Genomic DNA, 57,220 nt, shown 5'->3' with positions numbered 1-57,220 from the left:
TCTCATTGGAACACGACACGCGCCAAGGCTTTGGCAGCCTGTCCTTCGAGGTCATGCCGTCACTGGGGATATCATTGCGCCGATCCGCAAGCTCGGCGAGGTAAAACGGAAAGCGACCCACCAGGATGCTGCTGCCGTCGCCGAAGCACTCGTCAATATCCGAACCTATTTTATGCCGAAGCGGGCAAAGCAGAAGTTCTGACCGAGAGCCAGAAAGCCAGAAACCTATTTAGTCAAATCACGAAAGCCGTGGGCCATTCGTTGCGCTCACGTTTGATGCGGCTGTTATTTGGGGGCTCGATCCGAACGGCGGCGGCAAGGACCGATCCGTGCTCGTAAAGCGCCAGGACAATGTTGTTACTGGTGTGAAGGAGTTTCCGAATCTCAACGCCGTGCAGCTGGCGCAGGCCGTCTTTGATGAATACCACGCGACCCCCAAAGGGCAGCGTCCGGTGGATATCTGCGTTGACGCGAACGGCCCCGGTTACGGCGTCTATGTGATGCTGATGAATATGGGCCTGCCGGTCAAAAAGGTGATGGCCCAGAATAGCCCAACACGTGATCCGCAACTCTATAGTCGTATGCGTGATCAGCTGTGGTGGGCCGGTCGCAAGTGGTTCGAAGAGGGCGGCGTTAGCATCCCCAATCACCCTGACCTGATCGCGGAACTTTGCCTGCCGACATACGAGTACGAGACAACCGGCAAGATCAAGGTCGAGGATAAGAAGTCGATCCGCAAACGTGGTCGCAGATCGCCAGACTTTGCGGACGCGTTCTGTCTGACGTTTGCGAGCACCAAATCCAGCGCAACTGCATACGCCGCGTGGTCGAAGCCCATTGAATACGACGTTCGTCACTACGAATGAGCGGCAAATTCGCTCCCTCCAATAAATATGAGACAGGCCAGCATTATTCGTGCTGCCAACTGGAGCGAGCAAATGACTGACCAAAATTCCGCGCTGATCGCAGCGATCGACAACGCCTCGGAGGCGATTGGCCGAGCGATCCAAGAACTAGAGGCACGCAAAGTGTCCGTGAAAGGCATGCATGGCAAAGAAGAAGGGCGCGAAGCCTCTAACCGACGAAGATATCCTCAATCGAATTGGCAGTCCTCTCCGTAAGGCCGCCGACTGGTCGAAGGACAATATCGCCATCAGGGGCGAACTTGGCCTCAAGTTCTATAATCGAGAACTCTTCGACACCGACATTGCCGAGAAGGGGAAGCCTGATCCGCTAAAGGGCCGCTCCAAGCACGTTGTTCCGATGGTGCAAGAGCAGGTTACGACCTTCGTCAGCCAGTTCGAACGTGTTTTCGACGGACAAACCAAAGTCGTCGAATTTCTGCCATCTGGCTCCGAAGACGCGCCAGCTGCAAAGCAGATGACGGATGCCTGCAACTTCTTTGTCCGCACTCAGAACTCATATGTCGCCCTGCTGGATTCGTGGCTGATGAACGGCGCGATCACCGGGCTCGGTGTTGCACACATCTATTTCTATCAGGAGATGGGTTGGCACCCACCAATAACGCGCAAGGGTGTTCCTGAGGAGGAACTGGTCGAGTTGGTCGCGAAGGAAGAGGCGGGCGATCTGAAGATCATGAGCCGGAGCGAGCCCTATCCGGCTCCACTCCCACCAGAATTGACACAGCAGGGCATGACCCCGGAACTGCTCGCGCAGATGGGCGCGCCGGTGCAAATGCTCCGAGATATCAAGGTTCGCGAGCGCAATAATCAGTGGCGAATGGGCTTTAAGAGCGTTCGCCCTGAAGATTTCATCGTTTCGAAGGATGCTCGTTTCTCTCAGGAGACCGGCGGCATCGAGGCCCGTTTGCAGGGCCATAAGTGCGTGATGGCTCGCGCTGCACTCGTTGAAATGGGTTACGACGAAGAGAAGGTCGCGCTCGTTACATCGGCAACCGAGTCAACGACCGGCATTGCGATGGAGCGAGCGAAGAACACCGATTACGATCAGGGCGTTGGCGATGTCGAAGACGACGTAGATGTCTACGAAATCTATATGCGCTTGGACGTTGACGGCGATGGCTGGCGTGAACACGTACATCTGACCATTGCCGGCGACTTGTTGAATGCGCCGGTCCTGCTCAACGTAGAGGAAGTCAGCAAGTTTTACCCATACGCGGCATTCTGCCCGTTCCCATTGCCGGATACGCTTTTCGGTCACGGAATTGCCGACCGTGTTGGTGACGATCAGCGTTTGGTCAGCAACATTTACCGCTCAAACATCGACGGTCTGCAAGCAAGTGTAAACCCGCAGAAGGCCGTCAATATGCAGGCCATCCCGAATTTTGATGACCTGTTGAATCCGCATCCCGGCAGAATTATCCGGGTAGATGGAGACCCGAACGAGGTAGTGAAATTCCTCAGCACGCCTTACAACGGCGGTCCCTCGATGCAGTTTGCGGATCAGATCAAAGACGAGGTTTCCAGCGTAACCGGCGTTGGTGCTGCAATGACCGCTATGAATGCAACGGATTTGCAGAGCACGTCGCCTGCCGCTCTCAGCCAGCACGCCAACGCGCAAATGTTGATTGTCGAGAAGTCCATTCGCTTCTTCGCAGATACCGGCATCCGCTACTCTTTCCGCGTGATGGTCGATCAGCTGCGCAGCAATCCGGAAGGAGCGCAGCAGATTCTATCCCGCCTGACGAATGAGGAAATCCCGTTCTATAGTTGGGATCCAGAAATGGACATGACAACGACCGTCGCGTTCGGCGTGATGAACCGCGACTATATGCAGGCTGTCCTTCGCGAGACGATGCAGTGGCAGGCGCAGGGCATGGATAGCGGCCTCGTCACCCCTCAGAACATCTACAACACGGCTCGCATGTATTTCGAGAACGCAGGCATCAAGAATCCAGACGCCTTCATTACCGATCCGTCAAAGGCTCCTCCGCAGCCGGATAAGCCAAAGGAGTCTACCGAACTAGAGATTCAGGCAAAGGCCATGCAGGACGCGACGGCGCAGAAGGCGGCGGCGGACAAGGCCAAGAATGACCTCAAACTGGTTGAACTGATCATGGAAGACGACCGCATCCGCGACAAGAACGATATGGATTTCGAGATCGAGCGCGCGAAGAACTCGGCCCAGGTCGATACAGCACGCGTCGAAGCGCAGATCAACGCTGATCGCGAAACCCTCGCACGTGGCTTCGAGCAGATCGCAGCTATGCAGCCGAAAGCCCCGCAACCGCCGATGGCACCCCAGCAATAAAGGAGCGCAATGACTGAGCAAGAAACGATAGCACGCGGCACGACCGCCAATTGGATTTGTAGTGACCCTGTTTATCAGGCGGCGTGGGAAGGGATCATGAACGACCTCTTCAATGCGTGGTCTAGCAGCCCACTTGAGGACGTTGCGGGTCGTGAACGCCTCCGTTTGGAACTCGATGTTCTGACACGGCTTCGCGGCAAATTCGCCTCTTACATCAACGAAGCCCAGCTAGCCAAGGCGAAGGATTTATTCGCGCAGTAAAATTACGTTTCCCGCTAAATACGGGCAATAAAAACAATAACATGGGAGAAACCTATGATAGACGCCAGCAACTCCGACAACGGAATTGGCCTTTCGCAGAATGATGCTGCGAGCCACATTTCAGGTCTTTTGGACAGCAATCTCGATATTGCTGCAACCGTCGAGACCGGTGATGTTGAGAACGAAGCCGACGAGGTTTCACTACCATCCGAAGACGCAATTGAAACCTCCGACGAGCAAACCTTTGAGGACTCCGACGACCAAGGAGAAGCGGAAGACGATGCAGCGGATGAACAGGAAGTAACCACCAAGCCTGTTTTCTCGGATGACATGGAGGTCGAAGTCAAAGGCCAGAAGATGTCGTTCAAGGAACTCAAGGAAGGTTACGAGCGTACATCTGACTATACGCAAAAGACACAAGCACTGGCTGCGGAACGCAAAAAGTACGACGCCGGTATTGATGTCATTCGCGATCAGTCGTTGCAATTCCTCTACAATTTGGAACGGGAATTTACAGCGCACCTCCCCAAAGAACCCGATTGGGCACAGCTCTCAGTGGATAATCCCGTCGAGTATGTGCGGCAAATCGAGGAGTGGAGAGGCATTCACGCTCAGAAGCAGCAAATCCGCAACGAGATTGCAGCTACCGAAAAGCAGAAGGCAGAGCGAGAGGCAACAGTTCACCAAGAGGCAATGGCGGAAGGCCAGCGTCAATTGCATGAATGGCACCCCGAACTAGCTAAGCCAGAGACAGGAAAGGCACGTGAACTGGCCGTGTATGCGGAATCTCGTGGTATTCCTCGTGAAGCGATCGAACGCGAAACAAACCCGGTTCTGTTTAGCATCCTCTACGATTCCATGCGTTTTCAGGAGTTGCAGAAGCAGAAGGCAAAGGCCGTCAAGGTAGTGGATGAAAAGCCGCTGCTGGCAACGCCCGGTTCTTCCCCGGCACGTTCCTCGTCCTCGCAGAGCGTTGTCGAACGCAAGATGAGCGCCCTCAAAAAGTCAGGCTCCGTAAACGACGCAGCCGACGTTCTCAAGCATCTACTATAATAAGGAGAAGCCAATAATGGCCACATTGATTACAAACAACGTTTCCCACGTGCGAGAAGACCTCGGAGATGTTATCTCCCGCATCTCGCCGGAAAAGACACCGTTCAAGACAGAGATCGGTTCTACCAAGGCGACTGCATCCCAGCACTTCTTCCTGAAGGACGCACTCGATGCTCCTAACAAGGACAACGCAGCTATTGAAGGCGCTGACGCTTCCTTCGGCACTCTTACGGGTCCAGATCGTATTTCGAACTTCGTACAGACATTCACGAAAACCGTTCAGGTTTCGGGTCTGCTTCAGGCTGTTAACACAGCTGGCACCAAGGACGAGTACGCACGCCAGGTTGCTAAAAAGGGCGCCGAACTGAATCGCGACATCGAAGCGTCTCTCGTTTCCGCTAACCCATCGGTATTCGGTACAGGCGGCACACCGGGCAAACTCGGTGGTGCAGAAGCGTGGATCAAGACCAACGCTCTACACGGCGCAGGTGGCGCGACTTCTGGTTTCTCCAGCGGCACAGTTGGTGCAGTTACGGCAGGTACTGTTCGTGACCTCACAGAGGACATGTTCAACGAGATGGTCCAGAAGGTCTGGAACGAAGGCGGCGATCCGACTCTCGTTATCGCTCCCGGCAAGTTGAAGCAGAAGATTTCGGGCTTCCTCGGCAACGGTACAAAGTATCAGGATGCCAACGCGAAGACGATCTATCAGGGCGTAGATTACTACGTTTCCGACTTCGGCAAGCACCAGATCATCCCGCATCACTTCATGTCGTCCACGACTGTTATCGCATTCGACCCATCCCTTTGGGCTGTTGCGACAGTTCGCGGCGTTCGCAAGGTCGACATCGCGAAGACCGGCGACAGCGACAAGAAGATGATTATTACTGACCTCACCCTTGAGTGCCGCAACGAAGCGGGTAACGGCAAGATCGCTGACGTTGAGTAAGTGAAGAAGGGGCCAGCATTAATCGTGCTGGCCCTCACATATCGCCAATAAAACAACAAGAAAAAGGCGAACTATGCATGTTGATCCCTTCTCCGAATCCGTCGGTAGTGTAGTTCCAGATGGCGCTTCCATCTGTGTCTACGAGGACGAATTCAAATCCGTCTATTGGGTCCGTCGCGGCGATCTCGTTGACGTTCTGACCTTCACAAAAGTTGACGCACTTCTTGCTGCGAACCGCGCAGAGGCGAACGATTTCTCCAAAACCAGCAAACTTGGCAACATGGTCAAGATCGCATCGGTTCCGACCGCGCTGCACTATCAGATGCAGGCGGAGGGGATCACGCAGGACGATAAGGCAATTGCCCGCTTCCTCAATGATAGCGACAACGCCAAGTTCCGCACGAATAGTCTGAGGGTCTAACGATGGCCATCCAGACCTATTCCGACCTCCTCTCGGCTATTGAATCCTACACCGTTGGGGCCGGTGCTCCCGGCGACCTCTGCGTGATGCTCGCGGAAGAGGCCCTGCGTCCTATTCTCACGCACTACCGTATGGAAAAGAAGGTCACACTTGCTGTCCCTGCGGGCGAGTCACCGACGTTGCCGGCGGACTTTCAGGAAGCCCGCCGCATCCTAGTAAATGGACAGCGCGTTAATCTCCTGAGTTTTCAGAACGATAATCTTGGTTGCGATCTCGGCTATGTCGTCACCGGTACAACGCTGGAAATCCGTCCTGCTCCAAGCACGGACTATAGCGTTGACCTCTATTATTACGAACGTCTGCCGTCGCTCAGCACGGCCAATCCCACGAACTGGCTGATCACGTACTTCCCGACTGTGTATCTGCGTGCATCGCTTGCGCAGGCTTATCACTGGCTCAAAGACTTCGACGCCGAACAGGGTGAGAAAGACCTGACTTCGGATGCCCTGTCTGCGGTGGTCAAGGATAATCTGCGTGTGACCGCTTACGGCAACACGATCATTGAGGAGTTGTCCTCATGGTGATCGATAGCGTTTTTGGCCCTTGGCGTCCTGATATCTCCGCGCTGAACAACCCCGGCGTCACTGTCGCACGAAATGTGCTGCCAGCTATCGGCGCTCTCAATGGTTCGGTCGCATACGAGCCGATGAAGCGCGTATCGTTGTTTTCGAACGCCGTGCTTCCTTCTCGTCCGCTCGGCGCGGTCAGCGGTCAGGATTTGGCTGGCAACGGCAAAGTTTACACGGGCTGCGCAGAAGGATTGTTCAAACTCAGCCCATCGGATTTGTCGTGGCAGGACGTTTCGCGATCTGATCCTTACACATCGGGATCGGAGAAGTGGAATTTCACGAAGTACGGCTCGTGGGCAGTCGGCACGAATTTTGTGAACCCGCCTCAGTTCATCGACATGAACGAGGACGAGCAGTTCGATGACCTCACAACGCTGGTTAAGGCCCGCTACATCACGACATCGCGCGGCTTCGTAGTTGTCGCCAACACCAACGATTCCTTCGACGGCGACATTCCCTATCGTGTGCGTTGGTCCGGTCTCGATCAGCCGACGAGTTGGGACTTCTCGCTTACCACGCAAGCGGACTTCCAAGACATCAACAACGGCTCTGGTGTGATCCAAGGCATTGTTGGCGGCGAGGACGTGACGATCTTCATGAAAGATTCCATCGTCAAAATGACCTACGTCGGCACTCCGCTGATCTGGCAGTTTGACGAAATCATCACCGGCAAGGGCTGTGCGGTGCCCGAAAGCATCATCGAATTTGGCAATGGCAATGTTGCCTTTCTCAGTGATGATGGCTGGTACGTCTATGATGGTTCGCCAAACCTAGAAGGTATTGGCGAGGGCAAGATCGACAAATATTTCCACCGCTACGTCAACACGGCTCAGTACTCGTACATGAGCGTTGCAGCCGATCCGTCCAAGAAACTCATCTACTGGTGCTATTCCAGCAATGATGCCATCGACGGAACGCCCGACAAGATGCTCATCTACAACTACGCGATTGGCGAGTTCACGGAGGCCGATTCCGAAGTTGATTTTATCTACAACAGTGTGACGCTGCCGTGGACTATCGAGCAGCTAGATCAGTTCGGCACAATCGAAAATATGCCTGCTCCATTCGATTCCCCGACATGGGCCGGCGGCAATAGCCAGCTGGCAGGCATAACCGTTTCGGGCGCTGTCTATCTGTTTACCGGCGACAACAAGACGGGGACAATCGAGACCTCAGAGCAATTTCTGCTTCAGCAGCTACAGGCGATGTACCAAGGCGTGAAGGGTGATCGCACTGTCGTTGTTCGCGTTCGTCCGATCTTTGATGGCGTTGGCAGTGCTACAGCACGTGTCGGCTCTCGGTTGCTCTCGAATAGCGAAGTCGTGTGGAGCCAGATGGCCGCACCTAATGAATCGGGCTGGTGCACTATTCGCCAGCAAGGTCGCTTCCATCGAGTTCGTTTGGTTCTGACTGGCAACTACACGCAGGCTACGAGCCTCCAATACGACGCTGTTCCAGCCGGTTTCCGCTAAATATGGCAAAGGAGCCGGTAAGTTGCTGAAACTAAAACAAAATCATACACCTCGCGATGTGAAGGTTCTCACAGACCAACTGGTTGATGGTGTGAACGCTATTAGTAGCAGCCTGCCAGCTACCGGCACCGTAACGTTTGCGACCGACGTTGCGTCGACGGTGATCACGAACGCGAAGGCCACACCGCAAAGTGTCGTTGTCTTGTCTCCGGCCCATCCGAACGCGGCTGGCGTGACTTACTCCTACACGGCAGGAGCAGGGCAATTCACGGTCTTTCATGCCAGCAATGCGACGGCCAACAGGACGTTCGGATACGTGATTTTTTGAGAGGGTAAGAGTGGCGATACGACTGATCACGACGAACGAGGAGTATGAAACCGAATATCCGCGTGTCCGTGGTTGGCTGATTGAAGCCCAGTTGAAAGCAGGGAAGGAAGATGCCGAGCGGGATATCTTGGCCGGTCTTTTGAGCGGGGGCTACAGACTGTGGGTAGGCGATAACTGTGCGGCAATCACAGAAAACATGGAGTGGGACGGACGCCCTGTGTGCGTCGTTGTCCTGGCCGGTGGTGATCTGCGAGAGATCGTAAGCGACGGCATCCCCGTGATCACCCAAGCCGCGAAGGCTCAACACTGCGACGGCATTTTGCTTTTCGGCAGACCCGGTTGGCAGCGCGTGCTTGAGCCACATGGCTTCGAATTTTCATCCATCGTCATGTTTAAGGAATTTTGAATATGCAGAGTGCACCAAAGCAAACGACGCAGACGACGACGACAGAGCCGTCGAAAATCGCGTCGCCCTATATCGAAAAATACTATGCGCAACTTGATGACGCGTACTCGAATGGAAAGCCCGGTTACTACCCCGGCTCAACTGTCATCGATCTGAGCGATGCAACGAAGAATGCTCAGAACTCGATCATCAATACGGCGACAAATGGTTCTCCTCTGATCGGCAATGCCCATAATGCGGTCAATAATGTTACGACCGGCGCTGCATTCGATCCGACCGGCGCTAACACGTTGAAGGCTGGAACTGGCTTCACGAATACTGCAACCGGCAACGCGCAGAGCCTGTCCGATATTCTCACTGGTCAGAGCAATCCAGCTACAGCAATGTTGCAGGGAACGGCCAACGGTGATTACCTGAATAGCAATCCGCATCTGGCTCAGGCGATCAAGAACGCAAACGATCCGCTTATTGATCAGTTCAAGAGCGAGATTGCTCCCGGTATTAATAGTCAGTTTGCGAAGGCCGGTCGTTCCGGTTCCGGCGCTTTCGCTAGTGTCCGCAACAAAGCGGAAAAGACGCTTACAGATGCGATGGCGAAGAATGCCAGCGATATCGCATACGGCAACTACGTGACTGAGCGCGGCAACATGCTCGACGCACAGAAGAGCATTGGTGGCCTCTACGATAGCAACGCGCAGAACGCGATCTCCGCTACTGGCATGTTGGGCAACTTGTCTCAGGGTCAGCAGGATTCCCGCAACAATGCGGCTTCCGCTCTTATGTCGGGTCAGAACGCGCAGGCAAACACTCAGCTAGCCGGTGCAGGCATGGCGGGCGATCAGCGCAACTTGGATTATCTGGACGCCGAGAAACTTGCAGGTGTTGGCGCCCAGCAGGACGCCTACAAGGACTTGCAGCTACAGGACAAAATCAATCGTTGGGACGCCAGCGAGTACAAAGATATCAACAACGCAATGCAAGCCATCAACGCCTATACGACGGGTGGCTTCAATACTCAGTCTACAACGAAGCCGTATTTTTCCAATGGCACGTCGACGGCGATTGGTGGCATCGGCGCTTTGGCTTCGCTGCTCGCACTCTGCGACCGTCGGAAGAAGGAAAACATCAAGCGTTGTGGCTCGATGATCGACGGCACTGCGCTGTACGAGTTCACCTACATCAACGACCCCACGAAACAGATTTACATCGGCCCTATGGCTCAGGATGTCGAAATTACTCGTCCGCATGCGGTGATCGAGATCGACGGCGTCAAGCACGTGCATTTGGGCGCTCTAGCAGGAGATCCCGTTTATGTTCAGTAATTTTGACGATATCCTAGCCGCACTGAAGGGTTTGCCCGGTGCAATGGGCGGCGCGATGCCGGAAGTTGGTCAAAACAGCCAAGTCCCAATAACACCCGCAACTCCTGTTACGGCAGCGACCCCGGCAACACCAGCTGTTTATCCCACGCAGACCGGCTCCGTTCCCGCTCAAGCAGGAATGCTTTCCGGCGTCGGTGGAATGTTGGGGTTGAACGACGGCAAGGGCGGTCCAACTGCTTTCGGCGGTCTCCTCAATTTCAAGGACGAGGACAGCAAGCAGGCAGCATTGCGCGGTATGCTTGGCGCGTCTGCTGGTTTGATGGCTGCTGGTGGTCCATCCGATAAGCCTCACTCGTTTGGTCAGGACTTGGCTCAGGGCGTTGCTTCCGGTCTCGGTGGCTATGAAGCCTACAAGGACAGCCTCAGTGATCGCGCTTACAAGGATGCAGCTACAAAGAAGATCGGCATCGACAACGCGGCAGAAGTGCAAAAGGCACAACTCGCGGCACAAGCGGCTGCGGCTCGTCAGCGTTTGTTTGGTGGCGTAGGTTTTAACGGAGGTAGCAGCACTGGCGCTACCGCTGCTTCTGTTCCTGCCAGTGGTTCGCCTGTAGTGTCGGCTCCAGCTGGTGGCGGCGATCTTGCCGGACAGATCAATCGTCAGCGTGCAACGTATCAGGCTCAATATAACGGCCTAATGGCGTTGGGTGACGGCGACAACGCACGCCCGATTTTCCAGCAAATGAATTTCTTGGACAACGAGGCCGCGAAGCAAGGTCTGGTTTGGAACGGTCAAACTTATACGGCTGCACCCGGATTCCACGAAGGCGCACAGTCGCTTAGGCAATCCGAAGCAACCGGTACGTCGTTGGGCAACCGCAATGCGTGGACTGACGATCAGAAGGAACTCTACGCGGTTAACGAAGAGCGCAAGGCCAAGGGCCTGCCAACAATCGGCCTCGAAGATTATACCCTGTCGCAGAAGCGTGCGAGCGCAACCACTGTCAACGTAAACGACGGCAACAAATACGGCACGATTCCACCGGGCTATCGATTGGTTGAAGGTCCGAACGGCGCATACATGGAAGCAATTCCGGGTAGCCCTGATGCAATCAAGAACGCTCAGGCAGCGGACGCGAAGGACAAGAAGAGCGATCACGCACAGGTTTCGTCTGACGCAGTTGATACAGCGTTTAACAACGTTCTCCGTGTTGATGGAGAGTCTTGGCTCCCGACAACCGGCTTTACTGGCAGCATGTTGAGCAACGTCGGCGGTACAGGCTCCAACAACGTCCGCGCGGCCCTCGAAACGCTCAAGGCGAATGCTTCGCTCTCGACGTTGCAGAAGATGCGTGACGAGTCTCCGACCGGCGCTGGCATGGGTAGCCCATCGGACAGCGAACAGAAGATGATTCAGGCCGCATACGCGACACTTGAGCAGTCGCAATCGCGTCCAGAGTTCATTCGTAACTTGAACAACTTCCGCAATCTCTGGATGGACCTCGTGCATGGTCAGGGCAATGGCCCTGCACGTCATCCGGTCACATACGGTTTGAATGCGTTGACCGAGGACGAGAAGGCAGCTGCCGAAGGTAATGTTGTTTCCCCGGCTACGACTGGCAGCACGAATAATGCTGCGCTTCCGTCGATCAGAGGCGTTGAGGACTTCAACAAACTTGCTCCTGGCACCGTCTACATCGACCCGCAGGGAGTGAAGCGCACTAAGCGATAATTGAGAAGCCCCGAAAAGGGGACGAGGTGATAATGGCCGATTACATAACCTATCGAAATCAGGGAGCCACCCGCAATCAACCGCTCGACGACGACCTAGCCAAGCGCCTCGCATACTTGCAGAAGATGGGCGTCACCATGGAAGTCTTTTCCGGTGGTCAGCCCACAAAGGAAGAGGGCGGTCCTAGAACGGGTAGTGTTCGCCACGATCACGGCGGCGCAGCTGATGCCTTCTTCTACAAAGACGGTCGAAAGTTGGATTGGGCCAATCAATCTGACCGTCCAATCTTCGAACAGATCGTAAGTCAGGGCAAAGCCAACGGCATTACCGGTTTCGGTGCTGGTCCCGGCTATATGCAGCCGGGGTCAATGCACATTGGGGGTGGCACGCCGGGTGTTTGGGGTGCTGACGGAAAAAGCGCGAACGCGCCTGAGTGGCTTTCCAAGGCGTATGGTGGCGCTCCGTCCTCGATGATGGCGCAGGTGCAGTCGAAGCAGATCGACCCTATCGCAGAGGTAGTAGCAGCTGCGGGTAACACTGCGCCCCAAGCAGTCGCAGGGTCCTCAGGAACGCCGTCCGCTACGGTAGCTGCATCCGACGTACCAGCAACGCCTCCTGCAACTGCCGACGCCTCTAAGGGCTTGCTGGGCATTGAAATTCCGAAGGGATTGCCGGCGATGCTGCAATTCTCTGCGCTCGCTATGAATCAGCAACAGCCACAGGACGACACTCCTCGTGGCGGTTTGCTCCAATCCCAGCCGGTCCAAGTCCAGCAGCTAAGTATGGGACAAGCAAAAACATACAAGCCGTGGGAGCAATATCTGGGTCTTCTCGGCGGGAGACTCGCATAATGGCAGACACAAAAAGCAATCGCACAGCTATGCCGTGGGAAAACGATCCGATCGTACAGGAGACCTCGCAAGCGGCTCCATGGGAAAGCGATCCGATTGTCGATGAGGCACCGAAGGCGCTCTCGTCCGCTGACATCGATCCCAATCTAGAGGCCCCGGCTGGTGTGCGCGCAAGGGTTGGCGCTCTCGACAAACCGGAAGATCGCCTTACCGCACTCCGTAAGTCCTATCCCGATGCTCAGCCCTATAGCGGCGATAACTTCATTATGACCGATCCGGCGACCGGCAAGACGATAATCTATAATAAGCCGGGTTGGATTCCGAGCATGGGTGACTTTGCGAGTCTTATTCCAGAAGCGGGCGAGGCTGCTGGCGCTGTAGGTGGTGCCGTGCTCGGCGCTATTGGTGGATCAGCTGCACCAGTCGTGGGTACAACCGCAGGCGCAATTGGTGGTGCCGGTACAGGTGCCACAATCGGTCGCGAGGCCGCACAACGTTCTGCGAACTACCTTTTCGGTAACGAGGACACTCGTACGGGCGGCGAACAGGCTTGGGATGCCGCAAAGACGTTCGGCCTCAATGCAGGTGGCGAAGGTCTTGGTTTGATCGCCGCGCCCCTTGTCAGCAAAGCGGCTCGTGGTGTTTCAAACTCCGTGAAGGACGGTCCTCGTAGATTTGTAGCTGGTCAAGCAGACGATCCGGCTTTGGCAGCTCAACGTGCTGCGGACTTCCGTGGCGTTGGTGTCGAGCCCACAGCAGGTATGGTCAGCGGGGCACCGAACACGGCATTGAAGGAACAGGCACTAGCTGCGACTCGTGCAGGTCAGCAGATTCAGGACCGTATCGGCCAAGCATTCGGCGCGATGGACAACGAGGCTGGCCGCATTGTTGGTGATATTAACCCACAGACGCTTACTCGTCAGGAACTGGGGCAAGCCCTGAAAGACCAATCGGCGGCCTACAAATCCGCATCCAAGGCACGTAACGACTATCTGTATGATCAGGTCGGTAAGTTGACCGGTGATGCCCCAGCTAGCGGCACGAACACGCGTCAGTTTCTGGATGAATTGCAGGCCGAGCGTAAGACAATGGGCAAATCAGCGGTTCTCAACAACGGGAAATCACTGGATTCCGTGATCGAGCAGACGCAGGCCATTGTCGATGACATTGGTTCTGGCATCAATTTCAACACGCTGAAGCAGGCCCGCACGAACATCGGTGCAATCGCAAACGATCCCGGTGTGGATCAAGTTCTGCGTGATCGTGCACAGGGCCTCTATACAGCTCTGGCTAAGGACATGGGCGAGACAGCGCAGTCCGTTGGAGGTGATGCGTTTCAGGCTTGGAAGAAGGCCAATAATCGTTTCCGTCGCACAAGTGATCCGACAAGCATCTATTCTACGAAGAATTCGCTTGATCCGATCTTAAAGGCACAGACACCGGAACAGGCCGCGGATTGGGTTCTCGGTCAGGTCAACAAGGGTGGCACCCGCATCAATTCGGTTCGCCGTCAAATTGAGCGCACCGAAGGCGGTTCCGACTTGTGGAACACGCTGACCGGCTCGACCGTCGAGCGCATGGGAGTTGACGCCTCCGGCAATTTCAATCCAACGCGAATGCTCCAGGGTTGGGCGAAGATGTCAGACGAGGCGAAGGACGCAATGTTCCACGGCACTGCTCGCTCTCCGTATCGTCAGGACTTGGACCGTCTTGCTCGCGTTGCCGACAATATGAAGAGCTATCGTCGGATGGACAATCACTCCAACACGACCAAGGCGGCGAACGCGCTCTCCGCGATGAATCCCTTCGACAAGACTACGCTCATTGGCTCGCTGTTTGTCGGCCCAAAGGCATTCGCGATTTCGGCAGCCGGTAAGGGCGCAAACTACAGCTACAAGCGTTGGCAGGCGAAAATGCTGACCAGTCCTGAGACTGTGCGTTGGCTGTCGCAGATTCCTCGTGAGGAAATGTCTCGTGGTGGCCTAAAGGGACACTTGAAGCAACTTGGCAAGGTCGCAGCGAGCACTTCTGACAACGCATTGGCCGTCGCGATCAACGACTATTTCCGGGAGATTGGCTACTCCGAATAAACCGAAATGCCCCGGTCATAAGACCGGGAAGCACCCAACAACAAAAATAATAAAGTGGTGAAAAATGGTAGATTATACAGACCCTCGGTGGAACGAGAGCGATTCTCAAAACACTTCCCCATCTCCAAACGGGATTGCAACGACTTCCGCGCCGAGTGCGGTTCCCGCTGTTATTCGCGCCGGAATGGGTGCCGCAAAGCGCAAAGCCGATCGCACAGGCTTTTTCGGCCTGCTGACGAACAATACGAACGCCTACACGCTGACTTACGATGTTCCACCCGTCGACTATTTTAGAGGCGAGCCTTTCTCGTTCTTCGTCAACGCGACAAACACGGGTCCAGTGACCCTCAGCATCAACGGGATGCCTGCTGAAGACCTCGTGCAGGGTGATGGTACTGCCTTGAAGGCGGGCGATCTCGTTGCTGAACTGCCGGTGATGGTCACTTACAACGGCAGCAAGTTCCGAATGGTGACGGCTTCTGCTAACCCATCGTTCGGAGCGATTTCTGCTACCACCGTCGCAGCTACAACCGGAATGACCGTCAACAGCCTGCCGGTCTTCACGACAGCCAATGATGGCACTGGCTCTGGCTTGGACTCCGACAAGTTGGATGGTCAGGAGGGCGTTTGGTATCAGTCTCGTGCGAACCACACTGGTACACAGGACGTTGCAACGATTACCGGCTTGCAAGCGGTTCTCGATGCAATCGTACCCACTGCTAGTGTCATTTACGTTGCGTCTGCTGCCGCTCCAACAGGCTATCTAGCTGCAAATGGTACGGCTGTGTCGCGTACCACATACGCTCGTCTGTTTACGACAATCGGTACGACATTCGGTGCCGGTGACGGCTCGACGACGTTCAACCTGCCCGATCTGCGTGGTGAGTTCATTCGTGGCCTCGATAGCGGACGAAATATTGATGCCGGTCGTGCACTAGGTTCCGTGCAGGGTTCGCAAAACTTGGCTCACGCCCACGGTGTGTCTGATCCGGGCCACGCCCACGGCGTCTATGATCCAGGCCACCAACACTACTTTGGTGCCAGCTACATCGGTTCCGGTGTCGGATCGAATGGCGGTTACGTCAACGCATCCAACAACAACGGCGCGCTGACTGGCGTATCCGGTACGGGTATCGGCATTTATGCGGCAGCTACAGGCATTTCGATTCAATCCAACGGCGGCACGGAAGCACGTCCGCGCAACGTTGCGTTGCTCGCCTGCATCAAGACCTAAGCAGCATTAATCGTGCTGCTTTTTGCGCTGAGCGGCCTCTTTGGCTGCTTGGCGCATTGCCTTGATTGCGATCACATCGGGGTCGTTCAAGCGAGGATTGACAGGGTTTGGGATGGCCCGATTTGCCTTCGCATCGAACAGCGAGGTTACTACTTCCAACTTCTCCGCAAGATTACTCGCGCTCTCAGGGAGTAGGTTCTTCTCGTCATCGCGTTGCAGGCGAATGTCGGTTACAAAATGGTCCGACTTCATCGCTCCCGGCTTGTCGCTGGCATGGCCCATAGTTACAGCATCGAATGTCGCAACGAGTTTGCCTTCTTTGAATTTATAGGCCCTGAAGCCGTTGGCGATATAAACGAGCAATTCCTTGGTGTCGGGATCGAACGACATGCCATCGACAAAGCGTTTGAGAGCCGTGTGGATACGAGACCGAGACCTATAAAGTTCCTCGCCGCTCAATGTCGGCCAGCTATTGCGCTCCTCGCGTACCTGTCGCTCCACATCATTGCTTGCTTCATCCGCAGCCAAGGCGTTGATCCGTTGTGCCTCGTAGGCATCCTTTTGCTTCTCCAACTCCTCTTGGCGTTCCGAGTTGCGTTGCAGTTGCTGGTGAACGAGGTGTCTGAGGTTCTTCGGTGTCGCCGACAGTTCCTCGATCAACGATGAATTCTTCGCTTCGAGGCTCTCTAAGTCGGTTTCGATCTCAATGAGGTTCTTGGCGATTGCGTTTAGATCCACCGATCCATTCTGCGCCCTGAAAATCTCATGTAGTTTGAACTCGGGAACGTGGTCTAGGATCGCATTTTCCAAAGCAGGGTAGGAAATGCCGACGCCATTCGTGCATTGGAACTGCTTCTTCTCCTCGCCGTATCGCTTGAATGTCCGCATCCGGTTATAGCAGCGCAGATATTTGTAATCGTGGGTTCGGCCATAATAGAGGCTCATGGGACCGCCGCATGTCCTGCATGTGATCATGCCCACAAACAGGTTGGAGAAGTCGTTACCTTTGCGCCCTTTGTGGGCCGGTGCGCGTTTTGCCTTCTGCGCACGCAGATACAGATCTTCCTCGACCGCAGCCGGGAAAAAGCCTCGCTGCTCCGGTCCCACGACAATGTATCGCCCGCGTAGGTTATCTTTCTTCGCATAGGTTCCGATGACTGCGGGGTAGCTCAAAATGTGGCTCACAGCGGATTGATGCCAGCCCTTCGCCTTCTTCGAAAACGTTGGGATTTCCCGCTTGTGCAGTATTCGGCAGATTTCCATTTGCCCAACACCTTCAGCTGCCAACTCGTAGATCAGCCGGACCGTCTCCGCATGTTCGTTCAGGCTGTATGTGACCGTGCTACCTGGTCCTTTGGTGACGTCGATCCATGTGGGCAAGTTGATGTTATAACGGCCTTCGCCACGAAGCGCGGCTTCCCGCATCTTCGTCATTGCTTCCTTGATACGCTTGCTCTTCGTTGCGCTTTCCTCGTTTGCGCGGATCATGACAACGAGACTGCCCATCAGCTGATAGGGATTGTCACCGATCGATTGCGCCGAATAGACCTGCCTGTCAGCAAGCGTCACAATAATGATGCCTGCTTTGAGGATCGCTAGAAACGGAGGCAGAGCCTCCAGCACATTCTTGCGCGAGAGACGGTCAAGGCTTTCAATGATGAGGTAGCTGCCTTGTGCGATCTGGTTTGTCTTGACCAGCTGCAAGAATTTGCCAAGAGCGCCGCTCTGGACGTTCTCGCCTGTGTACGCGGAAACGCCAATATCTCGTAGGCTTTCGTCCAGATCGAGGTTGTTTTCGGCCGCATAATTGCGAGTGTCCTGCAACTGACGACGCAAACTGTCGCCGGATAGCTGCCGCTCCGTACTCATACGAATGTAAGAGTAAGCCTTTGGTCTCACTGTAATTTCTTGCATTTCTCACCTCAGCGCAATTCCACCATTTGACCGCTTAAAAAAGGGTGCACTCCGCTTGTGTATGTAAAACCACACTGGACTAAAGGCTTGTGGTTAACCATTCGTTGCGCTGCGATGCCCGTGAGGGCAGCCGATGGACTCGGCGGATGAAAACCGCTAACGCAGTGCCATGATCAAGAGAGCGGTAAATGTCATCGAAAACGGTGTCCTGGAGTCTGCGAAACGGACGATCGGCACCGAGAGGCGGGCGCTTGAGGCCCTGGAGCGAGCTTTTGACGACGGCTTGGCCGGGCCTTTCATGCGGGCCGTCGAGACGATCAACGGCGTCACCGGTCGCGTCATCGTTACAGGCGTCGGCAAGAGCGGCCACATCGGTGTGAAGATCGCGGCGACGCTGGCGTCGACAGGAACGCCGGCCTTCTTTGTCCATGCGGCCGAGGCAAACCATGGCGATCTCGGGATGATCGGCGCGACGGATATCGTCCTTGCCCTTTCCAAGGGCGGCGAAAGTGCCGAGCTTCGCAGCATCATCGGCTATACGCGCCGGTTCTCGATTCCGCTGATTGCCGTCACATCTTCCGAAAGATCGTCGCTCGCCACGGCATCCGACATTGTCCTGTTGATGCCGAACGAGGAAGAGGCCTGTCCGCATGGGCTGGCTCCGACCACCTCGACGCTGATGCAGCTCGCCATGGGCGATGCGCTTGCCATCGCGCTGCTTGAGGCACGAGGCTTTACGGCGCGCGACTTTCACGTGTTCCATCCGGGCGGCAAACTCGGGGCGAGTCTCAGCCATGTCGCCGATTTCATGCATACGGGCGATCGCGTCCCGTTGGTGGCCAAGGGAACGCCGGTGCCGCTGGCGATCTCAACGTTGTCTCGGAAGCATTTCGGCTGCGTCGGTATTCTGGACGAGGATGAGCGCCTCTGCGGCATCATCACGGAAGGCGACCTGGCACGCAACCTGACGCGCAACCTCTCCGAGCTCGTTGTCGACGATATCATGACGCGGACACCAAAGACGGTGAAGCCGACAGTGCTGGCAACGGCCGCGCTTGCCATGCTCAACCAGCACAGCATCGGAGCACTGATCGTGGTCGACGACGACAACCGCCCGATCGGGCTCGTGCACTTCCATGATCTGCTGCGGATCGGCGTGGCCTGATCAGACCGGTTCTACCGTCAGATCGCGCCCGCTGCTCGCCACCACCTTTACCTTGGTGCCTACAGGCAGGTCCGGGCCGTTTACGAGCCAGAACGTATCGTCGAGGCGAATACGACCGCGCCCTTCGCGGATGGGCTCCGCCAGCGTCGCGGTGCGCCCGATGAGGCTTTCGGCCCGCTGATTGAGGAAAGGCTGATCGGTTTCACCGTGCTGCAGGGTCAGCTTGCGGCCGACCACTGTTGCCACGACTGCAAGAAGCGCAAAGAGGATGGCCTGAACCTGCCAAAGCCAGAAGCTGCTGTCCCAGAACAGTAGCGACAGCATGCCGACGATAAGGGCGGCAAGCCCGATCCAGACAAGGAAGACGCCCGGCGCGATCAATTCTGCGGCCAGCAGCACCAAGCCGGCGATCCACCAGCTCCATGGTCCGAGTTCCGCGACAAGGCTGGCGATCATGGCTCAGCGCTCCGTTGGCGGGTTGAAGGGTTGACGGCCGGGGTGGTTCGCGGGGTTGACTGCTGGCGTGGTGGTGGCGGCGGCGTCGGGTTGTCGCCGAAGACCTCCCTGGCGATCGCTCCAATGCCGCCAAGCGAGCCGATGATGGACGATGCCTCGACCGGCATCAGCACGACCTTCGAACTACCGGCGGTACCGATCGCGGTGAGAGCTTCGGTATATTTCTGGGCTACGAAATAGTTGACGGCCTGAATGTTGCCCGATGCAATCGCCTCGGACACCATCTTGGTTGCCTTGGCTTCTGCTTCGGCGAGGCGTTCTCGAGCCTCGGCGTTGCGGAAGGCGGCTTCGCGCTGACCCTCGGCCTGCAGGATTGCCGATTGCTTGGAGCCCTCGGCACGCAGGATCTGAGCGTTACGGGAGCCTTCGGCCTCCAGCACCTGCGCGCGCTTCTCGCGTTCGGCCTTCATCTGCCGCGCCATGGCGTCCACCAGGTCGCGTGGTGGCTGGATGTCCTTGATCTCGATGCGCGTCACCTTGATGCCCCAAGGCCGGACGGCATCGTCGACGACGTGCAGCAGCCGGTCGTTGATGGCATCACGGTTCGAGAGCAATTCGTCGAGATCCATCGACCCCATGACGGTACGGATGTTGGTCATCGTCAGGTTCAAGACGGCATTCTCGAGGTTCGCGACCTGATAGGCTGCCTCGGCGGCGTTGAGGACCTGGTAGAAAGCGACGGCGTCGGTCGAGATGGAGGCGTTATCCTTGGTGATAACCTCCTGGGTCGGCACGTTCAGGACCTGTTCCATGACGTTCATGCGGGCGCCGATACGCTCGATGAAGGGGGTGATGAGGTTGAGGCCGGGCTCCAGCGTGCGCGTATAGCGGCCGAAACGCTCGAGGGTGTAGCGGTAGCCCTGCGGCACGATCTTGATGCCTGCAAACAGCACGAGGATGACGAAGATCACCAGTGCTATGACGACGATATCGAAGCCACTCAGAACCATGAAACTCCCCCGCGATAGAATCGACTGATGCAACCTTAGACGAGCCGGCCTGAAACGCCAGCATCTTCGGCTGGCGGAGCTATCCGGTTTATGGATTCGATATGGGATGTCAGTCGACTATTCACAACGGGAGCGCTTTGCATTAGAAGGCGCGCAGGAAATACCGGTCGCAGCCCACCCGGTCAAAACAAGGGATCCTCATCATGAAGACGATCGTCATCTGCTCCGGCGGATTGGACTCCATTTCGCTCGCCCATCGCGTGGCGGCGGAGCATCAGCTTATCAGCCTGCTTTCCTTCGATTACGGACAGCGCCACCGCAAGGAACTGGACTTTGCCACAGCCTGCGCCAAGCGGCTCGGCGTACCGCACCAGATCATCGACATCCGCACCATCGGCCGGCACCTGACGGGTTCGGCCTTGACCGACGATGTCGACGTGCCCGACGGCCACTATGCCGAGGAGACGATGAAGGCGACCGTGGTGCCGAACCGCAACTCAATCATGCTTGCAATCGCGTTCGGTCTCGCAGCGGCCCAGAAAGCCGACGCGGTCGCCGTTGCCGTGCATGGCGGCGACCACTTCATCTATCCCGATTGCCGCCCGGGCTTCATCGATGCTTTCCAGGAGATGCAGAACCAGGCGCTGGATGGCTATGCCAGTGTTTCGCTGCTGGCTCCCTACGTCAACGTCTCGAAAGCCGATATCGTTACCGATGGTGCGAAATACGGGACGCCATTTGCCGAGACATGGTCCTGCTACAAGGGCGGTACGCGCCATTGCGGACGGTGCGGCACCTGCGTCGAGCGGCGCGAGGCCTTTCATCTGGCCGGCGTTGCCGACCCCACGGAATACGAGGATCCGGATTTCTGGGTGGCGGCCACAGCAGGCTATTCGGCCAGGGAGGTGAAGTGATGTTTCGCATCACCAAGGAGTTTCACTTTTCCGCGTCGCATCAGCTGACGCATCTGCCCGCCGACCACCAGTGTGCTCGCCTGCACGGTCACAACTATATTGTCGTAGTGGAACTGGCCGCCGCCGAACTCGACGAGAACGGCTTCGTTCGAGACTATCAAGAGCTTTCGCCGCTGAAGTGCTACATCGACGAGCGCTTCGACCATCGGCATCTGAATGAGGTGTTCGGCCATGATCGCGTGACCTCGGAATATCTCGCCAAGCACTTCTACGACTGGTGCAAGGAGCGACTGCCGGAGACTTCCGCCGTGCGCGTCAGCGAGACACCGAAGACCTGGGCGGAATACCGACCATGAGCGGGGCTCGCGAGGCCCAGATCCGCGTCAGCGAGATCTTCGGGCCGACGATCCAGGGGGAAGGCGTCCTGATCGGCCTGCCGACCGTCTTCGTTCGCACCGGCGGCTGCGATTATCGCTGTTCTTGGTGCGACAGCCTGCATGCTGTGGATAGCGAGTATCGCGATCAATGGCTGCCGATGACCGTCGATGGCATATGGGCGGAGGTGACGCGGCTCTCCGGCGGCAAGCCTCTGATGGTCTCGCTGTCGGGTGGCAACCCGGCGATCCAGCCGCTTGGCGGTCTGATCGCGCATGGGCATGAGCAAGGCTACAGATTCGCGCTGGAAACGCAGGGGAGCGTCGCCAAGGAGTGGTTTGCCGATCTTGATGTGCTGGTGCTGAGCCCGAAGCCGCCCTCGAGCGGCATGGCGACGGATTGGGATGCGTTCGAGGTCTGTCTCAAGATGGCGGCCTGCGGGCCCGATATCGCGCTGAAGATCGTCGTCTTCGACGACCGCGACTATGCCTATGCCCGCGAGGCGGCGGCGCGCTATCAAGATCTGCCAGTCTATCTGCAGCCGGGGAACCACACGCCTCCGCCGCCTGACGACGACGATGCGCGCGTCGATATCGACGGTATCATGGACAGGATGCTGTGGCTGGTCGACAAGGTGACCGAGGACCGGTGGTTCGAGGCCCGTGTGCTGCCCCAGTTGCATGTTCTGCTCTGGGGCAACAAGCGCGGCGTCTGATCAGGCCCAGCCGAGCAGTTCGCGGCGAACGACCTTTTCGAGCACCCGCATGCCATCCTCGCTGTCGTTGAGGCAGGGGATGTGAGCGAACTTCTCGCCGCCATTCTCATGGAAGGAATGAGCGGCCTGCTCGGCGATTTCTTCCAGTGTCTCCAGACAGTCGGACACGAAACCGGGGTTCAGAACGGCGATCTTCTTGACGCCGTCTTGGGCCAGCTTCTCCACCGTCTTGTCGGTATAGGGCTGCAGCCACTCTTCCGGCCCGAAACGGGATTGGAAGGTCACCATGAACTTGTCTTCCGGCAGTCCCAGCCGTTCGCGCAGCAGGCGGCCGGTCTTCTGGCACTGGCAATAATAGGGATCGCCAAGCTTGAAATAGGACATAGGAATGCCGTGGAAGGAGGCGAGTACCATGTCCGGCTGCCAGTCGAGCGTCGCCAAATGGTTCTTCACCGAATTGGCAAGCGCTTCGATGTAGGTCTCGTCGTCGTGATAGTCAGGGACGGTCCGCAGCGCCGGCTGCCAGCGCATCTTGAGTAGCTGCTGGAAGGCCTTGTCGTTGACGGTTGCCGTCGTTGCGGCGGCGTATTGCGGATAAAGCGGGAAAAGAACGATGCGATCGCAACCCTCGTCCTTCAGCGCCTCGATGCGCGATGGAATCGAGGGCGTGCCATAGCGCATTGCCCAATCCACCTTCACGTTTGGCAGGTCCTTCAAGCGTTCGGCCATGAGATCGGACTGGTTGCGCGTGTAGGTGCGCAGGTAGCTCTCGTTCCTGTCCTTGTTCCAGATCGTCTCATAGGCCTTGCCCACCTTTTGCGGGCGCGTGTTGAGGACGATGCCGAAGAGGATCGGGTACCACTTCCAGGGTGACCACTCGATGACGCGCTTGTCGGTCAGGAATTCCTTCAGGTAACGGCGCATGGACGTGTAATCGGTGCCATCGGGCGTGCCCAGATTAACGAGCAGGACGCCGACCTTGCCTGATTTGACGGGCGGGTGGTCCGCCGGGCGGTGCGCAGTTTCAATGGTCGTCATTTAAACCCTTGGTGTCTTGTCTGACCGGCTCACACGCAGCCGGACTTCGGTGGTTCACCCTATAGAAACAAAAGCCGGTCCGCGGAACCCCGGACCGGCTTTCAGAATCGAGACAAATCGTCTTACTTCGACGGAATCTGCAGTTCCTTACCGATCGTCAGGTGGCGTGGCTCCGGCGTGCCGTTGGCGTCGGAAATCTTCTTCCAGAGCGCGCCCTCGCCATAGAACTGCTTGGAGAGATCCCAAAGCGTATCGCCGGCGGCGATGACGTGGTTGGTCGGCGTATTCGGGGCGAGCGCTGCGGGAGCTGCCGCGGTGGGTGCCGTAGAAGCTGCCGGTGCTGCCGGGGAGGCGGGCGCGGCCTGTGCGGGTGCCGTCGTGGCAGCTGCCTGGGTACCGGAGGCTGCGACTTCGGTCACGCGACCGTCCGTATAAGGCTTGTAGGGCGAGTGCGCTGCAAGATATTCGGCAGTCACGTCGGCGAGGTCCGGTCCGAAGTCGTAGGCATTCTTGCCCGCCGTCTCGAAGATCGAGTAGCCATCGCCACCTGCACGCATGAAGTTGTTGGTGACGACGCCGTAGGTCTTAGCATCGTCGAGCGCCACGAAGGCGTCGCCTTCCTTCGCTTCGACGGAAACGAGGCGGCTGCCGGCAGGTTTGGTCTTATCGAAGGTGTATTTCAAGCCCGATACCTGAGGGAAACGGCCGGCGCCCTGTTCAATCTGGCTCAGGCCATTTTCGAGAGCCTTGCGGATATCGGCACCCGTCAGCTGGAAGGTCGCCAGCGTGTTCTGGAACGGCAGCACGGTGATGACTTCGCCCTGAGTGACGTCGCCGGCATCGATCGAGGCGCGGAGACCGCCGCCATTCTGGATGGCGACGCTCATGCCCTGGCTCTTGCCGCGGTCGAGCATGGCGTCGGCGACGAGGTTGCCCATTGAGCATTCCTCGACGCGGCAGACAGTGCGGTCGCCTTGGATCGGGGCTTCGCTGGAACCGATGACCTTCTTGCGCAGTTCTTCGATCGGCTTGGCGAGTTCGGCGATACGCGCGGTGAGGCTCGGATCCGGAGTGAAGGAGAAATCGATCAGGATCGGGTCGCCCTTGGCGTCCTTGACGACGCCGTTGTCATCGAAGGTGACGACGAGGTCGCCGAGATACTTGCTGTACGATGCCGCCTGAACCACCGGCACCTTGTAGCCGCCGGGATTGTCGACCATCGTCGGGTAGGGGCCTTCCGCCTTCGGGTCGGTGTTGGACAGCAGGCTGTGCGAATGGCCGCCGACGACGACGTCGACATCGGGGATCTTGGCGATGGCTGCGAGGTCGCGCGGATAGCCGACATGGGTCAGCGCGATGATCTTGTTGATGCCTTGCTTCTTCAAGTCTTCGACGGCCGCGGTGATGGACTGCACGTCGTCGGCGATCATCACCTTCGGGCCGGGCGAGGACAGTTCTTCGGTATCGTTGGTCACGGCGCCGACGATGCCAATCTTCTGGCCGCCGACCTCAAGCACCAGCGAAGGCTTGATGCGATCGCCGAGCTTGGAGCCGTCACCGGCCAGGACATTGGCCGAAATGACTGGGAATTGCACCTTGTCGAGGAAGGTCGCCAGGCCATCCTCGCTGTCGTCGAACTCGTGGTTGCCGACGGTCATGACGTCGAACTTCATGTCATTCAGCATTTCGGCTTCGACCGCGCCCTTGTAGGTCGTGTAGAAGAGCGATCCCTGGAAATTGTCGCCGGCATTCAGCAGCAGCGTGTTCTTGCCGTTCAGAGCGGCGCGACGCTGGTCGATCGCGGTCTTCAGGCGGGCGGCGCCGCCGAAGCATTCCTTCTTGCCTTCTTCCTCGGCCGAGCAGGTGGAATCGAACTTGTTGATCGACTCGATGCGCGAATGGAAATCGTTGATGTGAAGGATATTGAGTTCGTAATCGGCAAAAGCGGCGCTGCTTGACAGCGCCAGCATCGACGCGGTCAACAGACCGAACTGAAAATTCGTCATCCTGCTCTCCTGATTTTTCGGCGAAGCCATATCCCCTGCGCTCCGCCGTCCCTAGGTGATCAATGTTTCCACCAAGCATTTAGCGGCGGCAAGAGAAAAAGCTGTGACAGAAGCGGCGCATTCCAAGGGCGGTAAACGAAAAACCTCGCGAGAGGCTGCTTTTCAACAAACCCTAGAGCTGTTTTCTTTTTTCGAACGACGAAAATCCGCTCAGGCTGCGAACGCAGTCATCCTCTGAAACCGGCTTGTTGAGAATTTGAGGACGGCCAGCGTGATCTCGCGGCAGCAACGTGACGTCAATCGGTCGCCCGACCCCGTTCTATAAATAACGGCGGTCGCGTCCTCGGGGCCTTTTGGCAGACCAGAACCATTTAGTCCAACGCAAATCGAACCTTACAGCTCTACATGCGGCGCGTGAGCGTGAATTGGGAACCGGCGTCGGAGGTGCAATTGAGCTGGCTCTGGGTCACCAGCGCGCAGTTGACCTTGGATTGCGTCTTGCGCACCAGCGAGGTCATGTTGATCTCGACCAGCGACGGGGAGGTGTTCACATAAGTGCCCGACGCGAGAAGCTGGTTGCTGTCGGTCGTGCGCGTGGTGAAGGTTCCGGCCTGGAATGTGGAGATGATGCCGTTCGGATCCGACCATGAACCCTCAACGCCTGTCTGAGCCGGGGTTGCAGCGACCGGTACCGGGCGCGGCGACGACGTGGTGCAGGCGCTCAACGCCGCGGACGCGCCGATGAGGACAAGGAGGGGTCTGATTCTCATGAGTTTCTCCCGGGGCTTCGGAACGAGAACTATCCGTGTGGTTGTGAAACACATGGCGCGAGCTGGTAGTTAAGGCAAGACTTCAAGGTCTCATGACGGCATTTATACAGCAGGCGTTACAAAAATGCCCGCCGCAAGGCGGGCATCTTCAAATGCGGTTCGGGCTGGCATCAGCGAACGAGGATGTTCTTGAACTGCCACGGATCCTTGGTGTCGATCTCTTCCGGGAAGAGCCCCGGGCGACCTTCCAGCGGCGTCCACTCGGTGTAGTGGCCTTCGACCGGGCCAAGGTACCGGCTCTGCACCTCGAGGCAGCGCTTGTAGTCGATTTCGTCGGCTTCGACGATACCGGCCGTCGGATTTTCAAGGGCCCAGACCATGCCGGCGAGAACGGCGGAGGTGACCTGCATGCCCGTCGCGTTCTGGTAAGGCGCGATGCGGCGCGTTTCCTCCAGCGACAGGCGTGAACCGTACCAGTAAGCGTTCTTCTCATGGCCGTAGAGCAGGACGCCGAGTTCGTCGATGCCGTCCTCCAACTCGTCCTCGTCGAGAACGTGGTGAACCGGCTGCGGGTTGCCGCCGTTGCCGAACATCTCATGCATCGAGAGAACCGCGTCGTTCGCCGGATGGTAGGCGTAGTGGCAGGTAGGACGGAAGGTGACTTCGCCGTCCTTGTCGCGAACGGTGAAGAAGTCGGCGATCGAGATCGCCTCGTTGTGCGTTACGAGGAAGCCGTACTGCGGACCGGGGGTCGGGCACCACGTGCGGACGCGAGTGTTGGCGCCCGGCTGCTCGAGGTAGATACCAGCCTTGCAACCCTTCTTGTGCTTCTTGCCGTTCTTCGGCATCCAGTTTTCGTGGGTGCCCCAGCCGAGTTCGGCCGGCTGCAAGCCTTCGGAGATGAAGCCTTCGACCGACCAGGTGTTCCAGAAGACGTTAAGCGGCTTCGGATGCTTGGTACGCTGCGTGTCGCGCTCGGCGATGTGGATGCCCTTGACGCCGACCTTCTTCATCAGCTTCGCCCAGCCTTCGCGGTCGTGCTGATCCGGCTCTTCGAACTTCACACCGATATCGTTGGCGAGGTTGACGAGCGCCTTCTTGACGAACCACGAAACCATACCCGGGTTTGCGCCGCAGGTGGAGACAGCAGTCGGACCGCCCGGGTTCTTCGCCTTTTCCTTGCGAAGAGTTTCACGCAGTGCGTAGTTGGTGCGGTCGGCATTCTTCATGCTCTTGTCGAAGTAGAAACCGAGCCAGGGCTCGATGACGGTATCGATGTAGAGAGCGCCGAGCTTGCGGCAGAGCTTCATCAGGTCGACCGAACCGGTGTCGACGGAGAGATTGACGCAAAAACCCTGGCCACTGCCTTCGGTCAGAAGCGGCTTCAGCAGTTCCTTGTAGTTTTCCTTCGTGACATGAGCCTTGATGTGCTTCACGCCATGCTTTGCCATGATTTCGGTGTGATCTGCGTCGTCGCGCGGGTCGATGACTACCATCCGGCTCTTGTCGAATTTGAAGTGGCGCTCGATCAGCGGCAGGGTACCGCGGCCGATGGAGCCAAAGCCGATCATCACGATCGGGCCAGTAATTTCGGCATATACCGGGTGGGTTTGTTCCGTCATTCTTTCTTTTCTCCTGTGGAAGGCGACGAAGGCGATAGGCCTTTAGGAATTCATCTGGAAATTGCGCAGAGAATGCTAGATTATCGGCTCTAACCACAAAACGGCGTCACAATAAAGAGCGAGAGCATAAAACTCAGGCGGGAGAGAGGGTGTCCGCGAGCGCTCGAAGCTTCGCGACGAGTTCGTCCTTCTGCAGTATCAGACCTTTATAGGCCGCCTGCTGCTCATCGAGACTATCCAGCTGCGCGGCGAAGCTTCCGGCAAGTTTGGCGGCATTCGGGTGGTCGGCGATCGCGGCTATCGGATCGACATAGACGCGGATGGTGAACAGAATATCGCCCGACTTCGGCAGTTTGTGCAGCGTCTGGCGCTCGACGCGAGCAAAGCGCTCGGCGAGCGTGAACGGGTCGGCCGACGGCGGGCGGCGGTGTTTGGAGAGTGGCAAAAATAGTTCATCCGTGACGTTCACGGACCAGTTCAGCCGTTCCACAGGTTGCGAAACCTGCAGGTTATCGAAGATGCGGGTGATGAGTGCCGCGTTACGCGTACCTTCGCCGAAACCGGGCACGTCGGCGTGAATCGCCTGCATCGGGCGACCGAACTTCTCCTGCAGCGACCATGAGGACGGGAAGGCGACAAAGCCGGCGCCAAGATGCCAGCCGTCTTCCCTGCGTCGCATGATGACGAGATCGTCCTGCACCAGCAGGCCGGCACGCAGCAGGGGCGGTGCATCCGGCTCGGTTGCATGGGCAACGGTGTCGGCAAGCTTCGGATGATATTCCGCAAGATAAGCCAGCAGGAGATCGAAGACCTCCTGCTGTGCCTCCGCGGTATCCGCCTCGGCAACGAAGATCTCGTCGCGATGTGTCTCGATCAGGCGTCGTTTCTCGCCGACATAGCGGGCCCAATCGTCATCCGGCTCGATCCAGCGGCTAGGATCGAGCGGCATCAAACCGATGGTGAAAGGCCGGGCGGAGCCGCCATAGGGTGTATAGGTCAGAGGCGTCATGATCGCACTCTATGCCGCCAATGTCCCCCGATGGAAGACCGTCCGCCACAGACTGTCCGGATGGGGCCAGATTTGGCTCATGCCCTGACCCGACAAGCCCTCAGTAGTCCCAGAAGACCGGCACCCAACGAAAATCGTCGCCCTCGACTGCAACGTGGCCAACGGACGGGAACGGCAGATGCGTGGCGACCAGCAGTCCGCCGGTCTCCGCCAGCTCCCGCAAAAGTCGGACCCGGACGCGGGCCGCTTCTTCTGGATCGTGTTCGAAACCGTTATACCAGTCGGGGTGTTCGAACCCGACCGCGAACACGGCGTCGCCGGCAAACATCAGCCGGTCGTTGCCGGACGCCACGCGGACCACGCTGTGCCCAGGGGTGTGACCGCCGGTACGTGTGGCGACCACGCCCGGCGCCACCGCTTGCTCTTCATCGAACAGCCGCAGATGGCTGCGGTATTCTTCCGTGAACCGTTTGGCGGCCGCCCGAAGCGCGTCCGGGAACCCCGGCGGCATCGAGACGCGGGAGAAATCGGGCGCCTCCCAGAATTTGACCTCGGCGGCCGCCACGTGAATCCGCAGGTCCGGCCGCAGCCGCTCTTTCACTCCGTCGACCAGCAATCCGCCAACGTGGTCCATGTGCATGTGGGTCAGCACGACGTCGGTGACGAATCCAAGATCGATGCCGGCCGCCTCCAGTCGCTTGGCCAACTGCCCTGCCCGCGGCAAGTTCAAGTTCGGGTCAAACCCCAGCCCAGCGTCGATGAGTATGGTCTGCCCGCCGCTGCGCACCACGACCACGTTCAGCGCCCAGTCGAAAGCGTCCGGCGGCAGGAACATGTCCTTAAGCCAGGCCGCCCGGGCGGTCGGGTCGGCGTTATGTCCCAACATCGCGGTTGGAAGCGGCAGTACCCCATCGCTGACCACCAGCACGTCAATCTCACCGACCCGGACCGCGTAGCGCGACGGGACCAACTCTTCGGGCCGCAATCTGCCGGGCTGTGAGGTGTTGTTCTGGGTCATACCTGACTTCTGCTGACCCATCGTACCGCGTTTTGCTTCAGCCTGTGACATAATGCGCTCCTGTTTTTCGTGAGAGACATATCGGGCAACGGTCTATGCGGACTCTATGGTGAAGCGTTTTGGCGGTCGAGGTACACCTAAGTTTGGGGCGGCCCGTGCTCCAAGTAGAGCACAGTGAATTGGCGGTGCGCCGGTTGTGAATCAGCCCTTTAAAATATCCAATCCCTCGATAGTCGTGGTGATGGCGACCTCGGTGATCTCGTATTCGGCGATGCCATGCACCGTGAAGGGATCTTTTGCGACGTAGGCCTCGATTTCGGCATGCTGACCGACCGCGAGCACCACGCCGCCAGTTCGCGGCACCTTGCGGCCGGAGGCGATGAACCAGCCTTTTGCATAGCCTTCCTTGACCCAGGCCATATGCGGCTCCATATGCCTGTCGGCTTCCTCGTTCGGCTTCACATAGGTCAGGGCGAGGATGAACATCGCAGAATTTCCTTTCGGGGTGTTGTGTTCCGATGCATGTGAATATTCAATCGGCGCCGAGCCATCCATCTTCTTTTTTGAGCTCTGCGCCAAAGTGCGAACCATTGTTTGCAGCGTGCCCCGGAACAATTGGATGAACCAGATATCTGAGCGGTTTGCCGAATTGCAGGAAGAAAGCGCGGTCCTGATCGCCGTTTACGATCAGGAAGACCGGTTGCGCTATGCAAATGCTGCCTTTCGTTCGACTTTCGCCATTGAACCGGACGAGACTCCCTTGTGGTCGGAACTCATGCGGCGCAATACGAAGGCGGGCAAGGGGACGATCATTCGCACTGCTGATTTCGAGACTTGGCTCGTTTCCGCGCAATCGCGCCGGGGCAAGCTGCCGTTCAGGGCGTTCGAAACCGACGTCGTCGACGGTCGCTGGTTCTGGATGACCGAGACCGTGCAGAAAGACGGCTGGATGCTTTGTGTTGCCAGCGACATCACCTGTCTGAAGCAAAGCGGGCGAGACGTACGGCAGGACCGCGACTTTGCGCTGCGGGCCTCGCAGACGGATGAGTTGACCAGTATTTCCAACCGTCGCTTCATGATGGCGGCGCTGGAGAGCCTGATCGCGGGGCAGGCCTCTGCCAATCCCGGCACTGTGGGCTGCATCTGCATCATCGACCTTGATTTCTTCAAGCGCATCAATGACATCTATGGCCACCAGTTCGGCGACGATGTGCTGATTGATTTCTCACGCCGCGTGCAGCCGGTTATCCGCCGACGTGACAGCTTCGGGCGGATCGGCGGCGAGGAATTCATGTTGATCCTGCCGGATACGACCCTGGCGCAGGCCGAACTGATCATAGAACGCCTCATCGGAATGGTGCGCGGCGCGCGTCCGATACCCACCGCACCGTCCTTCTCTTACACCTGCTCTGCAGGGTTGGCTGAGTTGCGGCCAGGAGAGACGGCGCGCGAGGTCTATGCCCGCGCCGACGAAGCCCTGTATCACGCCAAGCAAAGCGGCCGCGATCGGTTGAAGATCGTGGCCTAGCTGAGGAGGCGGGCCGGTATCAGTCCGCGCAACGAATTACCCATATAGAGTGTTCCGGCTGTCAGATCGTGGACAGAGATGCGTCCAACCCGCGCCTTGCGCTGGCAGATCAACTCGGTGCGCAAGACGCCGGCGAGCAGGCCGCAGGAGATTGGCGGCGTGCGCAACACGCCTGATCCGTCGTCGAGAAAGACTGAGGTGATGGTGCCTTCGCAGACCTCGCCGCGCTCGTTCAGAAGCAGAACTTCGTCAACTTCGGACGACGGATATTCGGCGCGTGCGGTCTCGTAGACACCACGGCGCGTCGTTTTCATCCGCAGCAATTTGTCGGCAGAATCGAGACGGGTTTCGGCAATCCGGACCTTCCATGTGGTGCCTTCTGGTATCGGCGCGAAGGGAGCCGTGGTGACCTCGATCTGCCCCAGCCGGTCGAGCGTCAGACGCGTTCGCCGTGCCGTTGTGGCGCTGCTAACCGCTTCTTTCAGTTTCGCGGCAGCATCCGTGGGGTCTGGAAAGCCGATGCGGCGCGCGGAGCGCGAGAGGCGCGCCAGGTGCAGGCGCAGCCTGACGAAACCGGCTTCGGGTTCCCAACGCAGTGTTTCGAGCAGCGAGAAGTCGTTCATCGCGCGATCTCCTGATCGCCGATCGCAAACCGCGCTTTCAGCAGGCACTCCTCGTATTCGGCTTCGGCGGTGGAATCAAAGACGATGCCGCCGCCGACGTTGAAGACCGCCTTGCCATCGGAAAAGAGGCTAATGGTGCGGATCGCCACAGAGAAGCGCATGCCGCCGCCGGGCGCAATCAAGCCGATCGCGCCGCAATAGGCGTCGCGCGGTGTGTCTTCCAGCGCGTGCAGGATCTGCATGGCACTGAGTTTTGGGGCGCCGGTGATCGATCCGCAGGGAAAGAGGGCAGCGAAGATATCGCGAATGGTCAGATTCGGAAGGAGTTTCGCCTGCACGTGGCTGACCATCTGGTGGACGGTCGGATAGGTCTCGATGTCGAAGAGTTTCGGGACATCCAGGGTGCCGACCTCCGTGATGCGCGAGATGTCGTTGCGCAGCAGATCGACGATCATGCGGTTTTCGGCTTGCGTCTTTATGTCGTCGCGCATCGCGGCGACGATTGCCGCGTCCTCGGTATCATCGGCCCCGCGTTTTGCCGTTCCCTTCATCGGATGTGTTTCGATCCAGCCCTCTTCGTCGGTGCGGAAGAAGAGCTCGGGCGAGCGTGAAAGCAGGATGGGGCCGCCGAGATCGACCAGCGCGCCGTATTTCACAGGCTGCCTCGAAATCAGCGACCAGAAGGCGGCGCGCGGATCGCCGGACCAGCGGGCGGTGATCGGCATGGTGAGGTTTGCCTGGTAGCAATCGCCCTGACGTAGGTGCCAATGCAGGCGATCGAATCGCTCTTTATATCGAGCAAAGTCCCAACCGGCCTTGGGCTCGCTCAGGAATTCGTCGTTTTCGCTGCGGTGTGTCTGCTGCGCGAGAGGATGGGTACCGGCTTCGGGAGTATCGAAGACGCCGAAGGCGAGCAGCGGGGTCTCCCGGCCTTCAGGCAGGAAAGCGGCGAGCTTTTCCTCGAAGAGGTAGCCGGCTTCATAAGCCATGTAGCCCGCCAGCCATTTGCCAGCCGCTTTTGCCTCTTCCATACGGGCAAGGCCCGCAAGGAACTCGGCGCGCGTCCGGGCAATGATGATCTCCGACGGATCGGAAAAGAGCATCACTTGCCCGGTCGTGTCATCCCGGAACAGAACGTAGCGTTCAGCCTTGGTCATGCCTGCCTTTGGATCGAGAGCTTATGCGCTCTTATCAAGCGCTTCCAATTCGTCGATCAGCCCTTCGATCATCGACAACCCCTTGCTCCAGAACGACGGATCGGTGGCGTCGAGGCCGAATGGCTTCAAAAGCTCCGAATGATGCTTGGTGCCGCCCGCCTTCAGAAGCTCGAAATACTTCTCCTGAAAGCCCTTGTCGGCCTTCTGGTAGACGGCATAGAGCGAGTTCACCAGGCAATCGCCGAAGGCGTAGGCGTAGACGTAGAAGGGCGAGTGGATGAAGTGCGGGATATAAGCCCAGTAGGTCTCGTAGCCTTCCGAGATCTTGATCGCCGGCCCGAGGCTTTCGGACTGCACTGAGAGCCAGAGTTCTCCGATATCATCCGATGTCAGTTCGCCGGCCTTGCGGGCGGTGTGGACTTTGCGCTCGAACTCGTAGAAGGCGATTTGGCGCACGACCGTATTGATCATGTCCTCGACCTTCTGGGCAAGCATCGCCTTGCGCTCACGCTTGTCCTTGGTCTTGTCGAGAAGGGCGCGGAAAGTCAGCATTTCGCCGAAGACGGATGCGGTTTCGGCAAGCGTCAGCGGCGTCTGGCACATAAGCGCGCCCTGGGCGCCGGCCAGAACCTGATGGACGCCATGGCCAAGCTCGTGGGCGAGCGTCATCACGTCGCGCGGCTTGCCGAGATAGTTGACGAGCACATAGGGGTGCGCCGACGGAACGGTCGGGTGCGCGAAGGCGCCGGGCGCCTTGCCGGGGCGGACGGGGGCGTCGATCCACTGCTCGTCGAAGAAGCGCTTGGCGATTGCGGCCATCTCCGGCGCAAAGTCGTCATAGGCCGACAGCACCGTGTCCTTCGCCTCGTTCCAGGAAATCACGGCATTGGAGGTTTCCGGCAGCGGTGCGTTGCGGTCCCAGAAGTTCATTTGGTCCATGCCGAGCCATTTTGCCTTCATCTTGTAGTATCGGTGCGAGAGGCGGGGATAGGCTTCCTTGACGGCAGCCGCCAGCGCGTCGACCACCTCGCGCTCGACACGGTTGGCAAGATGCCTGCTGTCAGCAATGTCCTCGAAGCCGCGCCAGCGGTCCGAGATGTCCTTATCCTTGGCGAGCGTGTTGGTGATCAGCGCGAAGATGCGCAGGTTTTCCTTGAAGGTCTTCGCCAGCGCCATCGCAGCCTTATGGCGAACCTCAGGATCCTTTTCCTGCAGCATGTTCAGCGTGACTTCGAGCGGCAGCTTCTCGCCGTCGACCTCGAAGCGCAGGTCCGCCATCGTCTCGTCGAACAGGCGGTTGAAGGCAGCCGCCGAGGTCATCGATTTTTCTAGGAACAGCTGTTCGAGCTTGTCTTCCAGCTGAAAGGGCTTGTCCTTGCGCAGGTCGATGAGCCAGGGTCGGTAGTGGCCGGCATCCGGGTCGTTTGCCATGCAGGCATTGATGACGGCGTCGTCGATGCGATTGAGTTCAAGCGCGAAAAACAACAGATGGCTGGAGAATTCGGTGATCTTTGTCTGGGCGTCACCATAGAGCTTGCCGTTCACCGGGTTCGATGTGTCGGAGAAATAAGTAAGGCCGGCAAAGGAGCCGAGGCGCCCGATAATGTCGTCCAGCGCCTCATACTCCTTCAGTGCCTGACCGATGCCCTCGGCGCCTTTTTTTGTCGCGGCATCGGCAAGCTTGCCCTTCCACTTCTCTTCGAAGGCGATTGCCTGTCTGCCGGCCTTCTCCATGTCGGCGGTAAAGGCCGTGGACGTTGCGGAGGGGTAGAGATCCTGCAGCTTCCAAGTCGGCAGTTCGCCCAGAGCGGCGTCGGTCGCGGAGGCAGCAGAACTTGCCGAAAAATTAATGGCGGTGCCGGAGAGCGTGTTTTTCATCATCGGGGTCCTCTTCCTCTTTTGCGACAGGCTTGACTGTCTATGCCGCTAAAGGCTTGGCATCAAGGGGCTTTCGCCTGCCCACAAGCTCCGTTTCGGGTCGGATTCGGCCTCGTCACAAACGTTAAAATGCAATTGTTTCTCAAAACTGGATGTTCAAGCCTTTCTGCCAGAGTGCCTCTCAGGTTTCGCATGAAGTGAGGCAGCAATGACCGGTTACCATGAGCTCAAGGGTGCAGCGCAGATACTCGTCGTCGAGGACGACCCGATCCAGCGTCGACTGCTCAAGAACGCGATAGAGCGTCACGGCCACGTCGTCCATCAGGCGGAAAACGGCCGGATCGGGCTGGAGATGGTGAAGAGAGGCAGCGGCCTCTACAATGTCATCGTTCTCGACCTGATGATGCCGGAGATGACGGGCCTCGAATTCCTCGAGGCACTGCACGAATTCGGCACGCATGTTCCGGTGATTGTCCAGACAGGGCAGGGCGGTATCGAGACCGTGGTGCAGGCAATGCGCGCCGGCGCCTTCGATTTCGTCGTCAAGCCGGTCTCTCCGGAGCGGATTGCCAATTCGATCTCCAACGCCCTGAAGCTCGACCAGCGCGAGGTCAAGGCACGCGCCGGCCGCCGATCGCGCTCCGGCGCCGTCGGCTTCGATGACATCGTGTCGGCCAGCCCGGCAATGCTCCGCGTCATCGATCTGGCGCAGCGCGCAGCGCAGTCGAACATTCCTGTCGTGCTTGAAGGCGAGTCCGGCGTCGGCAAGGAACTGGTCGCCCGTGCGATCCAGTCCGGCAGCGACCGTTCCGGCAAGCCATTCGTCACGGTCAATTGCGGCGCCATTCCGCACAATCTGGTCGAAAGCATTCTCTTCGGCCACGAAAAGGGCGCCTTCACCGGTGCCACCGAAAAGCATATCGGCAAGTTCATGGAAGCCGATGGCGGCACCATCTTCCTCGATGAGATCGGCGACCTGCCGCTCGAGGTTCAAGTCAAGCTGCTGCGCGCCGTCCAGCAGGGGGAAATTGAGACCGTTGGCGCGCGCACTGCGCACAAGGTCAATGTCCGGCTGATTTCGGCGACCAACAAGGATCTGATCGAAGAGGTCAAGAACGGCCACTTCCGCGAGGACCTCTACTATCGCCTGAATGTCTTCCCGATCACCATTCCCGCGCTCCGCAAGCGAAAGGAAGACATTCCGCATCTCGTGCGCGTCTTCACCGAGCGCTTCTCGAGCGAGCAGAAGAACGGCCATCGTATGTCGGTTAGCTCCGGTGCATTGGCTTTGCTCACAGCCTATGACTGGCCGGGCAATATCCGCCAGCTCGAGAACGCGATCTTCCGCGCGGTGGTCCTCGCCGAAGGCGGTGAGCTGACCGAAGCGGATTTCCCGCAGATTGCGGCACAGCTGCCCGAATACGAGGTCGTTGATCATTTGGCGCTGGTCGCCGACAACACGCGTGTCGATCGACAAAACGACTTTTCAGCCACCGACTATCCGGCCCATCAGGCCAGCGTCGAAGAGGCGGTTGCACGAATCACGGAGGCGCCCGACAACGCAATTGCGAGCACAAACCCTGCCGGGGACGTGCGCAAGCTCGCGGATGTCGAGGAAGAACTGATCCGATTCGCCCTTAAATTCTATCGGGGGCAGATGAGTCAAGTGGCTCGGAAATTGGGTATCGGAAGGTCCACATTGTACCGGAAACTCAAGGATTACGGCATAGACCCCGACAATCCGCTGAAGGACGCGGCATAGGATTTCTAATTAACTCTCCGGCAATCATCTTTTGTTACGAAACATAAACCACTTGTTAGTGGGCTGTTCACTATGTAAAGAAAAGGTTGAACGCGTGTGGCATTTTTGCCATCGTGTGACCGCATTTAACAGTCAACGGTGTCAAAGAGGGACCATCGGCTGTCTGACGGGGATTGAGTTGCCGGATCTGAATCGGAATACGAGACCTTCGCGCTTGAACTGGCGCACTAGGTCCACGGGCCTTTGCGGAAAGGTGTTTAGGACGGCTATGGCCGCCCTTCTCGCACTCGCCGTTTCGTCGCCTGTTCTAGTCAGTTCGCCTTCCGAGGCGGCAGGCGAAACGCGTAGTCTCAAACTCTATTTCGTCCATACCGGCGAAAAAGCCGTCATCACCTACAAGCGCAACGGCCGGTTCGACCCGAAGGGTCTCCAGCAACTGAACCGGTTCCTTCGTGACTGGCGTAAGAACCAGCCGACGAACATGGACCCGCGCCTTTTCGACCTCATCTGGGAAGTCTACCGTCAGAGCGGCTCGCGCGACTACATCAACGTCGTCTGCGGCTTCCGTTCTCCGGCCACCAACGCCATGCTGAAGTCGCGTTCGCGCAATTCCGGCGTCGCCGAGAAGAGCCAGCATATGCTTGGCAAGGCGATGGATTTCTTCATTCCCGACGTCAAACTGGCTACTTTGCGCGGTATCGGCATGAAAATGCAGGTCGGCGGCGTTGGATTCTATCCGAAATCCGGCTCTCCCTTCGTCCACATGGACGTTGGCGGCGTCCGCGCCTGGCCGCGCATGAGCCGCGAAGAACTGGTCCGGCTCTTCCCCAACGGCAACACGATGCACATCCCATCGGATGGCCGTCCGCTGCCGGGCTACGAGCAGGCGGTGGCCGATTACAAGCGTCGCGTGAGCTCGACGCAGGTGCAGATGGCAAGCTCCGGCGCCTATTCGGGCTCGTCGGTCGGCGATCAGCCAAAGCATAAGACGCTGTTTGCAGCCCTGTTTGGAGGCGGCGCCGACGAGGCCGAAGACAGCTCCGATGATGATAGCAGCGCAGCAGTGGCGGTCGCGAAGGCGACGCCGCCAGCGGCTAACATGCCGAACGCCGCCAATCCCGGCGAGCAAGCGCCCGCGCAGGCTACTGAAGTCGCAAGTGTAAACGCGCCGATTCCGCAGGTGCGTCCGGCGTTCGCCAATCAGCCAGGCGGTAGCGAGATGGCCAGCGCCCTCGTCGCTCCGCAATCCGGAAATGCAGCGCAGCAAGCCCTTTCCGCTGTGACCGAGCAAGGTCAGCAGCAGTTCGCGGATCTCAGCGCCTACAGCGTACCGGTTCCTTCCCTACTCGGACCGCGCCGCTCTCCAGGAGACGCGGAAGTCGCCTCGGCTGATCCATCTGCGATGACGGGGAATCTCGCAGCGGTTCCGACGCCGGGTGAACGACCGGCGCTTGCCGAGAAGCTTCTGGCCGCGGCGAGTGCCGATGCCGAAGCTGAGGACGACATGGTGGACCAGGAAGATACGCTTTCTCCGGCCGTTGCCGATGCCCTCGACCAGCAAAATGTTGATGGCGATCGTCAAGTCGCATCCAACCAGGCGCCGGTCACGAGCGTCGAGCAGGCTATTAACGCGGCAATGCCGCAAAAGGTTCCGGGCGAAAGGCCGCAATTGCAGCTTGCCGCTCTGATGCCGGCGACGAAGTCCGCAAGCTTCGGCGATGCGTTCGATGCACCGAAGCCGACCGATGCGAATGGACTGTCGCAGGGCCTGCCGACCAAGGGCGGCCGCCCGACGAAGCATGAGGCGGCAGAGGCCGACGCCAGCCGCGCAACGGTTCGCACCGAGCCGAAGCTGACGCAGAAGATCATCTCGCAGTGGGCGCTCACCAATGCCCGCATGGAAATGGTCACCAAGCCGGTCAAGGCGCCGCGCTTCGTCAGCCAGACGCTTCGTGCCCAGCCGACCGCGGTCTATGCCGAGGGCTTCACGAAGACAGCCTCCATCGATCCGGGCCGCTTCAGCGGCACTGCGGTCAACTTCATGGAAGTGCGGAAGTTCGACTCGAACTAAGTCGGACAGAACAGGAATTTCGAAGAGCCGTCGGAGCAATCCGGCGGCTCTTTTGTTTTCCGAGCCAGGGCGGGAAAATCGGGCAACGCGGTCACATCCCAGAAAGAGCGGTTGATTTTCGTTTCCATTTAGAGAATAAAGCGCCTCCCGTATTCTTTTCGAGCGAATATATGGATCTGTCGTCAATTGAAATCTTCAAGGCAGTCGCGGCGCATTCCAGCGTCACGAAGGCGGCGGCCGCAATGGGGCGTGTGCCGTCGAACGTCACGACGCGCGTCCAGCAGCTCGAAGAGGATCTTGGGGTGGCGCTGTTTTCTCGAGACGGCAAAAAGATGTCGTTGACGCGCGAAGGCACGATCTTTCTATCCTATGCGACACGTCTTGCCGATCTGGCCGTGGAAGCAAAGCAGGCCGTGCGGCCGCTGGCTGCATCGGGCGTGATGCGCGTCGGAACGATGGAAAGCACGGCCGCGAGCCGACTCCCCGACGTTATCAGGCGGTTCGGGTCGCTGTGGCCCGACGTTTCCCTGCAATTGACGATGGGGGCGACACGGGAGCTCATGCAGAGCGTGCTCGCCGAAGAGCTGGATTGCGCGTTGATCGCGCGGCCGCCGCAGACGTCGCTGGACGAGACGCGCTATGCCGATCTCGACCTCGGCCGGTTTGAAGCGCGGCGGATCTATCTCGAGGATCTGATCCTCGTCCTTCCGCCGAAGCATCCCGAGGTGAAAGCCGCAGCCGATCTGCGTGTCGGGACGCTCGCCGTGATGGAACCAGGCTGCACCTATCGGCGCATGGCCGAGGAGTGGGCTGAGGCCGCCGCTTCGCCGCGCACGCTCGAGCTCGGCTCCTATCATGCGATCCTCGCCAGCATTGTCGCCGGCAACGCCTTCGGCGTCATGCCGCGCTCCGTCTACGACCTTCTGCGCTGGCCCGCCGATATCGTCACCCGCGAGATTGGCGCAGTCGAGACATTTCTCGTTCGCCGCAAGGGTGACCGATCGGACGCGTTCGAGGCTTTTCACGATGTCCTCATTGCCTCGAGGGGCAGGGACGGTCTCTCACCTCCAAGCGGCTGACCTCTGCGCGCAACCTTCTTGCAACCCGCACGCTTCGTTTCACAAACTGTCGGTTCGTCATGTCAGATTCCAGCACTCTCAAGGCCCTCGGCCGCCACTTGTTTTCGCCGATCCTCGCCGGCGCCACGCTCCGTGAGCGCATGCTTGCCTGCCTTGGCGCGCTGATTGCGATCGCGCTGACAGGCATGGTCTGTGGCTACTTCTTCGGCCAGGGCCCGCACCTGCCGCTAATCGTCGCGCCGATGGGGGCTTCGGCCGTGCTGCTTTTCGCCGTGCCGGCAAGTCCGCTGGCACAGCCCTGGTCGATCATCGGCGGTAACACGATTTCGGCGATGATGGGCATTCTCGCCGCGCACTTCATTCATGAACCGATCATCGCGATCGGCGTCGGCGTCTCGTTGGCGATCGGCGCAATGTCGTTCACCCGCTGCCTTCACCCGCCGGGTGGCGCCGCGGCGCTGACCGCCGTGCTGGGCGGCCCGGCGGTAGCGAGCTGGGGGCTGCTTTTCCCCTTTGTGCCGGTGGCGCTGAATTCCTGCATCCTGGTGGCGCTCGGCATTGTTTTCCATAAACTGGGACGGCGAAACTATCCGCACGTCGCCGTGCCGGCGCCGGTCAATACGCATCAGACGATCGATCCGCCGTCCGTGACACGGATAGGCTTCCGCGAGGAAGACGTCGACGCGGCGCTGGCGAAGTTCGAGGAAACGTTCGATATCGACCGCGGCGACCTGAGCCGCTTGCTGCGGCAGGTCGAGGTGGAGGCTGCCGTTCGTTCCCATGGCACCGTCAGCTGCGCCGACATCATGTCGCGTGATGTGATTGCGGTCGGGGAGAACGCCACGGCGGAGGAGGCGCGCGCGCTGCTTTTGAAGCACAACATCCGCACGCTGCCCGTTAAGGATGGCAGTGGGCGATTGATCGGCACGGTCGGGCTGCGCGAATTGATGCAGGCCGAGCAGGTTGCCGGCCATATCGTGACGGCGGCAACCGCTCCTCCGGATGCGCCGGCCGTCAGTCTGTTGCCCGTCTTGACGGACGGGCGCACCCACGCCGTTGTCATCGTCGATCCCACCGGCCATGTCGTCGGGCTCATCTCGCAGACGGACCTGCTAAGCGCCACGGCCCACATGCTGCCGGAACGGACGGCGCGGATCGCGGCCTGAATTTCGGCTAGAAGAGAGTGGGCGGTCCGAACTGCAGGTATGCGGCCAGACTAAGCGCGGAAAGCGAGATGGCAAACGGCGGCGCCGGCGTGCGCATAGTCCAGCCGAGAAGCAGGCCTAGCGCCGCGATCAGCATGCCGAGCCATGGTCCGTTGCCGGCGAAGGCCAATCCGAGAGCGGAAAGGCTGACGGCGCTGGCGATCATGGTCAGCGGCGCAGTTGCCACCGCGGCCTGTGTTTCGCCGCGAAAGATGCTGCTGAAGGGCGGCCAGCTCAAGGCAATGGCAAGAACGAGGAGGGCGGGGGCGATCGTGTGGAGCTGCATCAGCGCGCACCCCTGACCAAACGATGATCACCGTCGAAACCGTTCGTGTCGCGAACGTTCAGGCGTGCTGCAAGCGCAGTGCCGACCGCAATCAGTACCGGATTGTCGTAGCCGATCGCCGCAATTCCCTCAGGGATGGTTGCGAGCGTGCCGCTCCAGTCACGTTCGGTCGAACGGCTCACGTCGCTGATGATGATGGCCGGCGTTTCCGGCGGCAGGCCTTCCTCGATCAACCGGTCGGCGATGAGCGGTGCCGTCCTGCCACCCATGTAGAAGACAGCTGTGGTGTGCGGATCGGCGACAGCGGCCCAGTCGACATCGATCGGCAGGCCGCCATGACGAGAATGGCCGGTGATGAAGCGGACGGATTGGGCATGGTTGCGATGCGTCAGCGAAATCCCGAGGCGGGACGCCATGGCGCTTGCAGCTGTTATGCCGGGGATGACATCGACGGGGATGTTTTCGCGATCGAGATGGGCAATCTCTTCGCCGGCGCGGCCGAAGATCATCGGATCGCCGGACTTCAGCCGTACGACCCGCTTGCCTGATTTGGCGAGCTTCACCATCATGGCGTTGATGTCTTCCTGGCGGCAGCTTGTGCGGCCACCGCGCTTGCCAACCAACATGCGCTTGGCTTCTCGCCGGGCAAGCTCCAGAACCTCTGAAGAAACCAGGTCGTCGAAGAGGATCACGTCCGCGGCTTGCAGGGCGCGGACGGCCTTCAACGTCAGAAGCTCCGCATCACCCGGGCCGGCGCCGACCAGCGTCACGCGACCGCGCGAGCAGTGGGCGGGCGCTTCCCGAAGCCTGTCGGCCTCCTCGAGAAGCAGCCCGCCGACGCCCTCCTCCGGCGTATCCGAACTTGAAAAGGCGCGATCGACAAATCGCTCCCAAAAGGCGCGGCGGAGTGGGCCGGGAGTCAGTCGTTCATTGACCCGGTCGCGCATTGTCTGAGCGAGTTCAGCCCAACCCTTCAGTGTCCAAGGCAGCAATGTCTCGATGCGACGCCGGATCGCCTGGGCGAGGATCGGGGCGGCGCCATCCGTCGAGATCGAGACGACGACGGGTGAGCGATTGACGATGGAGCCGAACTGGAACTGGCAGAAGGCAGGCTTGTCTATGACGTTGACTGGGACGCCGGCCATGCGGGCGGCGTCGAAGAAGGCTTTCGCCTCGTCCTCTTCCTCACAGTCGGCGATGGCGATGGCCGCGGCGGCGAAGATGGTTTCATTCCATCCATGGCAGTGACGGACGAAACTGCCCCGAGGATGCTCGGCGCCGCGCGAGATCAGCTTCTCGAAAGTGTCGGAAAGCGCGTCGGCGTAGACATGCACCTGCGCGCCGCAGGCAGCGAGAAGCTCGGCTTTCCAGGCGGCGGCATCGGATCCGCCGGCGACGATCACGCGCTTGGATTCAAGTGCCCAGAACACCGGCAGCTTGGCAAGCGGTTCCATGCGGGCGGGTGCTTCATTCCGCGGCTGCTGCAAGACATCCATCGATGATCCCCCTGATTTCGGCGCGGCACGAGCCGCAGTTGGTTCCGGCATTGAGTTCCTTGCCGACGGCTTCGACGCTGTGGCAGCCGCCGCCTACAGCGGCGACGATCTGGTTGACGCCGACGCCGAAGCAGGAGCAGACGGTGGCACCCGGATCGGGCTTGTCTGCGCCCGGGCGACCGGCAACGAGAGCGAAGCGCTTGCGCAGATTGGTGTGCTCGGCGGTGAGCTGCGAGATCGCCCAGTTGCGCGCAACAGCCACCGGTTCGCGCGCCAGGAACAAGGCGGCAAGCAGTCGCTGGCCGCCAAAGAAGGCAAGCCTCAGATCGCCGGATTGCTGGTCGGCGTAACCAAGCGGCTCGACGCCCTCGGGAATAGCGAAGGTGCTGCGGCACCACGTGCACCAGTCCTCGACCGGCTGGTCGAAGGCGAGCTCCACTCGCCAGCCGCCTTCGGCCTTTGCCAGCGCCCAATAGGCGGCATCGAGGTGATCAGGCTTGGCTGCGGAAACGGCAAAGCCGTAGCGCGCCGCTTTGAAGCGTCGAGCAGCAACCGCACCATTCTTCGATGCCGGCTGGCCGGAGATTGCGTCGGTCAAGGGTGCGACGACGGCGTCGATGCGTGCCTTCGCGGCGAACTGATCGTTCCAGTGCATCGGTACGAAAATGCTGCCGCGCGCCTGGCGCTCGGTGATCAGGGCCCGAACCACGGCTTTGCCGTGAGGGCTTTCGATTTCGACGAGGCCGGCATTGCCGACGCGGATCTCGATGGCGTCGCGCGGATGAAGCTCTGCGAAGGGCTCGGCGATGTGCGAGGAGAGCCGCGCACTTTTGCCCGTCCGGGTCATCGTGTGCCACTGGTCGCGGATACGGCCGGTGTTCAGTGTGAAGGGATAGTCGGCGCTGGTGCGATCCGAGGCGACCGGTTCGACGGCGATGAAACGTGCCTTGCCGTCGGCGTGGTAGAAGCCGCCCTTGGCGAAGAAGCGGGTCTCGGTCGCGTTGTGGCCTGCGGGCTGTGGCCACTGGAAAGGGGGGAGTTCGTCGTACGACTGATGGTTCAAGCCGACGTATGCGCCGATATCAAAGTCGCGACGACCGTTGTTCTCGAAGGCGGAGAGAGCGGCGTGCTCGTCGAAGATTTCGGCATTGGAGCTGAAGTCGAAGGCTTGGGCAAAATCCATGCGACGCGCCACTTCGGCAAGCTGCCACCAGTCGGCGCGGGCCTCTCCCGGTGCATCGAGGAAGGGGCGCTGGCGGGAGATGCGGCGCTCGGAGTTGGTGACAGTGCCGCTCTTCTCACCCCAGCCGAGCGAGGGCAGAAGGACATGGGCGTGACGGGCGGTGTCTGTGCTTTTCAGGACATCGGAGACCACGACGAAGGGACAAGCCTTGATGGCGGCCTCGACGGCGTCGGCATCCGGCATGGAAACAACCGGGTTGGTCGCCATGATCCAGAGCGCCTTGATGCGGCCGTCGGCGACAGCCCTGAACATGTCGACGGCCTTCAGGCCCGGCTTTTGCGCAATGGCCGGCGCATTCCAGAAGCGCTGGACACGGTCGCGGTCCTCGGCATTTTCGATGGCCATGTGGGCGGCAAGCATGTTGGCAAGCCCACCGACTTCGCGACCACCCATCGCATTCGGCTGGCCGGTGAGCGAGAACGGGCCCATGCCCGGCCGGCCGATGCGGCCGGTGGCGAGATGACAGTTGATGATGGCGTTGACCTTGTCGGTGCCAGATGAGGACTGGTTGACGCCCTGGCTGTAGCAGGTGACGACCTTCTCGGTCGTGGCAAAGAGGCGGTAGAATTCGCGAAGCTGCATGGCCGGCAGGCCGGTCATATCAAGCACCTCGTTGAAGGAGACGCCTGTGGCAGCCGTAAAGGCCTCCGCAAAGCCGTTGGTATGTTCGGCGACGTAGTTCTGGTCGATGGCGTTGCTTGCGATCAGGTGTTCGAAAAGGCCGACGAAAAGGGCAACATCGCTGTCCGGGCGGATGGCGAGATGCAGGTCGGCGATATCTGATGTCATCGTCCGCCGGGGATCGATGACGACGACCTTCATGCCGGGGCGCGCGGCCTTGGCCACCGCCAGCCGCTGGTAGATGACCGGATGGCACCAGGCGAGGTTCGAGCCGGTGAGGATCACCAGATCGGCGAGCTCGATGTCTTCGTAGGTACCCGGCACTGTGTCCGAGCCGAAGGCGCGGCGGTGACCGGCGACGGAGGACGACATACAGAGCCGCGAATTGGTGTCGATGTTGGCCGAACCGATGAAGCCCTTCATCAGCTTGTTGGCGATATAGTAGTCCTCGGTCAGCAGCTGGCCGGACACATAGAAAGCAACGGAATCGGGGCCGTGCTCGGCGATGGCATCGGAAAATCGTTGCGCGACGAGGTCAAGCGCCTGTCCCCATTCCGCCCGCTCCCCCGCAATTTCCGGATGGAGGATGCGCCCGTCGAGATCGACGGTTTCTCCGAGCGCCGAGCCCTTCGAGCACAGCCGCCCGAAGTTGGAGGGATGGTCCGGGTCGCCCTTGACGGACACCTTGCCGTCTTCCGCGAGCTTGGCGATGACGCCGCAGCCGACACCGCAATAGGGACAGGTTGTCTTGACCTCTTTCTGCATCATTCGGCTGCCATCATCAGGCTTTCGAGCGCGATGTAGAGGGCGCCGTCCTCGTTGCGGACGGGAATGGTCCGCACTTCGCCCTCATCGGCGCCGAGCGCCTTGCCGGTTTCGAGCGAGATCACCCAGTTGTGCAACGGGCAGGTGACGGCCTTGGCATGGACGATGCCCTGGGAGAGCGGCCCGCCCTTGTGCGGGCAGTGGTCCTCGATGGCGAAGACCTCGTTTTCGGCCGTTCGGAAGACGGCGATCTTTCCCTGGGGTGTCTTCACGCAGCGAGCGCCCCGCAGCGGAATGTCGGAGATGTCGCCGATTGAAATCCAGTTCATATCCATCTCCTTACTCAGCGGCCTGCGGGTAACCGATGGTCGCCATCGGCTTGAACTCATGCTTGTCCTTGCCGGAGACGCGCTCCGACCAGGGATCGACCTGGGCGAATTTCTGGGAGAAGACGAAGCGATCGTAGTAAGCCTCGCGCTTGTCGGCGTCGCCCATGATCTGGCGGCGTATTTCCTCCAAGCCGACGCGCTTTGCCCACTTGTAGATGCGCTCGAGATAGCGGGCCTGCTCGCGATACATCTGTGTTAGCGCCACGATATGCTCCAGCGCCTCGTCCTCGGTCCTGACGAGGCCGAGGACCTCCGTGCCCTTGATGTCGAGGCCGGCGGCGCCGGCGAAGTGGATCTCGAAACCCGAGTCGACGCAGATGACGCCTATATCCTTGCAGGTCGCTTCGGCGCAGTTGCGCGGGCAGCCGGAGACGGCGAGCTTCAGCTTCGCCGGCGTCCAGGAGCCCCACATGAACTTCTCGATGCGGATGCCGAGGCCGGTGGAGTCCTGCGTGCCGAAGCGGCACCAATCGGAGCCGACGCAGGTCTTCACCGTGCGCAGGCCCTTGGCATAGGCCTGTCCGGAAACGAATCCTGCCTTGCCGAGATCGGCCCAGACAGCCGGCAGGTCTTCCTTCTCGATGCCGAGCAGGTCGATGCGCTGGCCGCCCGTCACCTTCACCATCGGGATTTCGAACTTGTCGACGACATCAGCGATGGCGCGCAGTTCGTTGGAGTTCGTCACGCCGCCCCACATGCGCGGAACGACGGAATAGGTGCCGTCCTTCTGGATGTTGGCGTGGACGCGTTCGTTGATGAAGCGCGACTGGTAGTCGTCGGCATATTCGTCCGGCCAGTCGCAGACGAGGTAGTAGTTGAGAGCCGGGCGACACTTGGCGCAACCGCACGACGTCTTCCATTCGAGCTCCTGCATGACGGCAGGGATGCTCTTCAGACCCTTGGCCTTGATGAGGCGGCGGACGTCGTCATGGCTGAGTTCGGTGCAGGTGCACATCGGCGTGACGGCGGCCGGGTTGTAGCTGTCGCCAAGCGTCAGCGTCATCAGCTTTTCAACGAGGCCGGTGCAGGAGCCGCAGGAGGCGGACGCCTTGGTGTGGGCGCGCACGTCGTCCAGCGACGTCAGGCCTTTGGACGTGATCGTCGACGTGATCTTGCCCTTGCATACGCCGTTGCAGCCACAGATTTCCGCGTCATCCGGCAAGGCTGCAACGGCCGCCATAGGGTCCAGCGGCGACCCTCCCTGGTAGGCCTGACCAAAGATCAGCGTTTCGCGCATCTCCTTGATATCGGTCCGTTTCTTTTTCAGATCGTTGAACCAGGCGCCGTCGGCGGTTTCGCCGTAGAGCACGGTGCCGATGATCCTGTTGTCCTTCAACACGAGGCGCTTATAGACGCCGGCTGAGGCGTCGCGCAGCACGATTTCCTCTCGGTCGTCGCCATCGGCGAAGTCACCGAGCGAGAAGAGCTCGATACCTGTCACTTTGAGCTTGGTCGGCGTGTCGGAATGCACGAAGGCAGCGGAACGGTCGCCGGATAGATGCGAGGCGGCGACGCGGGCCATCTCGTAAAGCGGAGCGACAAGGCCGTAGACCATGCCGCCGACTTCGGCGCATTCGCCGAGCGCCATGATGCTGCCGTCCGAGGTCAGCATGCCGTCATCGACGACGATGCCGCGGTTGACGGCAATGCCGGCGTCCTTGGCGAGCCCAACGCTCGGGCGGATGCCGACCGCCATGACGACGAGGGTCGCCGGAATGATACGGCCGTCGTCGAGCTCGATGCCCTCGACCTTGCCGTTACCGATGATGGCCTTGGTATTGGCCTTGCAGATGACCTTGATGCCTCGCTCTTCCACGGCCTTCTGCAGGAGATAGCCGGCAGCAGGATCGAGCTGGCGCTCCATCAGTGTCGGCATGACATGCAGGACAGTGACGTCCATGCCGCGAGAGGCAAGGCCGGCCGCCGCTTCAAGGCCGAGCAGGCCGCCGCCGATGACGATCGCTTTCTCGCGAGACTGGGCGGCGAGCAGCATCGCCTGCACGTCGTCGAGGTCGCGATAGGTGATGACGCCGGGCAGATCCTTGCCGGGCACGGGAATGATGAAGGGCACGGAGCCGGTGGCGATCACCAGCTTGTCGTAGCTTTCCGTGACGCCGTGATCCGATGTGACCGTCTTGGCCGCACGGTCGATCATGATGATCTTGTGGCCCTTGTAGAGGGTGATGCCGTGCTTGATGTACCATCCATCGCCGTGGATGATGATCTCTTCGTAGTCCTTTTCGCCGGACAGAACCGGCGAGAGCATGATGCGGTCGTAGTTGACGCGCGGCTCGGCGTTGAAGATCGTGACCTGATATTGGCCCGGCGTCCTTTCGAACAGGTGCTCGAGCATGCGCCCGGGCGCCATGCCGTTGCCGATGATGACAAGCTTCTCAGTCATGGTTTTAGGTCCTCAGATCAGGTGGCAGCGACGGCTTGGGCGGAGAGGCCACGGCGGTCGAGTTGCTTGACCGACAGGTGCATCCAGACCAGCGAAATGATCACGATCGCAAAGAGCAGCATGAAGCAGCTCGACCAGAGGCCGGTCATATCCTTGAGAAAGCCGAAGGCGATCGGCAGGATGAAGCCGCCAAGGCCGCCCATCATGCCGACGATGCCGCCAACGGCGCCGACGCTTTCAGGGTAGTAGGCCGGGATGTGCTTGTAGACGGCGGCCTTGCCGAGGCTCATGACGAAGCCGAGAGCGAAGATGACGACGATGAAGACCGCAGGCGTGATGCCGACCGTTGCGCTTGCGCCGGCAGCCGGGAGTGACAGGATGAGTGTCGCGACAGCTGCGACGGCGAACATCACATACATCACGCTGCGGGCGCCCTTCTTGTCGGAGACAACACCGCCGAACGCACGAAAGATGCTGCCCGGAATGGAATAAGCGGCTGCGACCATGCCTGCAGTTGCTAGATTGAAGCCGTAAACACCGACCAGATAGCGGGGCAGCCACAGCGACAGTGCAACGAAACCGCCGAAGGCGAAGAAGTAGTAGAGGGAGAAACGCCAGACCTGGACGTTTTTCAGCGGCGCGAATTCCTGTGCCAGGCTCTTGGAGGCAACCTTGCCCTCGCGGCGAAGGCGGAAGGCCGGATCATCCGTTGTGGTGAACCAGAAGACGATTGCCATTAATGCCAGGCCGACCGCCCAGATCTGAGCAACCGCCTGCCAGCCCCAGGCGATCAAGACGAAGGGTGCCGCGAATTTGGTCACTGCGGCGCCGACGTTGCCGGCACCGAAGATGCCGAGCGCCGTTCCCTGCTTTTGAGGCGGGAAGAAGGGCGAGACATAGGCGACGCCGACTGCGAAGGAGCCGCCGGCAAGGCCGACGCCGAGGCCGGCGATCAGCATCTGCGTGTAGGTCTGGGCATAGGAGAGGAGGAAGGTCGCCAGGGCAGCAGCCAACATGGTGAGCGTGTAGACGAGGCGGCCGCCATAACGGCCGGTCCAGATGCCAAGGACGATACGGACAAGCGAACCGGTCAGAACGGGCGTGCCGACCAACAATCCGAACTCGGCTTCGTTCAGGCCGAGATCCTGTTTGATGCGGATGCCGATGATCGCGAAGATCGTCCAGACGGCAAAACAGAGGGTGAAGGCAATCGTGGACATCCACAATGCTTTGGCTGGTTCGCCGGCGGACATTGACTGCGTGTTCCTGATAACAGACATGGCTTCTCCGGGGCCCGACAAGGTCGTGCCTATCCATCGCTAGGGGTTAAAAACAAAAAACCGCTGGTCAGGGCGCGCTTTCACTAGACGTGCGCGAGATATCCTGATCAGCGGCTTTGCTGTGGGCGCCCGTCGTTGGACGCGGAATTCTTGGCCCGTTGGCCTGCTTATAACAAAGCAAGGGTCGTGCCAGTTTTAGTAAGCTATTGTTTTTGAATGAAAATCGTTGGTCGCGGAGATCCCGCGAACGTCTTCGGTGTCAACGCACGTGCAACAATCGCTCTAAAATTTGTGCAATGCGTATAAAATAAGCACGTGCTCAGCGGCGAGCTTGGCTCGCGATATAGCTGTCGACGTCATCGGGATCGAACAGGCCGCCGTCGAAGAAGCCGTCCGGCCCAAGGGTTAGCGCGCCGCTCGAGCCGACGGGCGTCTCGACCTTGAGCGCACCCTCCACCTTCGAACTCGCCGCCGGCATCGAGACATCAAGCGCCTTCAAGGCGCTTCGGTAAATATCGGGCCTGTAGGTGTCGTTGGCGATCTGCTGGTGTTCTGCGGTATGCCGGATGTGCCCCCAGCGAACCATCTGCGTGTAGAACCACAAGGCGTGGCTCTTCCAAGGGAACGTCGCTGCCTTGGCATTGGGGACAAAGAAGTCCTTGATGCTCAGCGTCTCCTTCCCGCCAATGTGCAGCAGACCGGTCAATGCGGGTAGCAGACTTTCCAAAGGCCGATCGACATAGGCGGGCTTCGCGAGCAGCTTGGCAAGCTCCTCGTGATTGCGGATGTCGGCGCACCAGCGGGAGGCCGTGTAAAGCGCCCGCAGGAGGGCCGCGAGCGCTTCCGGATGCCCGTCGGCCCAGCGGCTGTTGACGCCAAGCACCTTTTCAGGGCTCGATTTCCAGATGGCGGCCTTCACCGTCGCCAGATGCGCGCGGTTGTGGAGCACGCCGAGTGTGTTCCATGGCTCGCCGGCGCAGTAGCCGTCGATGAGGCCTGATGTCAGCGCGTCCGCCATATCGGGCGGAGGCAGGACGCCGATCTCCACATCCTTGTCGGGATCGATGCCGCTTGCGGAGAGCCAGTAGCGCAGCTCGTAGTTATGACCTGAATAGGGGTGGACGACTCCGAAGCGCAGACGCTCGCCGTTCCTGTTATCAATGACGCGCCGCAGGGCAAGGCCGCTCGCGTGGGCGTCGAGATCGGGCGAGGCACCGCATGCGGCCATCTCGCTCCAGACGTCGGCGGAGACAGTCACGGCATTGCCGCCAAGTCCAAGCGCCATCGGCACGATCATACGCGGCGCCGGCGCGGTCAGTCCGAGATTGCAGGCGATCGGCATGGGGCCGAGAATATGCGCCACGTCGAAATGGCTGACCGCAAGCCGGTCGCGAATCGTCGCCCATGAGCGTTCACGCACGAGCCTCAGCTCGATGTCCTGTTCCGCTGCAAAGCCCTTCTCCTTGGCGGCGACCAGAATTGCGCTGTCGAGAAGCGGCAGAAAGCCGGCGGTGATCTGATGGCTGCTCGTCATGTGTCGGTTCCCGGATCCAGAAGGCTCGCAGCCGTGATCAGGCTTTGGGCAATCTCGACGATTTTTCTGTTCTGGTTCATGGCCGTTCGCCGCATGAGCGCATAGGCCTCATCTTCGCTCAGTCCACGGGATCGCATCAGCAATCCCTTCGCGCGGTCGATCAGCTTGCGGTTTTCCAGTTCGCCTCGCGTTTCCTCCAACTCGCGGTTCAGGCGCGAGAAGGCATTGAACCGGCTGATCGCCATCTTGAGGATCGGGCGGACACGCTCCTGCTTCAGGCCGTCGACGATATAGGCGGAGACGCCGGCCTCGACGGCGGCCTCGATGGAGGCCTCGTCCGACTTGTCAACGAACATTGCAATGGGGCGCTTAACCGCGCGGGAAATCTGGAAGATGCTTTCCAGCATGTCGCGGTTCGGGTTCTCGAGGTCGATGACGATGACGTCGGGATTGATCTCCGTGATACGCCTCGCGAGGCTGTTCATGTCGTCGATGATCGTGACGTTGTCGTAGCCTGCCTCCCGCAGGCCAACATCGATGATCGACGCGCGGATGCTGTTCTCGTCGATGACGAGCACGTTGAGGTCACCAGGCTTGGAAGAGCGGTTGGCCACGGGGTCTACCGCCGGTCGTCAGGCATTTGCGTCAGATGAGATAGCGTCGGCATTGATATCGCGAAAGGTGCCATGCTGCGGTTGTCTTGCCCTATGATCTCTGAGGCCAAGGTCGAAGTCCCTTGTGCGGCATTGAATGCGCGAACGACGCCTCAAAATCAAGCAATTTGTTTCAATGCTTATTCTATGAGCATTGGCGAGGGCGGCGGGCGCAGCGTTCCCACGCAAATTTGCACAGGGTTGAGCTTCCTACACTGCGTTACATATCACGATGGAGCCTGACATATCAGCGATACGTCGCGCAGACCAGATTACCCACGTTTTCAACCTCAGCCGCGCCTCCCGACCATTTCAAGCCCGGCATCCCATAGATTAAAGGAGTGACCGCATGAACCGCCGTATCGTTTCCACCTTCGCACTGGCACTCGCCACCAGCGTCATCGCTTTTGCGGCCCAGGCCGCTGACATCAAGAACATCGTCATTGTTCACGGCGCCTTCGCCGACGGATCCGGCTGGCGCCAGGCCACCGAAATCCTGGAGCGGCGCGGCTTTCACGTTACGGTCGTACAGGAACCTCTGACCTCGCTCGCCGACGACGTCGCTGCGGCGAACCGCGTGCTGGACCTGCAGGATGGGCCGACGCTACTGGTCGGGCATAGCTATGGCGGCGTGGTCATTACGGAAGCCGGCCGGAACCCGCATGTCGAGGGACTTGTCTATGTGGCGGCCTTCCAGCCTGACAAGGGCGAAGATGTCGCTACTCTTGCGGGCTCAAAGCCACCGGCCGGAAAGGGCATCAAGGAAACCAAGGACGGCAAGTATCTCTATCTCGATCCAAGCGTCTTTCACGCCGATTTTGCCGCCGACCTGCCTAAGGCCGAAGCAGCCTTCGTGGCGCAGTCACAGGTCTTTGCTGCGAAAGAGGTCTTTGGCACCAAAGTCGGGGAACCTGCCTGGCGGACGAAAAAGAGCTGGTCCATCGTGGCGACCGAGGATCGCTCCATCAACCCCGAACTGGAGCGGACCATGGCAAAGCGTGCCGGCAGCGTGGTCACCGAGATCAAGTCCAGTCACGCGGTCTTCGCCTCGCAGCCGAAAAAGGTTGCTGACGTGATCGAGAAGGCGGCCAAGGAAGCCGGCAGATAAGTTCTGCCCGATCCAATCGCAAACAAAAAAGCCGCCGAGAATGTCGGCGGCTTTGAAGGTAAGGCGCGAAACGATCAGCCTTCCGGCGGAGCTTCGATCATGCCGAGTGCATGCAGATAGGTGTCGAGGATTGCGTCCTCTTCCATGCGTTCCTGCTCGTCCTTTTTGCGCAGCGCAACGACCTTCTTGAGGATCTTGGTATCGAAGCCCATGCCCTTGGCTTCGCCGTAGACGTCCTTGATGTCGTCGGCGATGGTCTTCTTTTCTTCTTCCAGGCGTTCAATGCGCTCCACAAAGGCGCGAAGCTGATCGCGGGCGACGCCATGAGCATCAGACATCGTGTTCTCCTGATTGGGGGTGGGAAAATTCGGATGGCGTTGACTGCCGCGAAGCGTGTCCGGGGTCAAGCTGATTCGAGCCGCACAGGAATTATTTGTGCGGCTTGTTCAGCTCAAACGCTGCTTTTTGCTCCGCCGAGGCGTCGTTCTGGTGGAGGTTCTTCCAATCGTCATACGGCATGCCGTAGACGATTTCGCGCGATTCGTCTTTGGAGAGCGGAACTCCGTCCGTCTCGGCTGCTTCGCGGTACCAGTTGGACAGGCAGTTGCGGCAGAAGCCCGCAAGGTTCATCAAATCGATGTTCTGGACATCGCCGCGCTCGCGCAGGTGCTCCACGAGGCGACGAAAAGCCGCAGCCTCGAATTCGGTCTGTTGTTGTTTCGTCAGGGCGGCCATCTCGGTCTCCTTTATTCGTACGGACCGGTGCGCGACACATGCACATTATACTCGTGCAGTGCCGGATCGGCATTCATGGTCTCGAAGATCGGTGCTAGACGGTCCGCCCACGCTGCAATACGCGGCTCGTCGCCGATCAGATCCTGGCGTACCTCGAGCAGCGCGTGCGGAATGCCGGTCAGCATGCAATGTCGATACATTGTATCGCCCTTCAGCGCGCCGTCGTAAGGCTCGTTGTCACCGACCACGAGATCGGGATCGCTGCGCAACAAATCAAGCAGGGGGGCGACTGCGCGCTTGTCGGTATCCCACAGAACGGCTGCGTGCCAGGGGCGGGGAAAGTGTTTCCAGACCGGCGTGTAGGAATGAAGCGAGAGAACGAGCGGCGCGCTCCCGGTCATGTTGGCGACTCTGTCGATCGTTTCGCTGACGGCATTGTGATAGGGCCGGTGGAACGTTTCGATCCGGTAATTCCACTCCTCCACGGTGATCGGATGGTTGCCCGGCACGATCGCGCCGTCCGATATCTTCATGATCAACGTGGGGTCGTCTTCGCCCCGGTTCGGGTCGATCAGCAACCGCGAAAAGCCGCCCAGGACGGCGGGCACTCGGAGCCTCGTCGACAGGTTCCTGACAAGTCCCTCGATGCCGATGTCATAGGCGATGTGGCGCTCGAAGGCATTGTCCGGCAAGCCAAGTCGTCCATAGCGCTCCGGCAGTCGATTCATCGCGTGATCGCCGAGCAGCACCATGCCTTTGTCATGATCGCCGGCTAGTAGTTCAAATGATTTGAAAGTGCTCATGGATGAAATGTCGATCGCAGTTTACGGGGCCGTCTTTGATCGCACGCGTCACCGATGGGTTCAAGCGCGCTTGGCAAGCAAAGGCTGCGGCCCGGCCGAAGTACGGTCGGCCATCTAGGATATAATCGATTAGCATTGCGTTGACATTCGCCGGGAGGCAGCGCAAGAAAGCACAAACATCGAATAACCGGGAGCCAATTGGAAGTCGTGTTGATCCAGACCGCGCCAAGTTTCCTTACGCGTTCCGGGCCGCTTGCCCGTTTTGCCCTTTTTGTCCTTGCGGCGTTCTCGCCGTTCTTCATTGCCGATGTGGCCCGCGCGGATTTCCGTGTGTGCAACGGAACGCAGAATCTGGTGGGCGTGGCGATCGGATATCGAGCCAAGGATGGCTGGATGACGGAAGGCTGGTGGCAAGTGCCGGCGACGACCTGTGCGACGCTGATCGAGGGGGAGTTGCAGTCCCGATACTATTATCTCTACGCCGAAGACGCTGCCCGGGGAGGCCGATGGACGGGTGACGTGCAGATGTGCGTGGCGGAAAACGAGTTCAAGATCACGGGAGTCAATGATTGCTACGCCCGTGGCTATCAAAAGATGGGGTTCAAGGAATATGACACGGGCCGCCAGGGCAGCTGGATGGTTCAACTTTCCGATACCCCAGGCACCCAAGAAAGCCCGAATCAATGAAGCGCAACCGCAAAGTTAAAATCCTCGCCACCCTCGGACCCGCCTCGTCCGAGGAATCGATGATCGAGAAGCTGCACCAGGCCGGTGCCGACGTCTTTCGCATCAACATGAGCCACGCCAGCCATGACGTGATGCGCACGCTGATCAAGCGTATCCGCGCCGTCGAAGCGCGCTCCGGCCGTCCGATCGGCATCCTTGCCGACCTGCAGGGCCCGAAGCTGCGCGTCGGCAAGTTCGCCGAAGGCAAGGTCGACCTGAAGCCAGGCGACACCTTCACGCTCGACAACAAGGACATTCCCGGCGACGCCACCCGCGTGTTCCTGCCGCATCCGGAAATTCTGGAATCGGTGCAGCCCGGTCACCGCCTGCTGATCGACGACGGCAAGCTCGCCCTGCGCGCTGAAAAGTGCGACGGCAAGAGCATCGTCACGACGGTCATTTCCGGCACGAAGATTTCCGACCGCAAGGGCGTCAGCCTTCCCGACACGCTGCTCACCGTCGGGGTTCTGACCGACAAGGACCGCACCGACCTGGCAGCTGTTCTCGAAACCGACGATGTCGACTGGGTCGCGCTCTCCTTCGTGCAGCGCCCGGAAGATCTGGCTGAAGTGCGCAAGATCGCGCGCGGCCGTGTCGGCATCATGTCGAAGATCGAAAAGCCGCAGGCGATCGAGCGCATCGAGGAAATCATCGAGCTGTCCGACGCGCTCATGGTCGCCCGTGGTGACCTCGGCGTCGAAATGCCGCTCGAATCCGTGCCGGGCATCCAGAAGCAATTGATCCGCGCCTGCCGCCGTTCGGGCAAGCCGGTCGTCGTCGCGACGCAGATGCTGGAATCGATGATCTCCGCGCCGGTTCCGACCCGCGCCGAGGTGTCCGACGTCGCCACGGCCGTCTTCGAAGGCGCCGATGCGGTGATGCTATCGGCGGAATCCGCTTCGGGTGACTACCCGGTCGAAGCGGTCTCGACGATGGCCTCGATCGCCAGCGCCATCGAGCGCGAGCCGCACTATCCTGGTATTATCTACGCGCAGCGTGCGCAGCCGGAGGCAACCGGCGCCGACGCGATTTCGCTCGCGGCCCGGCAGATCGCCGAGACGCTGCGCCTGTCGGCCATCGTCTGTTATACCTCGTCAGGCACAACCGGCTTGCGCGCCTCGCGCGAGCGCCCGCAGGTGCCGATCCTGGCGCTGTCGCCTGTCATCCAGACGGCTCGCCGCCTTGCCATCGTGTGGGGCCTGCACTGCGTCGTCACGCATGACGCGACCGACCTTGACGACATGGTCAACCGTGCCTGCCGCATAGTAGCCGATGAAGGCTTCGGCAAGCCGGGCGACCGCATCATTATCTCGGCCGGCGTGCCGCTCGGGACACCTGGTGCCACCAACATGCTGCGCATCGCCTATATCGGCTCCGACGGCCAGAGCGGCGTCTAAGATTTTCCGTAGGGATTGAACGAAAGCCCGTCGCCTGACCTAGGCGACGGCTCTTTTTGTTGTGCGCGCAGCATGGGCGCATTCTTGTGGGTGGAAGTCCCACCGTAAGCTGGTCACAGCGAGCGAAGTGAAGCGCAACTGCGGAAGGGTGACCAACCGTGGGGAGGAAGCGTGGATCGAACCTGCGGGCCGATGGACAGGAACCGGATATGTGATGATCCCGAAGCCAAGGGGGCGGCGAGCGCGAGCTTGGCATCCCCAGGGTGCTGGACCGTCTGATCCAACAGGCGCTCCTGCAAGTCCTCCAGCCTATTCTTGATCCGACTTTTAGTCAGCACAGCTACGGCTTCCGTCCTGGAAGGAGTGCACACGATGCCGTCCTGGCGGCGCAATCGTTCGTGCAGTCCGGACGGCGGGTTGTCGTGGACGTTGACCTGGAGAAATTCTTCGACCGGGTTGACCATGACATCCTGATCGACCGTCTGCGCA

Annotated in this window: 52 protein-coding genes and 3 pseudogenes (1 of these 55 cut by a window edge); 31 read left to right on the top strand and 24 right to left on the bottom strand. The window is 59.5% G+C overall.

The features are described 5' to 3' along the window. The 16 genes from AS026_RS27030 to AS026_RS26955 form a co-directional block, all read left to right on the top strand. Window positions 1–202, top strand: partial view of a UPF0149 family protein gene (locus AS026_RS27030; protein ID WP_062368490.1) — the final stretch only. The gene continues 362 nt to the left of window position 1, outside the view; 202 of the gene's 564 nt are visible here — the last part of the coding sequence; the start codon falls outside the window, past its left edge; it ends in the stop codon at window positions 200–202. Between the two features lie 127 nt (window positions 203–329). After that, on the top strand, window positions 330–866 hold the full coding sequence (locus AS026_RS27025; RefSeq protein ID WP_245307650.1) for a hypothetical protein: 537 nt from the start codon (window positions 330–332) through the stop codon (window positions 864–866). 181 nt (window positions 867–1,047) lie between these two features. After that, window positions 1,048–3,231: a portal protein gene (locus AS026_RS27020; RefSeq protein ID WP_062373099.1), complete on the top strand. Its 2,184-nt coding sequence runs from the start codon at window positions 1,048–1,050 to the stop codon at window positions 3,229–3,231. A 9-nt stretch (window positions 3,232–3,240) separates the two neighbouring features. After that, on the top strand, window positions 3,241–3,492 hold the full coding sequence (locus AS026_RS27015; protein WP_062373095.1) for a hypothetical protein: 252 nt from the start codon (window positions 3,241–3,243) through the stop codon (window positions 3,490–3,492). Between the two features lie 54 nt (window positions 3,493–3,546). Continuing rightward, complete coding sequence (locus tag AS026_RS27010; RefSeq protein ID WP_062373091.1) at window positions 3,547–4,545, top strand: hypothetical protein; 999 nt, start codon at window positions 3,547–3,549, stop codon at window positions 4,543–4,545. 16 nt (window positions 4,546–4,561) lie between these two features. After that, a complete protein-coding gene (locus AS026_RS27005) occupies window positions 4,562–5,494 on the top strand; it encodes a DUF5309 domain-containing protein (protein ID WP_062373088.1) in 933 nt (310 codons plus the stop codon). Window positions 5,495–5,567: 73 nt separating this feature from the next. Then, window positions 5,568–5,915, top strand: a complete 348-nt coding sequence (locus AS026_RS27000; protein ID WP_062373085.1) for a hypothetical protein — start codon at window positions 5,568–5,570, stop codon at window positions 5,913–5,915. Between the two features lie 2 nt (window positions 5,916–5,917). Next, entirely contained in the window at window positions 5,918–6,499 is a 582-nt protein-coding gene (locus tag AS026_RS26995) for a phage adaptor protein (protein ID WP_062373082.1), read from the top strand. A gap of 137 nt (window positions 6,500–6,636) precedes the next feature. Further along, complete coding sequence (locus AS026_RS26990) at window positions 6,637–8,016, top strand: hypothetical protein (protein ID WP_245307642.1); 1,380 nt, start codon at window positions 6,637–6,639, stop codon at window positions 8,014–8,016. Window positions 8,017–8,038: 22 nt separating this feature from the next. Then, entirely contained in the window at window positions 8,039–8,344 is a 306-nt protein-coding gene (locus AS026_RS26985) for a hypothetical protein (protein WP_062373076.1), read from the top strand. Between the two features lie 10 nt (window positions 8,345–8,354). After that, window positions 8,355–8,750: a hypothetical protein gene (locus AS026_RS26980; RefSeq protein ID WP_062373071.1), complete on the top strand. Its 396-nt coding sequence runs from the start codon at window positions 8,355–8,357 to the stop codon at window positions 8,748–8,750. 2 nt (window positions 8,751–8,752) lie between these two features. After that, window positions 8,753–10,072, top strand: a complete 1,320-nt coding sequence (locus tag AS026_RS26975) for a tail fiber domain-containing protein (RefSeq protein WP_062373068.1) — start codon at window positions 8,753–8,755, stop codon at window positions 10,070–10,072. Then, the gene (locus tag AS026_RS26970; protein ID WP_062373065.1) at window positions 10,062–11,804 is read left to right on the top strand and encodes a hypothetical protein; all 1,743 of its coding nucleotides are present in this window, start codon (window positions 10,062–10,064) and stop codon (window positions 11,802–11,804) included. The genes AS026_RS26975 and AS026_RS26970 overlap by 11 nt, the downstream gene beginning before the upstream one ends. Window positions 11,805–11,836: 32 nt before the next feature. After that, on the top strand, window positions 11,837–12,655 hold the full coding sequence (locus AS026_RS26965) for a hypothetical protein (RefSeq protein ID WP_062373062.1): 819 nt from the start codon (window positions 11,837–11,839) through the stop codon (window positions 12,653–12,655). 29 nt (window positions 12,656–12,684) lie between these two features. Further along, a complete protein-coding gene (locus AS026_RS26960) occupies window positions 12,685–14,745 on the top strand; it encodes a hypothetical protein (protein ID WP_245307641.1) in 2,061 nt (686 codons plus the stop codon). 184 nt (window positions 14,746–14,929) lie between these two features. Further along, window positions 14,930–15,979 (top strand): tail fiber protein, encoded by a 1,050-nt coding sequence (locus AS026_RS26955; RefSeq protein ID WP_062373055.1) that lies wholly within the window; start codon window positions 14,930–14,932, stop codon window positions 15,977–15,979. A gap of 6 nt (window positions 15,980–15,985) precedes the next feature. Here the strand turns inward: AS026_RS26955 and AS026_RS26950 are convergent, their stop codons facing one another. Further along, on the bottom strand, window positions 15,986–17,893 hold the full coding sequence (locus AS026_RS26950) for a recombinase family protein (protein WP_082728611.1): 1,908 nt from the start codon (window positions 17,891–17,893) through the stop codon (window positions 15,986–15,988). A 169-nt stretch (window positions 17,894–18,062) separates the two neighbouring features. Between AS026_RS26950 and AS026_RS26945 the strand changes: the two genes are divergently transcribed. Further along, on the top strand, window positions 18,063–19,058 hold the full coding sequence (locus AS026_RS26945) for a KpsF/GutQ family sugar-phosphate isomerase (RefSeq protein ID WP_062373049.1): 996 nt from the start codon (window positions 18,063–18,065) through the stop codon (window positions 19,056–19,058). Here AS026_RS26945 and AS026_RS26940 read toward each other — a convergent pair whose 3' ends face one another. Next, complete coding sequence (locus AS026_RS26940) at window positions 19,059–19,514, bottom strand: NfeD family protein (RefSeq protein ID WP_062373048.1); 456 nt, start codon at window positions 19,512–19,514, stop codon at window positions 19,059–19,061. Further along, a complete protein-coding gene (locus tag AS026_RS26935; protein WP_100248204.1) occupies window positions 19,511–20,524 on the bottom strand; it encodes an SPFH domain-containing protein in 1,014 nt (337 codons plus the stop codon). The genes AS026_RS26940 and AS026_RS26935 overlap by 4 nt, the downstream gene beginning before the upstream one ends. Window positions 20,525–20,727: 203 nt before the next feature. Here AS026_RS26935 and queC point away from each other — a divergent pair, with 203 nt between their 5' ends. Genes queC through queE form a run of 3 tightly spaced genes read left to right on the top strand, consistent with a single transcriptional unit; the run spans window position 20,728 to window position 22,528 of the window. Next, complete coding sequence (queC, locus tag AS026_RS26930) at window positions 20,728–21,438, top strand: 7-cyano-7-deazaguanine synthase QueC (protein ID WP_062373045.1); 711 nt, start codon at window positions 20,728–20,730, stop codon at window positions 21,436–21,438. Continuing rightward, window positions 21,438–21,794 carry a 6-carboxytetrahydropterin synthase QueD gene (gene queD / locus AS026_RS26925; protein ID WP_025658026.1) on the top strand — a complete coding sequence of 119 codons (357 nt, stop codon included), beginning with the start codon at window positions 21,438–21,440 and terminating at the stop codon, window positions 21,792–21,794. Before queC ends, queD begins: the two co-directional genes overlap by 1 nt. Further along, window positions 21,791–22,528 (top strand): 7-carboxy-7-deazaguanine synthase QueE, encoded by a 738-nt coding sequence (queE, locus tag AS026_RS26920; RefSeq protein ID WP_025658027.1) that lies wholly within the window; start codon window positions 21,791–21,793, stop codon window positions 22,526–22,528. The genes queD and queE overlap by 4 nt, the downstream gene beginning before the upstream one ends. Here queE and hemH read toward each other — a convergent pair whose 3' ends face one another. Further along, window positions 22,529–23,566 (bottom strand): ferrochelatase, encoded by a 1,038-nt coding sequence (hemH, locus tag AS026_RS26915; protein WP_018859921.1) that lies wholly within the window; start codon window positions 23,564–23,566, stop codon window positions 22,529–22,531. A gap of 122 nt (window positions 23,567–23,688) precedes the next feature. Next, window positions 23,689–25,572, bottom strand: a complete 1,884-nt coding sequence (locus AS026_RS26910) for a bifunctional metallophosphatase/5'-nucleotidase (protein WP_062373042.1) — start codon at window positions 25,570–25,572, stop codon at window positions 23,689–23,691. Between the two features lie 55 nt (window positions 25,573–25,627). Between AS026_RS26910 and AS026_RS41770 the strand changes: the two genes are divergently transcribed. Beyond that, entirely contained in the window at window positions 25,628–25,810 is a 183-nt protein-coding gene (locus AS026_RS41770) for a hypothetical protein (protein WP_131815347.1), read from the top strand. Window positions 25,811–25,973: 163 nt separating this feature from the next. On the opposite strand, the gene omp10 is transcribed toward AS026_RS41770, so the two are convergent. From omp10 to AS026_RS26885, 5 genes are all read right to left on the bottom strand, one after another. Beyond that, the gene (gene omp10, locus AS026_RS26905; protein ID WP_018859923.1) at window positions 25,974–26,342 is read right to left on the bottom strand and encodes an outer membrane lipoprotein Omp10; all 369 of its coding nucleotides are present in this window, start codon (window positions 26,340–26,342) and stop codon (window positions 25,974–25,976) included. A gap of 170 nt (window positions 26,343–26,512) precedes the next feature. Then, a complete protein-coding gene (locus AS026_RS26900) occupies window positions 26,513–27,964 on the bottom strand; it encodes a homospermidine synthase (RefSeq protein ID WP_062373039.1) in 1,452 nt (483 codons plus the stop codon). A gap of 133 nt (window positions 27,965–28,097) precedes the next feature. Beyond that, on the bottom strand, window positions 28,098–28,973 hold the full coding sequence (locus AS026_RS26895) for a heme-dependent oxidative N-demethylase family protein (protein WP_062373036.1): 876 nt from the start codon (window positions 28,971–28,973) through the stop codon (window positions 28,098–28,100). A 100-nt stretch (window positions 28,974–29,073) separates the two neighbouring features. After that, a complete protein-coding gene (locus AS026_RS26890) occupies window positions 29,074–30,012 on the bottom strand; it encodes an MBL fold metallo-hydrolase (protein WP_062373114.1) in 939 nt (312 codons plus the stop codon). A 180-nt stretch (window positions 30,013–30,192) separates the two neighbouring features. Continuing rightward, entirely contained in the window at window positions 30,193–30,477 is a 285-nt protein-coding gene (locus AS026_RS26885) for a YciI family protein (protein WP_062373110.1), read from the bottom strand. A 133-nt stretch (window positions 30,478–30,610) separates the two neighbouring features. On the opposite strand from AS026_RS26885, the gene AS026_RS26880 reads away from it, so the two are divergent. Next, entirely contained in the window at window positions 30,611–31,519 is a 909-nt protein-coding gene (locus tag AS026_RS26880; protein ID WP_062373033.1) for a sensor domain-containing diguanylate cyclase, read from the top strand. Here the strand turns inward: AS026_RS26880 and AS026_RS26875 are convergent. The 3 genes from AS026_RS26875 to AS026_RS26865 are packed head-to-tail and all read right to left on the bottom strand — an operon-like array spanning window position 31,516 to window position 35,177. After that, window positions 31,516–32,142: an aminotransferase class IV family protein gene (locus AS026_RS26875; protein ID WP_025658033.1), complete on the bottom strand. Its 627-nt coding sequence runs from the start codon at window positions 32,140–32,142 to the stop codon at window positions 31,516–31,518. The genes AS026_RS26880 and AS026_RS26875 overlap by 4 nt on opposite strands. After that, window positions 32,139–33,299 carry an aminodeoxychorismate synthase component I gene (locus tag AS026_RS26870; RefSeq protein ID WP_025658034.1) on the bottom strand — a complete coding sequence of 387 codons (1,161 nt, stop codon included), beginning with the start codon at window positions 33,297–33,299 and terminating at the stop codon, window positions 32,139–32,141. Before AS026_RS26870 ends, AS026_RS26875 begins: the two co-directional genes overlap by 4 nt. 21 nt (window positions 33,300–33,320) lie before the next feature. Further along, on the bottom strand, window positions 33,321–35,177 hold the full coding sequence (locus tag AS026_RS26865) for a M3 family oligoendopeptidase (protein WP_062373108.1): 1,857 nt from the start codon (window positions 35,175–35,177) through the stop codon (window positions 33,321–33,323). A gap of 208 nt (window positions 35,178–35,385) precedes the next feature. Here AS026_RS26865 and AS026_RS26860 point away from each other — a divergent pair. From AS026_RS26860 to AS026_RS26845, 5 genes and pseudogenes are all read left to right on the top strand, one after another. Continuing rightward, window positions 35,386–36,649: pseudogene (locus tag AS026_RS26860) on the top strand (sigma-54-dependent transcriptional regulator); the annotation flags it as partial. A 65-nt stretch (window positions 36,650–36,714) separates the two neighbouring features. Next, window positions 36,715–36,939 (top strand): annotated as a pseudogene (locus AS026_RS44660) (helix-turn-helix domain-containing protein); the annotation flags it as partial. 178 nt (window positions 36,940–37,117) lie between these two features. Then, window positions 37,118–39,010 (top strand): peptidoglycan L,D-endopeptidase MepK, encoded by a 1,893-nt coding sequence (locus AS026_RS26855; RefSeq protein ID WP_062373029.1) that lies wholly within the window; start codon window positions 37,118–37,120, stop codon window positions 39,008–39,010. A 170-nt stretch (window positions 39,011–39,180) separates the two neighbouring features. Next, a complete protein-coding gene (locus tag AS026_RS26850; protein ID WP_062373026.1) occupies window positions 39,181–40,089 on the top strand; it encodes a LysR family transcriptional regulator in 909 nt (302 codons plus the stop codon). A 59-nt stretch (window positions 40,090–40,148) separates the two neighbouring features. Next, window positions 40,149–41,255 (top strand): HPP family protein, encoded by a 1,107-nt coding sequence (locus AS026_RS26845; RefSeq protein ID WP_062373022.1) that lies wholly within the window; start codon window positions 40,149–40,151, stop codon window positions 41,253–41,255. A gap of 7 nt (window positions 41,256–41,262) precedes the next feature. On the opposite strand, the gene AS026_RS26840 is transcribed toward AS026_RS26845, so the two are convergent. The 8 genes from AS026_RS26840 to AS026_RS26805 all read right to left on the bottom strand — a co-directional run bounded on the left by AS026_RS26840 (window position 41,263) and on the right by AS026_RS26805 (window position 51,923). Continuing rightward, window positions 41,263–41,580 (bottom strand): hypothetical protein, encoded by a 318-nt coding sequence (locus AS026_RS26840; protein ID WP_018860284.1) that lies wholly within the window; start codon window positions 41,578–41,580, stop codon window positions 41,263–41,265. Continuing rightward, complete coding sequence (cysG, locus tag AS026_RS26835; protein WP_062373018.1) at window positions 41,580–43,076, bottom strand: siroheme synthase CysG; 1,497 nt, start codon at window positions 43,074–43,076, stop codon at window positions 41,580–41,582. The genes AS026_RS26840 and cysG overlap by 1 nt, the downstream gene beginning before the upstream one ends. Then, complete coding sequence (locus AS026_RS26830) at window positions 43,048–45,705, bottom strand: nitrate reductase (RefSeq protein ID WP_062373105.1); 2,658 nt, start codon at window positions 45,703–45,705, stop codon at window positions 43,048–43,050. Before AS026_RS26830 ends, cysG begins: the two co-directional genes overlap by 29 nt. Continuing rightward, complete coding sequence (gene nirD, locus AS026_RS26825) at window positions 45,705–46,040, bottom strand: nitrite reductase small subunit NirD (protein ID WP_025658043.1); 336 nt, start codon at window positions 46,038–46,040, stop codon at window positions 45,705–45,707. Before nirD ends, AS026_RS26830 begins: the two co-directional genes overlap by 1 nt. Before the next feature lie 4 nt (window positions 46,041–46,044). Beyond that, window positions 46,045–48,495 carry a nitrite reductase large subunit NirB gene (nirB, locus tag AS026_RS26820; RefSeq protein WP_062373014.1) on the bottom strand — a complete coding sequence of 817 codons (2,451 nt, stop codon included), beginning with the start codon at window positions 48,493–48,495 and terminating at the stop codon, window positions 46,045–46,047. Window positions 48,496–48,512: 17 nt separating this feature from the next. Beyond that, window positions 48,513–49,775: an MFS transporter gene (locus tag AS026_RS26815; protein ID WP_025658044.1), complete on the bottom strand. Its 1,263-nt coding sequence runs from the start codon at window positions 49,773–49,775 to the stop codon at window positions 48,513–48,515. 319 nt (window positions 49,776–50,094) lie between these two features. Further along, complete coding sequence (locus AS026_RS26810; protein WP_062373010.1) at window positions 50,095–51,309, bottom strand: CmpA/NrtA family ABC transporter substrate-binding protein; 1,215 nt, start codon at window positions 51,307–51,309, stop codon at window positions 50,095–50,097. Beyond that, entirely contained in the window at window positions 51,306–51,923 is a 618-nt protein-coding gene (locus AS026_RS26805) for an ANTAR domain-containing response regulator (RefSeq protein ID WP_062373008.1), read from the bottom strand. The genes AS026_RS26810 and AS026_RS26805 overlap by 4 nt, the downstream gene beginning before the upstream one ends. A 388-nt stretch (window positions 51,924–52,311) precedes the next feature. Between AS026_RS26805 and AS026_RS26800 the strand changes: the two genes are divergently transcribed. Next, window positions 52,312–53,070, top strand: coding sequence for an alpha/beta hydrolase (locus tag AS026_RS26800; RefSeq protein ID WP_062373005.1), 759 nt, complete (start codon window positions 52,312–52,314; stop codon window positions 53,068–53,070). 74 nt (window positions 53,071–53,144) lie between these two features. Here AS026_RS26800 and AS026_RS26795 read toward each other — a convergent pair whose 3' ends face one another. From AS026_RS26795 to AS026_RS26785, 3 genes are all read right to left on the bottom strand, one after another. After that, on the bottom strand, window positions 53,145–53,408 hold the full coding sequence (locus AS026_RS26795; RefSeq protein ID WP_007527482.1) for a DUF2312 domain-containing protein: 264 nt from the start codon (window positions 53,406–53,408) through the stop codon (window positions 53,145–53,147). A gap of 91 nt (window positions 53,409–53,499) precedes the next feature. Next, on the bottom strand, window positions 53,500–53,805 hold the full coding sequence (locus AS026_RS26790; RefSeq protein WP_062373002.1) for a DUF1244 domain-containing protein: 306 nt from the start codon (window positions 53,803–53,805) through the stop codon (window positions 53,500–53,502). A gap of 11 nt (window positions 53,806–53,816) precedes the next feature. Beyond that, window positions 53,817–54,608 (bottom strand): N-formylglutamate amidohydrolase, encoded by a 792-nt coding sequence (locus tag AS026_RS26785; RefSeq protein ID WP_062372999.1) that lies wholly within the window; start codon window positions 54,606–54,608, stop codon window positions 53,817–53,819. Between the two features lie 198 nt (window positions 54,609–54,806). On the opposite strand from AS026_RS26785, the gene AS026_RS26780 reads away from it, so the two are divergent. The 3 genes and pseudogenes from AS026_RS26780 to AS026_RS40540 all read left to right on the top strand — a co-directional run. Beyond that, window positions 54,807–55,295 carry a DUF1036 domain-containing protein gene (locus AS026_RS26780; protein ID WP_025658050.1) on the top strand — a complete coding sequence of 163 codons (489 nt, stop codon included), beginning with the start codon at window positions 54,807–54,809 and terminating at the stop codon, window positions 55,293–55,295. After that, window positions 55,292–56,731 carry a pyruvate kinase gene (pyk, locus tag AS026_RS26775; RefSeq protein WP_018860297.1) on the top strand — a complete coding sequence of 480 codons (1,440 nt, stop codon included), beginning with the start codon at window positions 55,292–55,294 and terminating at the stop codon, window positions 56,729–56,731. The genes AS026_RS26780 and pyk overlap by 4 nt, the downstream gene beginning before the upstream one ends. Window positions 56,732–56,942: 211 nt before the next feature. Continuing rightward, window positions 56,943–57,220 (top strand): annotated as a pseudogene (locus AS026_RS40540) (reverse transcriptase domain-containing protein); the annotation flags it as partial.

The organism is Rhizobium altiplani, assembly GCF_001542405.1.
Taxonomy (GTDB): domain Bacteria; phylum Pseudomonadota; class Alphaproteobacteria; order Rhizobiales; family Rhizobiaceae; genus Rhizobium; species Rhizobium altiplani.
The sequence above is the reverse complement of the archived record's forward strand: the minus strand, read 5'-3'. Positions and strand labels throughout refer to the sequence as shown.

Excerpts from the sequence above, each read along its gene's own strand:
- AS026_RS27020 (WP_062373099.1), top strand. The coding sequence starts at position 1,048 with ATGGCAAAGAAGAAGGGCGCGAAGCCTCTAACCGACGAAGATATCCTC.
- AS026_RS27015 (WP_062373095.1), top strand. The coding sequence starts at position 3,241 with ATGACTGAGCAAGAAACGATAGCACGCGGCACGACCGCCAATTGGATT.
- AS026_RS27010 (WP_062373091.1), top strand. The coding sequence starts at position 3,547 with ATGATAGACGCCAGCAACTCCGACAACGGAATTGGCCTTTCGCAGAAT.
- AS026_RS27005 (WP_062373088.1), top strand. The coding sequence starts at position 4,562 with ATGGCCACATTGATTACAAACAACGTTTCCCACGTGCGAGAAGACCTC.
- AS026_RS27000 (WP_062373085.1), top strand. The coding sequence starts at position 5,568 with ATGCATGTTGATCCCTTCTCCGAATCCGTCGGTAGTGTAGTTCCAGAT.
- AS026_RS26995 (WP_062373082.1), top strand. The coding sequence starts at position 5,918 with ATGGCCATCCAGACCTATTCCGACCTCCTCTCGGCTATTGAATCCTAC.
- AS026_RS26975 (WP_062373068.1), top strand. The coding sequence starts at position 8,753 with ATGCAGAGTGCACCAAAGCAAACGACGCAGACGACGACGACAGAGCCG.
- AS026_RS26970 (WP_062373065.1), top strand. The coding sequence starts at position 10,062 with ATGTTCAGTAATTTTGACGATATCCTAGCCGCACTGAAGGGTTTGCCC.
- AS026_RS26965 (WP_062373062.1), top strand. The coding sequence starts at position 11,837 with ATGGCCGATTACATAACCTATCGAAATCAGGGAGCCACCCGCAATCAA.
- AS026_RS26960 (WP_245307641.1), top strand. The coding sequence starts at position 12,685 with ATGCCGTGGGAAAACGATCCGATCGTACAGGAGACCTCGCAAGCGGCT.
- AS026_RS26955 (WP_062373055.1), top strand. The coding sequence starts at position 14,930 with ATGGGTGCCGCAAAGCGCAAAGCCGATCGCACAGGCTTTTTCGGCCTG.
- AS026_RS26950 (WP_082728611.1), bottom strand. The coding sequence starts at position 17,893 with ATGCAAGAAATTACAGTGAGACCAAAGGCTTACTCTTACATTCGTATG.
- AS026_RS26945 (WP_062373049.1), top strand. The coding sequence starts at position 18,063 with ATGATCAAGAGAGCGGTAAATGTCATCGAAAACGGTGTCCTGGAGTCT.
- AS026_RS26940 (WP_062373048.1), bottom strand. The coding sequence starts at position 19,514 with ATGATCGCCAGCCTTGTCGCGGAACTCGGACCATGGAGCTGGTGGATC.
- AS026_RS26935 (WP_100248204.1), bottom strand. The coding sequence starts at position 20,524 with ATGGTTCTGAGTGGCTTCGATATCGTCGTCATAGCACTGGTGATCTTC.
- queC (WP_062373045.1), top strand. The coding sequence starts at position 20,728 with ATGAAGACGATCGTCATCTGCTCCGGCGGATTGGACTCCATTTCGCTC.
- queD (WP_025658026.1), top strand. The coding sequence starts at position 21,438 with ATGTTTCGCATCACCAAGGAGTTTCACTTTTCCGCGTCGCATCAGCTG.
- queE (WP_025658027.1), top strand. The coding sequence starts at position 21,791 with ATGAGCGGGGCTCGCGAGGCCCAGATCCGCGTCAGCGAGATCTTCGGG.
- hemH (WP_018859921.1), bottom strand. The coding sequence starts at position 23,566 with ATGACGACCATTGAAACTGCGCACCGCCCGGCGGACCACCCGCCCGTC.
- AS026_RS26910 (WP_062373042.1), bottom strand. The coding sequence starts at position 25,572 with ATGACGAATTTTCAGTTCGGTCTGTTGACCGCGTCGATGCTGGCGCTG.
- omp10 (WP_018859923.1), bottom strand. The coding sequence starts at position 26,342 with ATGAGAATCAGACCCCTCCTTGTCCTCATCGGCGCGTCCGCGGCGTTG.
- AS026_RS26900 (WP_062373039.1), bottom strand. The coding sequence starts at position 27,964 with ATGACGGAACAAACCCACCCGGTATATGCCGAAATTACTGGCCCGATC.
- AS026_RS26895 (WP_062373036.1), bottom strand. The coding sequence starts at position 28,973 with ATGACGCCTCTGACCTATACACCCTATGGCGGCTCCGCCCGGCCTTTC.
- AS026_RS26890 (WP_062373114.1), bottom strand. The coding sequence starts at position 30,012 with ATGGGTCAGCAGAAGTCAGGTATGACCCAGAACAACACCTCACAGCCC.
- AS026_RS26885 (WP_062373110.1), bottom strand. The coding sequence starts at position 30,477 with ATGTTCATCCTCGCCCTGACCTATGTGAAGCCGAACGAGGAAGCCGAC.
- AS026_RS26880 (WP_062373033.1), top strand. The coding sequence starts at position 30,611 with ATGAACCAGATATCTGAGCGGTTTGCCGAATTGCAGGAAGAAAGCGCG.
- AS026_RS26875 (WP_025658033.1), bottom strand. The coding sequence starts at position 32,142 with ATGAACGACTTCTCGCTGCTCGAAACACTGCGTTGGGAACCCGAAGCC.
- AS026_RS26870 (WP_025658034.1), bottom strand. The coding sequence starts at position 33,299 with ATGACCAAGGCTGAACGCTACGTTCTGTTCCGGGATGACACGACCGGG.
- AS026_RS26865 (WP_062373108.1), bottom strand. The coding sequence starts at position 35,177 with ATGAAAAACACGCTCTCCGGCACCGCCATTAATTTTTCGGCAAGTTCT.
- AS026_RS26850 (WP_062373026.1), top strand. The coding sequence starts at position 39,181 with ATGGATCTGTCGTCAATTGAAATCTTCAAGGCAGTCGCGGCGCATTCC.
- AS026_RS26845 (WP_062373022.1), top strand. The coding sequence starts at position 40,149 with ATGTCAGATTCCAGCACTCTCAAGGCCCTCGGCCGCCACTTGTTTTCG.
- AS026_RS26840 (WP_018860284.1), bottom strand. The coding sequence starts at position 41,580 with ATGCAGCTCCACACGATCGCCCCCGCCCTCCTCGTTCTTGCCATTGCC.
- cysG (WP_062373018.1), bottom strand. The coding sequence starts at position 43,076 with ATGGATGTCTTGCAGCAGCCGCGGAATGAAGCACCCGCCCGCATGGAA.
- AS026_RS26830 (WP_062373105.1), bottom strand. The coding sequence starts at position 45,705 with ATGCAGAAAGAGGTCAAGACAACCTGTCCCTATTGCGGTGTCGGCTGC.
- nirD (WP_025658043.1), bottom strand. The coding sequence starts at position 46,040 with ATGGATATGAACTGGATTTCAATCGGCGACATCTCCGACATTCCGCTG.
- nirB (WP_062373014.1), bottom strand. The coding sequence starts at position 48,495 with ATGACTGAGAAGCTTGTCATCATCGGCAACGGCATGGCGCCCGGGCGC.
- AS026_RS26815 (WP_025658044.1), bottom strand. The coding sequence starts at position 49,775 with ATGTCTGTTATCAGGAACACGCAGTCAATGTCCGCCGGCGAACCAGCC.
- AS026_RS26810 (WP_062373010.1), bottom strand. The coding sequence starts at position 51,309 with ATGACGAGCAGCCATCAGATCACCGCCGGCTTTCTGCCGCTTCTCGAC.
- AS026_RS26800 (WP_062373005.1), top strand. The coding sequence starts at position 52,312 with ATGAACCGCCGTATCGTTTCCACCTTCGCACTGGCACTCGCCACCAGC.
- AS026_RS26795 (WP_007527482.1), bottom strand. The coding sequence starts at position 53,408 with ATGTCTGATGCTCATGGCGTCGCCCGCGATCAGCTTCGCGCCTTTGTG.
- AS026_RS26790 (WP_062373002.1), bottom strand. The coding sequence starts at position 53,805 with ATGGCCGCCCTGACGAAACAACAACAGACCGAATTCGAGGCTGCGGCT.
- AS026_RS26785 (WP_062372999.1), bottom strand. The coding sequence starts at position 54,608 with ATGAGCACTTTCAAATCATTTGAACTACTAGCCGGCGATCATGACAAA.
- pyk (WP_018860297.1), top strand. The coding sequence starts at position 55,292 with ATGAAGCGCAACCGCAAAGTTAAAATCCTCGCCACCCTCGGACCCGCC.